Source organism: Ruegeria meonggei (genome assembly GCF_900172215.1).
GTDB classification, from domain to species: domain Bacteria; phylum Pseudomonadota; class Alphaproteobacteria; order Rhodobacterales; family Rhodobacteraceae; genus Ruegeria; species Ruegeria meonggei.
In genome coordinates, this window is the sequence record NZ_FWFP01000019.1 from 1 (window position 1) to 46,404 (window position 46,404).

Annotated in this window: 43 protein-coding genes; 30 read left to right on the forward strand and 13 right to left on the reverse strand. The window is 55.1% G+C overall.

Annotated elements, in window-relative coordinates; genetic code table 11:
• Positions 1-377: 377 nt before the first annotated feature.
• Positions 378-1,427: a LacI family DNA-binding transcriptional regulator gene (locus RUM8411_RS21795; protein WP_085824841.1), complete on the reverse strand. Its 1,050-nt coding sequence runs from the start codon at positions 1,425-1,427 to the stop codon at positions 378-380.
• 127 nt (positions 1,428-1,554) lie between these two features.
• Here RUM8411_RS21795 and RUM8411_RS21800 point away from each other — a divergent pair, with 127 nt between their 5' ends.
• The 13 genes from RUM8411_RS21800 (at position 1,555) to RUM8411_RS21860 (ending at position 16,704) form a co-directional block, all read left to right on the forward strand.
• On the forward strand, positions 1,555-3,060 hold the full coding sequence (locus RUM8411_RS21800; RefSeq protein WP_085824842.1) for a sugar ABC transporter ATP-binding protein: 1,506 nt from the start codon (positions 1,555-1,557) through the stop codon (positions 3,058-3,060).
• Between the two features lie 11 nt (positions 3,061-3,071).
• The gene (locus RUM8411_RS21805) at positions 3,072-4,091 is read left to right on the forward strand and encodes an ABC transporter permease (RefSeq protein ID WP_085824843.1); all 1,020 of its coding nucleotides are present in this window, start codon (positions 3,072-3,074) and stop codon (positions 4,089-4,091) included.
• Positions 4,092-4,110: 19 nt separating this feature from the next.
• Positions 4,111-5,157, forward strand: a complete 1,047-nt coding sequence (locus RUM8411_RS21810; protein WP_085824844.1) for a substrate-binding domain-containing protein — start codon at positions 4,111-4,113, stop codon at positions 5,155-5,157.
• Positions 5,158-5,277: 120 nt separating this feature from the next.
• Complete coding sequence (locus RUM8411_RS21815; protein WP_085824845.1) at positions 5,278-6,039, forward strand: ATP-binding cassette domain-containing protein; 762 nt, start codon at positions 5,278-5,280, stop codon at positions 6,037-6,039.
• Positions 6,040-6,050: 11 nt separating this feature from the next.
• Positions 6,051-7,178: an ABC transporter permease gene (locus tag RUM8411_RS21820; protein ID WP_085824846.1), complete on the forward strand. Its 1,128-nt coding sequence runs from the start codon at positions 6,051-6,053 to the stop codon at positions 7,176-7,178.
• Between the two features lie 85 nt (positions 7,179-7,263).
• Positions 7,264-8,409 (forward strand): substrate-binding domain-containing protein, encoded by a 1,146-nt coding sequence (locus RUM8411_RS21825; protein ID WP_143534980.1) that lies wholly within the window; start codon positions 7,264-7,266, stop codon positions 8,407-8,409.
• 74 nt (positions 8,410-8,483) lie between these two features.
• Positions 8,484-9,446: a YncE family protein gene (locus RUM8411_RS21830; RefSeq protein ID WP_085824847.1), complete on the forward strand. Its 963-nt coding sequence runs from the start codon at positions 8,484-8,486 to the stop codon at positions 9,444-9,446.
• Complete coding sequence (locus tag RUM8411_RS21835; RefSeq protein WP_085824848.1) at positions 9,443-10,447, forward strand: 4-hydroxythreonine-4-phosphate dehydrogenase PdxA; 1,005 nt, start codon at positions 9,443-9,445, stop codon at positions 10,445-10,447. Before RUM8411_RS21830 ends, RUM8411_RS21835 begins: the two co-directional genes overlap by 4 nt.
• 10 nt (positions 10,448-10,457) lie before the next feature.
• Positions 10,458-11,633: an L-rhamnonate dehydratase gene (locus RUM8411_RS21840; protein ID WP_085824849.1), complete on the forward strand. Its 1,176-nt coding sequence runs from the start codon at positions 10,458-10,460 to the stop codon at positions 11,631-11,633.
• A 3-nt stretch (positions 11,634-11,636) separates the two neighbouring features.
• On the forward strand, positions 11,637-12,545 hold the full coding sequence (locus tag RUM8411_RS21845; RefSeq protein WP_085824850.1) for a dihydrodipicolinate synthase family protein: 909 nt from the start codon (positions 11,637-11,639) through the stop codon (positions 12,543-12,545).
• A 1-nt stretch (position 12,546) separates the two neighbouring features.
• Positions 12,547-14,049, forward strand: a complete 1,503-nt coding sequence (locus tag RUM8411_RS21850; RefSeq protein ID WP_085824851.1) for an aldehyde dehydrogenase (NADP(+)) — start codon at positions 12,547-12,549, stop codon at positions 14,047-14,049.
• Positions 14,050-14,151: 102 nt separating this feature from the next.
• Complete coding sequence (locus tag RUM8411_RS21855) at positions 14,152-15,072, forward strand: SMP-30/gluconolactonase/LRE family protein (protein ID WP_085824852.1); 921 nt, start codon at positions 14,152-14,154, stop codon at positions 15,070-15,072.
• A 459-nt stretch (positions 15,073-15,531) separates the two neighbouring features.
• Positions 15,532-16,704, forward strand: a complete 1,173-nt coding sequence (locus RUM8411_RS21860) for an adenylate/guanylate cyclase domain-containing protein (RefSeq protein ID WP_085824853.1) — start codon at positions 15,532-15,534, stop codon at positions 16,702-16,704.
• Between the two features lie 227 nt (positions 16,705-16,931).
• On the opposite strand, the gene RUM8411_RS21865 is transcribed toward RUM8411_RS21860, so the two are convergent.
• Entirely contained in the window at positions 16,932-18,026 is a 1,095-nt protein-coding gene (locus tag RUM8411_RS21865) for a helix-turn-helix transcriptional regulator (protein WP_085824854.1), read from the reverse strand.
• A gap of 127 nt (positions 18,027-18,153) precedes the next feature.
• On the opposite strand from RUM8411_RS21865, the gene RUM8411_RS21870 reads away from it, so the two are divergent.
• Positions 18,154-19,185: an alpha/beta hydrolase family protein gene (locus tag RUM8411_RS21870; protein ID WP_085824855.1), complete on the forward strand. Its 1,032-nt coding sequence runs from the start codon at positions 18,154-18,156 to the stop codon at positions 19,183-19,185.
• A gap of 79 nt (positions 19,186-19,264) precedes the next feature.
• On the opposite strand, the gene RUM8411_RS21875 is transcribed toward RUM8411_RS21870, so the two are convergent.
• Positions 19,265-20,806 carry an ankyrin repeat domain-containing protein gene (locus tag RUM8411_RS21875; protein ID WP_085824856.1) on the reverse strand — a complete coding sequence of 514 codons (1,542 nt, stop codon included), beginning with the start codon at positions 20,804-20,806 and terminating at the stop codon, positions 19,265-19,267.
• A gap of 310 nt (positions 20,807-21,116) precedes the next feature.
• Between RUM8411_RS21875 and RUM8411_RS21880 the strand changes: the two genes are divergently transcribed.
• On the forward strand, positions 21,117-21,839 hold the full coding sequence (locus RUM8411_RS21880; protein WP_143534981.1) for a hypothetical protein: 723 nt from the start codon (positions 21,117-21,119) through the stop codon (positions 21,837-21,839).
• A gap of 42 nt (positions 21,840-21,881) precedes the next feature.
• Here RUM8411_RS21880 and RUM8411_RS21885 read toward each other — a convergent pair whose 3' ends face one another.
• A complete protein-coding gene (locus RUM8411_RS21885; RefSeq protein WP_234995326.1) occupies positions 21,882-23,357 on the reverse strand; it encodes a serine hydrolase domain-containing protein in 1,476 nt (491 codons plus the stop codon).
• 367 nt (positions 23,358-23,724) lie between these two features.
• On the opposite strand from RUM8411_RS21885, the gene RUM8411_RS21890 reads away from it, so the two are divergent.
• From RUM8411_RS21890 to RUM8411_RS21900, 3 genes are read left to right on the forward strand one after another with little or no spacing between them, the layout of a single operon-like run.
• Positions 23,725-24,042, forward strand: a complete 318-nt coding sequence (locus tag RUM8411_RS21890) for an ArsR/SmtB family transcription factor (protein ID WP_085824859.1) — start codon at positions 23,725-23,727, stop codon at positions 24,040-24,042.
• Complete coding sequence (locus RUM8411_RS21895) at positions 24,043-24,489, forward strand: SRPBCC domain-containing protein (RefSeq protein WP_085824860.1); 447 nt, start codon at positions 24,043-24,045, stop codon at positions 24,487-24,489. It abuts the gene before it with no gap.
• Between the two features lies 1 nt (position 24,490).
• Positions 24,491-24,904, forward strand: coding sequence for a DUF1761 family protein (locus RUM8411_RS21900; protein ID WP_085824861.1), 414 nt, complete (start codon positions 24,491-24,493; stop codon positions 24,902-24,904).
• Positions 24,905-25,302: 398 nt separating this feature from the next.
• Here RUM8411_RS21900 and RUM8411_RS21905 read toward each other — a convergent pair whose 3' ends face one another.
• The gene (locus RUM8411_RS21905) at positions 25,303-26,088 is read right to left on the reverse strand and encodes a FadR/GntR family transcriptional regulator (RefSeq protein WP_200818626.1); all 786 of its coding nucleotides are present in this window, start codon (positions 26,086-26,088) and stop codon (positions 25,303-25,305) included.
• A 337-nt stretch (positions 26,089-26,425) separates the two neighbouring features.
• Between RUM8411_RS21905 and RUM8411_RS21910 the strand changes: the two genes are divergently transcribed.
• From RUM8411_RS21910 to RUM8411_RS21945, 8 genes are all read left to right on the forward strand, one after another.
• Positions 26,426-27,475: a TRAP transporter substrate-binding protein gene (locus RUM8411_RS21910; protein WP_085824863.1), complete on the forward strand. Its 1,050-nt coding sequence runs from the start codon at positions 26,426-26,428 to the stop codon at positions 27,473-27,475.
• 118 nt (positions 27,476-27,593) lie between these two features.
• Positions 27,594-29,657, forward strand: a complete 2,064-nt coding sequence (locus tag RUM8411_RS21915; RefSeq protein WP_085824880.1) for a TRAP transporter large permease subunit — start codon at positions 27,594-27,596, stop codon at positions 29,655-29,657.
• 13 nt (positions 29,658-29,670) lie between these two features.
• Positions 29,671-30,855, forward strand: coding sequence for an alpha-hydroxy acid oxidase (locus RUM8411_RS21920; protein ID WP_085824864.1), 1,185 nt, complete (start codon positions 29,671-29,673; stop codon positions 30,853-30,855).
• Positions 30,852-32,555, forward strand: coding sequence for a D-lactate dehydrogenase (gene dld, locus RUM8411_RS21925; protein WP_085824865.1), 1,704 nt, complete (start codon positions 30,852-30,854; stop codon positions 32,553-32,555). The genes RUM8411_RS21920 and dld overlap by 4 nt, the downstream gene beginning before the upstream one ends.
• 409 nt (positions 32,556-32,964) lie before the next feature.
• Positions 32,965-33,165 carry a 30S ribosomal protein S21 gene (rpsU, locus tag RUM8411_RS21930; RefSeq protein WP_085824866.1) on the forward strand — a complete coding sequence of 67 codons (201 nt, stop codon included), beginning with the start codon at positions 32,965-32,967 and terminating at the stop codon, positions 33,163-33,165.
• A gap of 71 nt (positions 33,166-33,236) precedes the next feature.
• Positions 33,237-33,719 (forward strand): DUF6653 family protein, encoded by a 483-nt coding sequence (locus RUM8411_RS21935; RefSeq protein ID WP_085824881.1) that lies wholly within the window; start codon positions 33,237-33,239, stop codon positions 33,717-33,719.
• Between the two features lie 38 nt (positions 33,720-33,757).
• Positions 33,758-34,504, forward strand: coding sequence for an alpha/beta fold hydrolase (locus RUM8411_RS21940; RefSeq protein WP_143534982.1), 747 nt, complete (start codon positions 33,758-33,760; stop codon positions 34,502-34,504).
• Between the two features lie 460 nt (positions 34,505-34,964).
• Positions 34,965-35,300: an NIPSNAP family protein gene (locus tag RUM8411_RS21945; RefSeq protein ID WP_085824868.1), complete on the forward strand. Its 336-nt coding sequence runs from the start codon at positions 34,965-34,967 to the stop codon at positions 35,298-35,300.
• A 366-nt stretch (positions 35,301-35,666) separates the two neighbouring features.
• Here RUM8411_RS21945 and RUM8411_RS21950 read toward each other — a convergent pair whose 3' ends face one another.
• From RUM8411_RS21950 to RUM8411_RS21975, 6 genes are all read right to left on the reverse strand, one after another.
• The gene (locus tag RUM8411_RS21950; protein WP_085824869.1) at positions 35,667-36,140 is read right to left on the reverse strand and encodes a GNAT family N-acetyltransferase; all 474 of its coding nucleotides are present in this window, start codon (positions 36,138-36,140) and stop codon (positions 35,667-35,669) included.
• A gap of 76 nt (positions 36,141-36,216) precedes the next feature.
• The gene (locus RUM8411_RS21955) at positions 36,217-36,588 is read right to left on the reverse strand and encodes a VOC family protein (protein ID WP_085824870.1); all 372 of its coding nucleotides are present in this window, start codon (positions 36,586-36,588) and stop codon (positions 36,217-36,219) included.
• A gap of 48 nt (positions 36,589-36,636) precedes the next feature.
• Positions 36,637-37,293 (reverse strand): methyltransferase domain-containing protein, encoded by a 657-nt coding sequence (locus tag RUM8411_RS21960; protein ID WP_085824871.1) that lies wholly within the window; start codon positions 37,291-37,293, stop codon positions 36,637-36,639.
• Positions 37,294-37,343: 50 nt separating this feature from the next.
• Entirely contained in the window at positions 37,344-37,763 is a 420-nt protein-coding gene (locus tag RUM8411_RS21965) for a DUF6326 family protein (protein WP_085824872.1), read from the reverse strand.
• 62 nt (positions 37,764-37,825) lie between these two features.
• A complete protein-coding gene (locus tag RUM8411_RS21970) occupies positions 37,826-38,482 on the reverse strand; it encodes a DUF2306 domain-containing protein (protein WP_085824873.1) in 657 nt (218 codons plus the stop codon).
• A 34-nt stretch (positions 38,483-38,516) separates the two neighbouring features.
• Positions 38,517-39,137: a class I SAM-dependent DNA methyltransferase gene (locus tag RUM8411_RS21975; RefSeq protein ID WP_085824874.1), complete on the reverse strand. Its 621-nt coding sequence runs from the start codon at positions 39,135-39,137 to the stop codon at positions 38,517-38,519.
• Positions 39,138-39,326: 189 nt separating this feature from the next.
• Between RUM8411_RS21975 and RUM8411_RS21980 the strand changes: the two genes are divergently transcribed.
• Positions 39,327-40,241: a LysR family transcriptional regulator gene (locus RUM8411_RS21980; RefSeq protein ID WP_085824875.1), complete on the forward strand. Its 915-nt coding sequence runs from the start codon at positions 39,327-39,329 to the stop codon at positions 40,239-40,241.
• Between the two features lie 234 nt (positions 40,242-40,475).
• Here RUM8411_RS21980 and RUM8411_RS23115 read toward each other — a convergent pair whose 3' ends face one another.
• Positions 40,476-42,470, reverse strand: a complete 1,995-nt coding sequence (locus RUM8411_RS23115) for an adenylate/guanylate cyclase domain-containing protein (protein ID WP_085824876.1) — start codon at positions 42,468-42,470, stop codon at positions 40,476-40,478.
• A 121-nt stretch (positions 42,471-42,591) separates the two neighbouring features.
• On the opposite strand from RUM8411_RS23115, the gene RUM8411_RS21990 reads away from it, so the two are divergent.
• Positions 42,592-43,365, forward strand: coding sequence for a substrate-binding periplasmic protein (locus tag RUM8411_RS21990; RefSeq protein WP_159453955.1), 774 nt, complete (start codon positions 42,592-42,594; stop codon positions 43,363-43,365).
• A gap of 45 nt (positions 43,366-43,410) precedes the next feature.
• Complete coding sequence (locus RUM8411_RS23120; protein WP_143534983.1) at positions 43,411-43,623, forward strand: hypothetical protein; 213 nt, start codon at positions 43,411-43,413, stop codon at positions 43,621-43,623.
• A gap of 396 nt (positions 43,624-44,019) precedes the next feature.
• On the opposite strand, the gene RUM8411_RS21995 is transcribed toward RUM8411_RS23120, so the two are convergent.
• On the reverse strand, positions 44,020-45,561 hold the full coding sequence (locus RUM8411_RS21995; protein ID WP_085824877.1) for a metallophosphoesterase family protein: 1,542 nt from the start codon (positions 45,559-45,561) through the stop codon (positions 44,020-44,022).
• A gap of 74 nt (positions 45,562-45,635) precedes the next feature.
• Between RUM8411_RS21995 and RUM8411_RS22000 the strand changes: the two genes are divergently transcribed.
• Entirely contained in the window at positions 45,636-45,920 is a 285-nt protein-coding gene (locus RUM8411_RS22000) for a hypothetical protein (protein ID WP_143534984.1), read from the forward strand.
• Positions 45,921-46,404: the final 484 nt, after the last annotated feature.

Here is a 46,404-nt window from a genome sequence, read left to right on the forward strand (position 1 = left end):
ACAGAGCAGAAAGAGAAGCGCAATCCGACGATTGCGCTGGCGCCGACGCCTACATGGTCAGTGAGGATCCGAACAGTGGCGAAGTCGGGTCGCCAAGTTTCCTCATTCGGCTTGGCAATGTCCCGGAATTTGACGAGTTTTAGATATTTTGGACGTGGGTTTTGCAAAGAAACTGGGCCATGAATACCAGAAAAAACGGACATTGGTGCAAGCGCAGCGAAAGCTAATTTTGTCCGCGATGTGTGGGTTAGAAGGTACCTAAATCATGCACCTGCAGCGAAAGTCCGGTCTGGTGTATGCTGCAGCGCGGCCCTTGACTACCTCGCCAAGGTCCGGAATGAGCCGCACGTACCTCAAACTAACGACTGAAAAATGCGCTACGCGTTGGTTCTAGGTTTTTTGACTGTGCTGCCAGGAATGAGCCTGAACCCTACGTCTTTAGCGGATTTCACTGGCTCTCCATTTATCTGCGCCAAAACCATTTCTGCTGCGATTTGACCGATTTTCAGATGTGGCACTGCAATGGAAGTCAAGCGATATGGCTGAATGGCTGAAATAGGCAGGTCTCCCCATCCTGCGATACCGATATCTTCTGGTACGCGCAGGCCGATCTTTTGCGCGTATTGCAGGCCGCCAATGGCCATGTTGTCGTTTTGATAGAAAATGGTTTCAATATCTCGGTGGGCAGCCAAAAGCTGCTCGGTTCCATAAAATCCGGTGTAGAAACCGGGTGTATCTCTTAGCAAGAGCTGCTTTTCGAGTCGGCCATTTGCGTCTTCGATGGCCTTGGAAAAGCCGTTTAGCCGAGCCGTTGCCGCATTGGCAACGTCATGCGACGTGCCAACATACCCAAACTTCCGGTATTCCATTCCTGCAAGATAGCGGCCCATGCTATAACCGCTGTCAAAGTGGTTCAGGCCAACGCACATATCGAGCGGGCTGGAATTGAAGTCCCAGATCTCAACCAAAGGGATGCCTGCGCTACGCAGCATTTGAATGGCTTTCGGGCTGTGTGAACGACCCGTGACAATCAATCCGGCCGGCTGCCAGGACAAAACCGTTTCAATCCATTTTTCTTCGTGGTCGATTTCGTGCTCGGTCAGACCCAATACCGTCTGGTGGCCAAAGGCACCTAACTTGCGATCAATGCCTTCAAGCACCTGAGCAAAGATTTCATTGCCCAATTCCGGGATACTGACGCCGACAAATGTAGACTTTTTGTCGCCCGCAAACACAGTCGCCAAACGATTCGGCAGATACCCTAGGCGATCCACCTCGGCCATGACCTTGGCACGTGTCTTTTCCGAAAAACCGCCTCCATCCCGTAAGACTCGGCTGGCGGTCATCTTGGAAACGCCCGCAGCCTTGGCTACTTCGGCCAAGCTTATTTTGTTGTTTTTATTAGGTTTATCCGGATCGCTGCTCATTTACGTTACGGGTAACTCTTTTTTATTGACATCCGTGTGGCCTGCGAGAATGCTAGCGTAACGTTACGGGTAACTCAATACGTTGTTGAGGAGCAGCAGGGTTACCGCGATCTGGGAGGAGGCTACAGTGCCCGGCACTGCACAAAACAATCTGTTCTTTGACGGGATAAAAAAGCATTTCGGAGGCACCTATGCCCTGCGCGATGTCTCCCTGAATATTGAACGCGGTGAAATCGTTGCTTTGTTGGGTGAAAACGGCGCCGGTAAATCCACCCTCATCAAGATACTCGGTGGCATCCATAAAGCGGACGATGGTCGGGTCCTGATCGACGGCCACCCGTACGAACACCGCCCAGGTGGTTTTGGAGAGCGCCAGTCAGTTGCCTTTATCCACCAAGATCTGGGTATGATTGAATGGATGACTGTGGCCGAAAACATTGCTTTAGCCTTGGGGTATTCGCGCAAGAAAGGGCTGATCAACTGGACGACAGTAGATGAGTTCGCGCAACAGGCGTTGGACAAGGTCGGATGCGAGTTCGACCCGACGACCCGCGTTCAGGATCTTTCGCGTACCGAAAAATCGCTTGTCGCCATTGCGCGGGCGTTGGCTGTGGATTGCGATTATCTGGTTTTGGATGAACCCACCGCGTCGTTGCCTGCCGATGAGGTTGAACGTTTGTTCGAAGCCCTGCGCCCACTGAAGGAACAGGGCGTGGGCATGATTTATGTCTCGCACCGGTTGGATGAGATCTTTCAGATTGCGGACCGCGTAGCTGTTTTGCGTGATGGGGAACTGGTCGGTCTGCGCAGCATTGATCACACAACACCGGAAGAGCTTGTGTACATGATCGTCGGGCGGAAAACCCGGCAGGTGATTAAACCGGACACCCCGCTGGGAGAGATCGTTCTACAAGTTACTGATTTGAACATGGACGCGGCGCATAACGTCAGTTTCCAGCTGCAATCCAACGAGATTGTAGGTCTGGTGGGTTTGCGCGGCGCCGGGCACGAAAATGTCTCGCGCGCATTGTTCGGCGCTGAAGTGTTTGACGGGCAAATCGTCCTGCGCGGCGAGATACCGGATTTGACGTCACCGCAAGCGGCGATGGCGTCCGGTATCGGGCTGGTTGCCAGGGATAGAACTGAGGAGTCGGTGGCAATGTCGCTGACGATCCGGGAAAACACGTTCCTGAATCCTGCGGCCATCGGGCGGACATTGTTGTCTTTCATGAGCCACCGTTCAGAAGCTGAAAGCGCCGCCCGCATCGGCGCGGATGTAGCGTTGTCGCCGAATGATCAAAGTATGACGATTGAAAGTCTTTCCGGAGGAAATCAGCAGAAGGTCGTGATCGGGCGCTGGTTGGAGACAAAGCGCAAATTGTTGATCTGCGAGGATCCAACCGCGGGCGTTGATGTTGGTGCCAAGGCGGAAATCTATGCTTTGCTGAACCGGGCGATGGAAGACGGTGTGGGCATCATCGTAGTTTCAACCGACTTCGAAGAAGTCGCCGCCATTTGTCACCGCGCCATTGTCTTTAGTCAGGGCCAAATCGTGCAGGAACTGACAGGTACCGAATTGACGACTGAGAACCTCATACAGGCAGCCTCGGCATCGAACGCAGTTGCGAGTTAGGGAATACAAAAATGCAATCGCTTGAATCCAACGCACTGGAACCCACAAAAGCCGAGCTGAAAGATGCGTCGCTCAAAACCCGGGTTCTGCGCTTTCTGCCGGTTTATGGGCTTGTACTGTTGACCGTATTTCTGATCGTCCTGTTTTCGATACTGTTGCCGAATACTTTTCCGACGCTTTTAAACATGCGGGCGATCATTTCGGACAAGGCAATAATTGCACTGCTGTCGCTTGGGGCGATGATCCCGATGGCGGCGGGCCGGATCGACCTGACAGTTGGGTACGGGATCGTGCTGTGGCATATTCTGGCGATCTCATTGCAAACCATGTTTGGTATCCCCTGGCCGATTGCCGTCGCGATTGTGTTGTCCCTGGGTCTGTTGACCGGCTTCCTGAATGGGTTGTTGGTTGAAGTCGCTAAAATCGACAGCTTCATTGCCACATTGGGTACGGGCACCGTGCTCTACGCGCTTGCGCTATGGCACACAGGTGGTCGCCAGATGGTCGGGGCCTTGCCGGACAGTTTTTATGCGATCAACGGCACCTTTGTGTTCGGCCTACCGATCACCGGGTTCTATGTGCTGGGGATCACTGTCGCGATGTGGCTGATCCTGGAATACACGCCAATTGGTCGGTACCTCTATGCGATTGGGGCCAATCAGCGTGCCGCCCAGTTGAACGGAATTCCGACAAGGAAATTCGTGATTGGCGCCTTTATGTCTTCGGGCCTGATCACTGCCTTTGCCGGGGTGCTTCTGGCGTCGAAATTGCGGATCGGGCAAGCCTCGGTCGGTCTTGAATTCCTGCTACCTGCTTTGGTCGGGGCCTTCTTGGGGTCCACCACCATCAAGCCGGGACGCGTGAATGTTTGGGGGACAGTCGTGGGTGTCGCGATCCTGGCTGTTGGAATCTCGGGCATTCAGCAATTCGGTGGATCCTTCTGGGTCGAGCCGATGTTCAACGGTGTCACGTTGCTGATCGCAATCGGTATTGCCGGTTATGCTCAGCGTCGCAAAGGCGCCAACAAGTAAAAGCATAAGGGAGGAGATTATGCTGAAACGGACTTTTATGGCGGTATCCGCCGCGGCCTTGCTAACGGGCCTGGGTGTGCCGGTCATGGCTGAGACGGCCTTTGACGGACCAGCAAGCGGACCCACAGCCGCCGAAGGCAAGTCGATTGTCGTCGTTGCAGGTGATCTAAAAAACGGCGGTATTCTTGGCGTCACCAATGGTGTCGAAGAGGCCGTCGAAACTATCGGCTGGGAGGTTCGCGTGCTGGACGGCGCAGGTTCAATTCAGGGCCGTACAGGCGCAATAGGTCAGGCAATGGCCCTGCAGCCGGATGGGATCATCATCAACGGTTTTGACGCCATCGAACAGCAAGCAGCGCTGGAAGGTGTTGTGAACGCGGGAATTCCGATGGTCGCGTGGCATTCGGGCCCCAAGATCGGCTGTGACGCACCCGGTGGGATCTTTGCCAATGTCTCTACTGATGCGATGACCGTGTCCGAGGTGGCTGCGGAATGGGCGATGGAAGATGGCGGTGACAACGTCGGTGCAATTATCTTCACGGATTCGACCTATCAGATCGCCATCGACAAGGCCGACCGCATCAAGGAAACGATCGAGGCTGCAGGCGGCACTGTTTTGGAATACGTGGATACTCCGATTGCCGATACTTCGGCGCGGATGGGTCCCCTGACCACAAGCCTGTTGCAGAAATATGGCGATCAGTGGACGCACGCTTTGGCGATCAATGATCTCTATTTCGACTTCATGGGTCCCGCGCTGGCGGCTGCTGGCATCTCGTCCGATGATGGCCCCCAGGCCGGATCTGCCGGGGATGGCTCCGAGGCCGCGTTCCAACGTATCCGCGGCGGCAGTTATCAGACCATCACCGTGGCCGAACCGTTAAACTTGCAAGGCTGGCAGCTGGTGGATGAGCTGAACCGCGCCATTCAGGGCGAAGCCTGCTCGGGCTTTATCACGTCACCAGCACTGGTGACCGAGGACGGTTTGGCCAAGCTGGGCGACAGCAACCAGTTCGACCCCGACAGCCCGTATCGCGACGCCTACGCAAAGATCTGGGGTAAATAGAAACACCGGCGGTTCCCATCCACTGCGGTAGGAGCCGCCGTCGACAAGGATAGCACATTGCAATGCCAATTTTGCGGTCCATCGATCGCCATGGCGGAGCTTTGCGCAGAGGAGGATGCCATGAGCGACCAGCCATTGGTTCAAATGCGAGGAATTACTAAGCGCTTCGGCGGTGTAACAGCGCTGCAGGATGTTGATCTGACCGCATATCCGGGTGAGGTTCTGGCCATCGTTGGTGACAACGGCGCGGGAAAATCCACACTGATCAAAATTCTGACTGGGGTGCATCAGCCGACCGAAGGACGGATATTGATGGACGGCCAGCCGCTGGAAATGTCCAGCCACTCAGACGCGATCGCGCACGGGATCGACGCGGTATATCAAACGCTTGCTTTGGCGGACCATCTGTCACCTGCGGCTAACATGTTTTTGGGTAATGAATTGACCAAGAACTTTTTCGGTATGGCTTTTTTGGACAACAAGCGCATGAAATCCGAGGCCGCGCGCGTTTTGGAAGAACGATTGGGCGTTCGTCTTCGGTCAATGGACGTAATGACCGAAAGCCTATCTGGCGGGCAGCGGCAGGCCGTCGCGATTTCGCGCGCGGTTTACCACGAAGACCTGCGTCTGCTGGTGATGGATGAACCCACTGCGGCGTTGGGTCCGCAGGAAACGGCCCGCACTCTGAAGCTGATCAAATCCCTGCGCGAGCAGGGGTTGGCGGTGATCTTGATCTCGCACTCGCTGGACGATGTGTTCGAGGTATCGGACCGCATTCATGTACAACGCCGCGGCCGTGCCGTTGGTGTTGTCAAAACTTCGGAAAGCTCCGTTCAAGACGTTTTGGGCCTGATTGTCGGTGCCCAAGATGCGGCCGCGTGAAGGAGAACGAAATGTCCGCGACCACGACAAACCCTGAACAAAAAACCCTCATGGACCGGTTAGAGCCTTATCTGGCCTTTATCGGTCCCATGGTCATGATCCTTGCGATCCTCATCTTCATGGGCATCGTCGAACCTGCTCGGTATTTCCGCCTGAGCAACCTGAACCTTATCCTGCTGGATGCGGCGCTATACATGCCAATGGCGATGGCGATGACCTTTGTCATAACGCAGCGCGGAATTGACCTGTCGATTGGCTCAATCGCGGCATTTTCCGCCATCATGATGGCCTTTCTGATCAAGCAATACGGCTTTCCCGCATGGGTCGCAGTGCCGCTAGCCATCGTGATGGGGGCCATCATGGGCCTGATCAATGGTTTGGTCATAACCCGGTTTAAAGTGCCGGACCTGATCGGTACGCTGGCGATGGACTTGGTCTATCGCGGTCTTGCCCTGGTGATTGCCAAAGGCCTGGTATTGGCGCGCTTTCCCGACCTGATTACAGATATTGGGCGCGGACAGATTCAGGGCTTTATCCCGATCCCTGTTGTCTTGGGATTGCTCAGCATGGCCATTGGTTATGTTGTACTGACCCGCACCTATTTCGGGCGTTACACCATTGCAATCGGATCCAACCCCGAAGCCAGTGAGATGACCGGCGTCGCAGTCGATCGTCATAAAATCTATGCCTATGTGCTGATGGGTGCTGCAGCGGCAATGGCAGGTGTCATGCTGACCGGCAAGCTGAACGCTATTCAGGCGACTTCGGCCCCGTATTTCAATCTGCACGTCATTGCGGCGGTTGTTGTTGGTGGAACATCCCTGTTTGGGGGACGGGCGTCGATGCTGGGTTCGCTGGCAGGCGTGTTGCTTCTGTCGATGATGATCAACGCTTTGGTGACCTTGCGGATCGAGTTTTTCTGGCAATCCGTCGCCTCGGGCGCGGTTATTGTCAGCTCCGTGGCGCTGTACACCTGGATGCAAAAGAAAGACCGGGACGGTGCGCATGGCCTGATGGCCGCGCTGCGCAGCAAGGAGGCGCAGAAGCTGCTGCGGTTCTCGGCTGCGCTGATAGGCGCACTGATCCTGTTGCTGGCCCTTGGGGCGGGTCTGGCAACCGAGCCTACGCCAAGCGGCTAAGGCAGATAAAAAGTGGTGCGCCGGGAGGTAGGAGTCCCGACGCACCTGCAAGACCCCACAATGTTCGCGAAAGGGAGGACTTACCGTGAAACAATTGAACAAAGCCTTACTGACGACAAGCGCATTTTACCTGTGTGCTGCTGCTGCCTTGGCGGAAGGCAACCTGCCATTGAAAGAGCTGCCGGGTATCGCAGACCGCGACTACTGGGTACCGGGTGAAGTGAATGCCGACGGCAAGCTGGAAGCGTTGCAAGCCATGACCGGTGCCGAGGCGATAAAATACTCGGGTGCGCAGGACGGGCCGGTGCAAATTGCGCTGATCTATCCGTCGGCGGATACGTCGGACTTCTGGGCACGTAACTATCTGGCGATGACCAAACGCCTGGACGAGTTGGGGATTGTATACGAGACAACTGAATTTGCCAGCCGGCAGATCGAACACAGCCTGCAGTCGACCTATGCCAATCAGGTGGTTCAGGACGCGGATCTATATGATTTCGTCATATTTGGCCCATCGGAATTGGCCATTCAGGCAGACAACATCGACAAGATGTCGGGCAGCGATGGGTTTTCTACTTTCGTCTGGGCCTTTCACACGCCGCCAAAGGCTCTGGAAAACCAGCCGGATGCATGGTTCGACTTCAGCTCGGCCGCGGGTGCACTGACCATGTGCGACTACATGCTGGAACGCTTGGGCAATGATGTGACCATGGCGATGAATCGCGGCATTCCGGGCATCACTGATGATCAGCGCTCGGGCGATTTCAAAGCCTGTGTAGAAGAGAAAGGCAACTGGAACACCGTTTATGAACATTACGGTGAATACCAGCGCGAAGGTGGGTTTGAGGGCACCAGCCTGATCCTGCAGGCGTATCCAGAGGCCACGATCATCCACAACGCCAACACAGCTATGGCGATGGGTTCGGTCGAAGCGCAGGTTTCGGTCGGCAAAGAGAAAGACGTCTTCTCGACCGGCTGGGGCGGTACAGGCCTTGAGCTGGATGCCATCCGCCGCGGCGAGCTGGACGCCACGCCAATGCGCATGGGCGACGATGTAGGTGCCGCCACTGCCGAGGCGATCAAGGCGCATATGGAAGACCGTCAGGACGAGCTGCCGTTTGTCTTCCTTGGCCGGATCACTGTGGCGCATGACCAGATGAGCACCGAAGAGCTTGACGCACTGGAACAGGAAGCCTTCCGCTTCTCAGGCGTTGGTGCGTTGGAACGTTAAGGAAACCGTTTGTGGCCGGTTGCGAATAGCTGGCCACAAGCACCCCTAAAAGACCAAAGAAGGAGGGAAATCGAATGGCGCAATCCATGATGTTGATCGAAAAATGCAGCCATTGCGTAAGCTGGTATGACATTGACACGGGTGCCTTGCAGGGGCGTTTGGATTTACCACATTTCCCACATGAATTCGTGATCGATGGTGATTTTCACTATGCCTATGTCGGTCACTACGGTGTGCAGAACTCGGGCATTGACGGCACCGATGGCCGGTCGGTCATCGTGGTCGATATCCGCAAGCAAGAGATTGTGCACACCTATGATCTGGGCGAACACGCCCGCCCACATGGGATCGGGCTAGACGGGCAGGGACGGCTGTACGTTCTATCTGAATGGACCGGGCATCTGCTGGTCAAAGAAAACCCGCGCGCCTTCGATCAGGGCTGGGATCACATCACCCCGACTGGCGGCACCAAGTGCCATCTATTCGCGCTGACCAAGGACGGACGCACCGCCTATTCGATGAACCTGAGTTCGGGCGATGCAACGGTGTTCAACCCGTATGACGCATCTGTTGTGCCGATCTCTATCAAGACCGGGCAAAAACCCGAAGGGCGGTGCCTGCGCGAAGATATTCATACGCTTTACACCTCGCAACGGATCTCCAACACGGTTGCGGTGATCAACACCGACACGCTTGAGATCGAGCGGACCTTTCCAACCCCGGATGACCCTTGCCGCATCTACTATGACGAAAAGCGTAATCGTCTGGTGACGATGAACCATCTCGGCGGGTCGTTTTCTGTTTTTGACGAAACGACAGGTGAGATGCTGCACGACCAGAAAACGCCAGCGAACCCCTTGGCGCTGTGCATCGATGACGAAGCAGCATTCGCCTACATCGCGATCGATTGCGAGCAAGTACAGCGGTTCAACCTTGATACATTCGAGGTGGTTCAAACCTTTGATACCGGCAAGGAGCCGGATGTGATGGTCATACTGCCCGATGGATTCTCAAAACACTGGAAGGGTGCGGCATGACTAAACCTCGTATCGCCATTGTTCCCGGCGACCCGTCTGGGATCGGGCCGGAACTGATCGCCAAACTGCTGCAACAGGATGGCGTACAGGAAGCAGCCGATATCGTATTGGTTGGTGACGGCCACCTGTGGCAACGCGGCGGGGCACAGGCCGGTCTGGACGTGCCACTGAACACGGTGACCGACGTGTCTGGTCAGGGCGGTTTAACCCATCTTGAGCTAGATACGATTGCGCCCGAGGATGTGAAGATCGCCGAAGTGACCGTCGAAGGCGGAACCACATCCCTGCGTTGTCTAGACAAGGCAATGGATTTGGCGATGGCGGGGCAAGTGGACGGCATCCTGTTTGGCCCTTTCAACAAGGCCGCGATGACGGTTGCCGGGCTGAATGCCGAGGATGAGCACCGCTATATGGCGCGGTACATGGGGCATGACGGCTATCACTCGGAACTTAATGTTCTGGATGAGCTGATGACCACACGCGTGACCTCTCATATCGGGCTCAAAGATGTTGCCGTCAACATCACTGAAGAGGGGATATTGAAGGCGGTTAATCTGGCCAACGATACCTTGTTGAAGGCAGGTAAGGCGCGGCCCAACATCGCCGTTGCAGCGTTGAATCCTCATGCCGGTGACAATGGCAAGTTCGGTCGGGAAGAAATCGACATCCTGGAACCAGCCATCCGCAAGGCACAGCAAAAACAGATGAACGTGACCGGGCCTTGGCCTTCGGACACAGTGTTTTTGAAGGCACAGCGGGGCGAGGTGGACGCAGTCGTCACCATGTATCACGATCAAGGCCAAATCGCGATTAAGCTGATGGGGTTTGAGCGCGGTGTGACCGTAGCCGGTGGGTTGCCCATCCCAGTGGCGACCCCGGCCCATGGTACCGCTTTTGACATTGCCGGACAGAACAAGGCTAACCCAAGCGCCACACGGCAGGCGTTTGATCTGCTGGTGCGGATGGCCAGAACACATCGCGCCAATCGTGGCGTGGTCTGAGGAGATTGAGATGACCAAGATTAAATCCGTGCGCACCCGCGTCTGGAACTGGACTGGGCCCACCGTGCCACCCACGGGCAACTTCTGCACCAACGCGTCAGACGCGCTATATGACAAGGGCGACGCCATGTCGTCCTTTCGGTTCCACCAGTGGCTGACCTGCGAGATCGAAACCGACGACGGCACAATCGGTATAGGTAACGCGGCTTTAGCACCATCTGTGGTGAAAGCAGCAATTGACGAATGGTTCGCCCCTCTGGTGATCGGTGAAGATCCCTTTGATTACGCGTACCTGTGGGAAAAGATGTACCGCCGCAGCCATGCCTGGGGGCGCAAGGGCATCGGGATGATCGCAATTTCAGCCGTAGATCTGGCGATCTGGGACCTGATGGGCAAGCTGGCAGGTAAGCCCGTTTTCAAACTGCTGGGCGGGCGCACCAAAGAGAAAATCCCTGTCTATTATTCCAAGCTCTATTCCGGCCCCATCGACGTGATGCAGGCTGAAGCCGCTGAAGCGCAAAAGAACGGCTACAGCGCCTATAAGATGCGATTTGGCTGGGGGCCCAAGGACGGCATGGTTGGCATGCGCGAGAACCTCAACCGGGTCGAGGCAGTGCGTGAGGTCATCGGCTATGACGTCGATCTGATGGTCGAATGCTATATGGGTTGGAATCTGGACTATGCAAAACGGATGCTGCCCAAGCTGGTTAAATATGAACCGCGCTGGCTGGAAGAACCGGTTATCGCCGACGATGTGGAAGGTTACCGCGAGCTGAATGCGATGAACATCATACCGATCTCGGGGGGTGAGCATGAGTTTTCGATCATCGGGTGCAAGGACCTGATCGAGAAAAAGGCTGTCTCCGTCCTGCAATACGACACCAACCGGGTCGGTGGTATCACGGCTGCGCAAAAGATCAACGCCATCGCCGAGGCCCATCAGGTACCGGTGATCCCGCACGCGGGTCAGATGCACAACTACCATCTGACCATGGCCAACGCGAATTGCATGATTAGCGAGTATTTCCCGGTCTTCGATGTCGAGGTCGGCAATGAGCTGTTTTATTACATCTTCGAAGGTGACCCTGATGCAGTCGACGGTTTTATCGATCTGGATGACGACAAGCCGGGTCTGGGAATCGAAATCTCCGATAAGCACCTGAAGCATTTCGAGGTAACGGAGTAACTCATGACATATACCGGTATCTGGCCCGTTGCACCGACACCGTTTCTTGAAGATGGCTCGCTTGATCTCGACGGGATGAAACGTGTTTTGGATTGCCTGATCGATCAGGGCGCGGATGGTGTTTGCGTTCTGGCGAATTTCTCTGAACAGTTCCTGATCTCGGACGAAGAGCGCGCAATCCTGACCCGGCTGAGTCTTGAACATGTCGCCGGGCGTGTGCCGATGATCGTGACAATCAGCCATTTCGCCACTCAAATCGCAGTTGAGCGTGCTCAGTTCGCCAAAGATCTTGGTGCCGACATCGTGATGATGATGCCGCCTTATCACGGGGCGCTTTTGAAAGGGAACGCGCTGCAGACCTTTGATCAATTTGCCGCCGTGGGCGAAGTAGGCATCCCGATCATGGTGCAGGACGCGCCATTGTCGGGTGTCGATCTGCCCGTGCCGTTGCTGGTGCAAATGGCGCAACAAATCGACATGGTGAAACTGTTCAAGATCGAATGTCCCCGTGCAGCCAACAAACTGCGGGCGCTGATCGCGGCAGGTGGTGACGCAATTGAAGGGCCGTTTGACGGCGAAGAGGGCATCACCCTGTTGGCTGATCTGGACGCGGGTGCGAGCGGCTCGATGACATCGGGCATGATCGTCGATCAGATCAAGCCGGTGATTACCCATCACCACGCTGGCCGCATCGGTGAGGCGACAGCAGCCTATGGGCGTGTGGCGATGGTGATCAATCATGAAAACCGTCAATGCGGTTGGCAGTCCTGCAAGGCGGCGATGGTCGAGGGTGGGGTGATCAAATCTGAATTCTGCCGTCATCCGATTGACCCGCTGCAGCCGGCCATTCGCGACCGTTTGATAGACCTTTTGAAACCGTTGGACCCGCTGGTCCTGAAATGGGGAAAATAAGATGATCCTTGGAAAAAACCTGATCGACGGCAACTGGGTTGGGTCCGACAACCTGCGTACTTCGGACGATCTGGCTGGGCAGGGCTTTGCGCAGGCTACAGCTGCGCAAGTTGATGAGGCCTGCCGCGTGGCCCGTCGTGATTTCCGCGCATACTCGGGAAAATCACGCGCTGAACGCGCCACGTTCTTACGCAACATCGCAGATCAGATGGATGTCCTGGGCGACGAAATCACCCAAACTGGAATGGCCGAAACCGGCTTGCCTGAGGCGCGGCTGATGGGCGAACGTGGCCGCACAACCGGTCAGCTGCGCATGTTCGCAGATTTGATTGAAGAGACAGGATATCTTGATATCCGTAAAGACGGCGCGCTACCTGATCGGACGCCACTCCCCCGTCCTGATCTGCGCCTGACGCACAAAGCAATCGGCCCCGTGGCTGTCTTTGGTGCGTCGAATTTCCCGCTCGCCTTTTCGACAGCGGGGGGCGACACGGCGTCGGCCCTGGCCGCGGGGTGCCCGGTGATCGTCAAGGGCCACAGTGCCCACGCGGGTACCGCCGAGTTGGTTGCGCACGCTATCGCCAAGGCAATTGAAATTTGCGAAATGCCCTCGGGCACTTTCCAGATTGTGCAAGGTTCAGGGCGAGAAGTTGGCTCGGCCCTTGTTAAGCACCCCGAGATTACCGCCGTGGGTTTTACCGGTTCGCTGGCGGGAGGACGTGCGCTGTACAATCTGTGTCATGCGCGCCCGCAGCCAATCCCGTTTTATGGCGAACTAGGCTCGGTCAACCCGATGTTTTGCCTACCCGAAGCGATGGCTGCGCGCGCTGCGGAGATCGGCACAGGTTGGGCGGCGTCGCTGACGATGGGTGCTGGACAGTTCTGTACCAATCCAGGTGTGGCGGTTATGCTGAAAGGACCATTTGCCGACGTGCTGGAAACCGCCTGCGTCACATCGCTGAATGAAACGGCAGAGCAAAAGATGCTGACCGATGGCATCCATGATGCCTATGAGCAGGGTATCCGGGATTTCCGGGAGTTGATGATTGAGGTCACCTCCTGTGGGGCTGCGTCTGGCAAACGCGCAGCCCTGCCGGCGCTGTTCAGGGTCAGCGCGGTTGAATGGATTGCTAACCCCAAGCTGCAGCACGAGGTTTTTGGCGCGGCGGGCATCATCGTTCAATGCGATGACTTGGATCAGATGCGGGCGCTGGCAGAGTGTCTGGAAGGTCAATTGACTATCACCCTCCATATGAATGACGAAGACGCTTTAATCGGAAGGACGTTGATGCCGATCCTTGAAGAAAAGGCGGGTCGTTTGCTGGCCAATGGCTTCCCCACGGGTGTCGAAGTTTGTTCTGCCATGATGCATGGCGGGCCTTATCCGGCTAGTACTGATGTGCGGGCTACTTCGGTCGGGACATTGGGTATCGCCCGCTGGCTGCGTCCCGTCAGCTATCAAAACATGCCGGATGCACTGCTGCCTGATGAACTAAAGGTTTGAGGCGAGCTGCGGAGTCCAGACCGGGGTCATCCTGGAAATCGATTGGCGAGGGCCGGTGGCCACGGTCAAACCGGGCGGCGTGACAAGAAAAGGAACTGATTGATGTTTGGCGTTCTAGAAGGCACGGGATTTGAAGTGATCGACAAGGAGTTCGAAGCCTGTTTCATTGGCCACGCTCGGGTCGAAAGGTTGTGGACCGGTGCACGCTGGTCTGAAGGGCCGGCTTGGTTCGCAGCCGGGCGCTATCTTGTATGGTCAGATATTCCCAACAATCGCCTGTTGCGCTGGGACGATACAGACGGGTCTGTTTCTGTGTTTCGTCAGCCATCAAACAACACCAACGGCAATACGATAGACCGTCAGGGGCGCTTAGTATCCTGTGAACACCTGACCCGACGGGTTACGCGCACGAACCACGATGGATCGATCACTGTTTTGGCGGATTCCTGGCTGGGCAAACGTCTAAACTCGCCAAATGATGTCGTTGTCAAATCGGATGGATCGATCTGGTTCACTGATCCATCCTATGGAATCATGATGGACTACGAAGGCGAACGTGCCGAAAGTGAAATCGACGGTTGCCATGTGTATCGCATAGATCCAGACACGCGGGAGGTTTCAGCGGTCGCGACCGATTTTGTCAAACCCAATGGATTGGCTTTTTCTCCGGACGAGACCAAACTTTTCGTCTCGGATACCGGCGCTACACACGACCCGGATGGTCCTGCCCATTTACGTAGTTTTTCAGTTTCGACCGATGGAAAAAGCATGACAGGTGGCGACGTTTTTGCTTCATGCACCAATGGTGTGTTCGATGGCTTCAGGCCGGATCGTGAGGGTCGTATTTGGAGCTCTGCTGCAGATGGAGTTCACTGCCTCAACTCAAATGGAGAGTTGATCGGAAAGGTTCACACTCCCGAGATTGTTGGAAATGTGTGCTTCGGTGGCACTAAGTTAAACCGGCTCTTTGCTGCGGGTACCAGTTCGCTATACGCTGTCTATTTGAACGTAAACGGCCTGTAGCAGGGTTCTTTTCTAGAACTGGAATACAAGGACATAGCCAAAACTGATATCTGCATTCCGGCGAAAGCAGTGTTGCGAATTCCGACCGTGGTACCTTGTCGCCTTGAGGGCCACATAGGTGGAGCTAATGAGCTGACTATCTTGCCAGTTGGATGAACTGCTGAAACGGACGGAGTTCGGGCTCTTACCGCTATTCGATGCGATCCGCAGAGAACGACCGGTCAGAGCCGAAACCCGCCATCGCCGCACGAAACTGGTGTTGCGTTTGCATTTGGTCGAACCCAGCTCGCCAAGGGCATTCTTAACAGCGTGTTATTGGCGAGTAGCAGGAACACGCCCCTTCAAAACCGCAGACTGAATATAGTGACCCAGGCACGTTGAGAAACACATTGGAATTATACAGCTCAACATAGAGCCAAGTTCCTTTTATCACATTGTTAAAGCGCCTAGTTTAGGACGATGGGCTCTGTAGCACAACTGACCGACTGGATGATTACCGAAGGACGCCGCTCAGGTGACCCCGTAATAGTAGTTTCTCATTTCTGCTCGTCTTTAATTGAGGCGGGTGTGCCGCTCTGGCGGGTCAATATCGGCCAGCGCTTCGCGAATCCGCTACTAATTGCCTGGGGGGTAGTTTGGACACCTGATGGGACCGAAAGCTACGACGTAACACATGAGACGATGTTGACAGACGGGTATGTTGGCAGCTCATTTGAATACATTCTGGAGCACAGAAAGCCACTTCACAAAAGTCTACGGCAACTGGATCCAGAGAATGAGCATTCATCGTATCTTGAGTTCGCTGAACTGGGTGGCACAGATTACTATGCGACTCTGCTGTATTATGGTGATGGATCGCTGCACGGCTGCACATTTGTCACTCAAGAACCAGAAGGCTTTTCACCACGACATCTGGAATTGATTGAGGCAGCACTGCCTGGTCTGTCTTCCGCTTTGGAACCTGTCACGATGCGCAAATCGTCTAAGGGGCTACTACGAACATATCTTGGCGATGGGCCCTCCGATGCCGTGTGGAACGGGCGGATCAAGCGAGGAGAACGAACAACTGTTGATGCAGTAGTTATGTTTTCTGATTTACGAGGCTTCACGGCGCTTTCAGATAGTGCACCCGAAGAGGATGTATTTGACGCGTTGAGCGGTTATTTTGATCTGGTTGTTCAGTCTGTGGAAGAGAACGGTGGCGATGTTCTCAAATTTATGGGTGACGGAATTCTCTCGATCTTCACCATTACAACTCAGGTTGAACGCGCCGACCGATGCCGAAAGGCCGCGCAAGCCGCACAAAGTGTATTGACCGGTTTGACTGCCCTCAACCGTCGCCGGGTCGAGGCTCAAAAGCTGTCTTTAGACCTTGGGATCGGGATCAATGTTGGGCAAGTCAGCTATGGCAACATCGGCAGTCCTGGTAGACTTGATTTTACGGTTCTCGGGGGCGCGGTGAACGTTGCCAGTCGAATTGAGGGTTTAACCAAATCTATTGGCCGTAGAGTGCTGGCGACATCAGCGATTGCTGGAGCTTCACCTGATCTGTTTTCCCCTTGTGGGTTTCACGAAGTTCGTGGCCTTGCTCGTCCAATCGAATTGTTTTCTCTCGTCGAAGGAGAACTTTGAGTCAGTGTCGCACAAATTGTTTGGCTGCATCGCAACAAGTAGGAAACGGGTATTGGGCACCAAGTGTAAAAGGCAGATTTGTCCCGCGGGCTGTGAGTTTGAACAGCACCAAGTTTCGCTCATGCAGCGAATGACTGGAATGCGGGCTGCGCCCGCAGCATCCAAGATACGGGCTAAGTGTCCGGAATGGGCCGCAGATTACCATCAATTGATTTATGACCAGTTATTTACGCAGAGTTTGAATGTTCGGAATTTTGCGGATTATGGTCATCGAATGGTGGATTCTCTTTTGAATTGCCAAGTGTCCGGTACTCAATAGGCGATTGTCCGTAGACCCGTTGGAATGCACGATAGAAGTTGGAACGTGCCAAGAACCCTGATTGAGAAGCGATGTTGGCAACGCTTTCATCAGTCTCTGTAAGCAACCGGGCCGCATGAGCCAAACGAAACTCGTTCACGTACTGCGACATGTTGGTTCCCTGAGTTCTGTTGACAGCAGACGACACAGAGCGGGCCGGAAGGCTCAGGCGCTTGGCAAGTCGTTGGACGGTTATGTTGGGGTCCAGAAAAAGCTGTTGTTCATCCATCAATGTTTGCAGTCGCTCTACGACTTCCGCATCTTCAGTATTGGCTACAGGCGCTGCGTTTGTCACCGCGTTGGCTTTGGAGAACATCAATGGGAGCGTGATTGACGTCGCAAGAAGAAGAAAGATCAACGGAACAGTTCCGTAAGAAATCAACATTGAGGCATTGGCGCCCTTGTTGACTGCAAAGTCGATTGCGATCGCGCTATCCAAAACCAGTACAAAGACGAGAAATCCAATGCCGCGTAAAAGCCAGTTGGAAAGGGTCTGTGTGACATCGACCCGCGCTTGACTCAGTGCGTCGGGCCCCTTCCGCCAAAGTAAGAAAAGAGAGACGCAATAATACGAATAGCTGGCACTGATTACCCAATCCAGACTTCTCAAGTCACTGGCAAGGAGCAGATACAACCCGATCAAAATGAAAGGCGCACTTAGGTGCATCATGACGATCTTGGCGACGTCGTGTCTTTCGACAGCCAACGATGCAAAGCTCAGATACAGGAGCGGCCCGAGGAACAAGGGCAACGTGCGTTGCAGCGGGATCAACTCTTCGACTCCGTAGCCAAATCGCAGACCGACCAACAGGGATGAGAAGGCGCCCAACCCAAAGAAGGCCGAGAACAACATGTTGGCCAGACGAAAGCCCAGATCCAACCGCCAGGCCAGCATGGTCAGCACACCGCAAAGCAATGCTGTAGCCAGCGGCAAGGGGAAACTGATCAACCCGGGGCTGTCCATTTGTCCTCTTTCTATCGAGACCTGTCCTCAATCAGGATCAAGGACAGGTATAGGCAGTGCAAAGCATTGTTTCAAATAAACCTACGGCTCAGCTTTGACTTATCTTGAATGATGATCGGAGCTTTCGATGAGACAATCTTCTTACCTTCTTGCAGGATTCTTAGCTATGTTCGCTGCCACGGCATTTGCTCAGCCCTATCGGGCTGCAATGACAGAACTGAAAGTCGCCGACGTTGAGGGAGAACGCGATCTGTCTGGATTTATTTGGTATCCAACAGACGCAACTGGACCAGAGACTTACGACTTCGAAAGTGAAGTGTGGGTGGGGACAAAAGTCGTGAAAGATGCTGCGCCAGTGACCAGCCGGTTCCCACTTGTTGTCTTATCTCATGGTATGTTTGGCAACGCTTACAATCAGGCGTGGCTTGCCGGTGCGTTGGCACGACACGGTTACATTGTGGCCGCCATCAGCCATCCTGGTACATCAACCTGGTCTCGCGACCCCGAGCTGACTCGGCAATTATGGGAGCGGCCAAAGGACATTTCCCGTGTCATAGACCACGCGACTGGTGCAACAGATTTTTCGCAATATGTCGATTCAGACAGGATCTATATGGCGGGACACTCTCTGGGTGGGTTCACGGCCGTTGCCTTGGCCGGCGCGCGCTACGACGCGGCTGGGTTAAATCAGTTTTGTGAAACTCAGCCAGACGAGCTGGCCTGTGGCATCCTTTCGGATTGGAAAATCGCGCAAACACCTGAGGATCGCGTTCAGATGGAGGCGGATCTGTCTGATCCTCGGATCAAGGCATTTGCAGTTTTTGACCTTGGCGGAACACAAAGCTTTTCCGAAGCGAGTCTTCGTCAAATCGACCGACCCATGTTGGTCTTTGGGGCGCCGATCATGAATTCAGGTCTGACGCTCGACATTGAATCCCGCGCGCTGATAGCCGCCCTGCCAGAGAGTAATTCGCGCTACGTCGAGCCCGGGACGCTATCGCATTTCGATTTTCTCGGCCAATGCAAGCCCGGCGGCTACGAGCTTCTGGCGAAAGAAGAACCCGGAGACGAGATCATCTGCTCAGATGGTGGCACAGCGCGTGTTATCAAGCATGAGATGATCATCGACGCTGTTACGGATTTCTTTTCGAATTCATAACCTTGCGAACGCGGAATGGTATGGCGAATCCGGCCTTCCGCCTTCGCCATCACCTGCTGTCATGATCGAATAAACCAGTTTATGCGACACCACCGTCGACAACTTGCTCGGGATATCGTTCCGCCCAATCTGACAAAAATTCGGATACGGCATCCTGGCTTGCCAGTTCTAAGGCACGGCGCGGAAGAGCGACGCCTTCCCGCAATGCCAGACTCAGGCACCGAGTATAGTTGCGGTCAGATCGTTGCGGGCAGTTCTCCGACCCATGAATAATTGTCGATAGAAGTGTTCCTCCATAGCCGTTCACATGTGTCAGGTCTGGCTTTAGCGACAGAAGGTATTCCATGACGTCTGGCAAGCCCTCCCATCCGGCAACCTGCACCGGTGTCAATCCTTCGGTATCTGGACGGTCATATTCAACTCCTGCGGCGACCAGGCGTCGAACGTGATCTAGTTTTCCCGGGATGTGCAAGATCATTCGGATGATATTGCGGTAGGCATCAGGTATCTTGTCTGGGTCAAGGGTGCCCGGCGGCTGAACGCCATCGGCAACGACACTCAATGCCGTTTCGATTTCACTCAAGGCTGTATCTGCGCCGCGCTCTTTGAGCATCCTCGCCAAACTGACATTTCCAAACACCCGCGCATAAGCATAGGGCGTTGTGTTTTCAAAGGGCCGATTCAGATCGGCGCCGTTTTTAAGAAGAAGCTCCACCATTTCTGACGAGGACATCCTGCGCGCCGCCTGGTGTAGCGCTGGAACGACCCATGGTGCTTCGCCGCCAACATGCGTCCCGTCAAATTCATCCACTTTAGCTCCATGGTCGAGAAGCATCTGAACAGCTGTTGTGTCATGGAAGTCCATCGCGCGCAGCAATGCGTTTGTCCCCTTCGGGTCGGCACCATGATCCAGTAGCAGTTGCAATCCCTTATGATGGCCGAGCTCGGTTGAATGATAAAGGCTCTCGCCGTCGTTCGGATTTGCACCGTTCTCCAGCAGCCATTGCCCAAGAACCATATTGTCCGAATGGCCTATGGCGAAGTAGAGCGGTGATAGCTTGTAGTCATTGCCATAATAAACCGGTGCACCGAGATCAATGTAAGCACCGGCTTCCAAAAGTGCGTTTGCGATATCAAGCATGTCTTGGGACAGCTCAGGTGCATGATGAATCCACTTGGATCGGGCAAGGATCGTCAATGGAGGCGCCATATCGCCAATGAGTTGCGTCGCCAGTTTTGGCGTTTGATCGAGAAATTCCAGCACATCCGCCCTGCGATAAAGAGCCAGACAAAGCCCGAAATCTCCGTCTGCCAGATCTGAGGCGTCAGCCAGCAGTTGACTTACTGCGGTGAAGTGACCCTGAGCGAGGGCCAGTTTCAGGCGCTGCCGCTTGGCGGCTTTGTCCATGCCAAGCAAATCCACCGCGAACTTTAGGGCAGGCCAGGACGGAAAACTGTTTTCGCGCGCAATTACGTGCAAATAGTCCGAGTGCCTGAGAGCTGTTGCCTCCGGTCGAGGTGGATAGTTTGCGATGCGTTGACGGGCGCGCAATTCGCGTGCTTCATAAGCTTTGCGAAGTGCTTTGGCATCGCGGCGCAATTGGTCCAGGGATTTTGTCATCGGTGTCCTCACTTTTGGCTCGATGGTCCGCTTGATCCGAGCATGAGACATACCGAAATAAGGCTGTCGAATTGTTGACAGAGATGCCGGTGACGGCTTTCCGCGAACCTGGAGGCTTTCCCTAGAAGCAGTCTCAACATAACCATTTGCAGCAACACCCGCAAGATCGGCTTGAGTGGATGACACTGGAGCGAATGACCGCAAAACGAAAGCGGCGGAGTACCGAATGACGAGACCGGCGATACCTGCTCTGGGCCGTTCCCAAATTGCCAAGCGTTAGGTTGCTTGGCGCGGGGTTGCACCGCCTCTGATGGCCGCGAAGACCCCAGTTTTTCCGATGCCTCACCTAGAACGAATGACACCGAAGTGCAAAAAACCGAACTTGATCGACATCAGTTCGGCAATCATTATCTGTTGCACAGGTTCAAAGGCACTCAATCGCCAACGCATCAATTCTCTTGATGCGCGAAAATGGTGGGTTGTTCGCGATACAGTTGGGAAAGGATACAAGGTGTCGATGGCGACTGTCGATGATTTGCGCAACGAACTCACCGACTATGACGGGCGAGACCCATCAGTCCTTTCAGAGATCGCCGCTCGACACGAGGACCAGCCATGGTTTCTTTCGAGTTTGGCTGATCTTGCGCCGGATGAAGAAGCAGTCGTGTCTGAAGGGGCGACTTGGATCATCAAGGCCATGGTGGAGAAAGGTCACGACTTCATGCCACAGGACGTCGAACGACTGGTTGTTGGGCTTGACGAGGTGACGGCGTGGCAAGCGCAGCTGCACATTTGTCAATCCTTGGTCCATATGTCAGTACCGCAAGAGGTCGAGCCTATTTTGAAGCAATGGTTGAATCCCTTGTTAGACGCGCCGCGCCCCTTCGTCCGCGCTTGGGCCACCGATGCCCTGTGTCGACTGTGCGACAAGCACTCGGACAGGTGGAATGTGCTTGAACAGATGTCGGAGGATAAAGCTGCGTCAGTCCGGTCGCGTGTTCGGAACCTGATGACAGAGTTCGGCGAACGGTAACCCTGCGCTGCCTTTTTCTGATCCGATGAAGATTTTCGCTGTTTACGTGTCTGGAGAGTCTGGAGCCCGTGGCGAGTCCGCCCGCGCGCGAAACACTCGGATAACGGTAGCGCAGACCGCCATTGTAGACATTGCCGCCAACCATAGGGTGAGATCCGGCGTCTGGACCACGATGCTTCGAAGCGATAGACCGATAGCCCAAGGCAAAGCAAAAACGATTGCGAACACCATCGCAATGTCGGCGGCAGCACTTCGAAGTGGATGGCGCGCTGGGTCCCGTCCAATCGCAATGCGCACAAAGGTGGCTGTCTGGTGGATTAACACAAGGCCCAGCCCGCTCCAGAACAATATCAGCCAGGTCCGATAGCCAGACTTCGGTAATCCAAGAGGCCCGCCGGCCAAGTGAAGGGCAATATCGTTGGCAAGCCTATGGCTGGTTGGTTGGATCGGCAATGGTAACGCCGAGGACGCATTTGTAAGCACCACCACAGCCGCGTCATGCTCGGGAAGAAGGATCATCTTTCCCCGAAAGCCGGGTAGGACGCCACCATGCTGGACCGACCGGATGCCTGCCAAATCTACATTTCGCCATCCCAACCCGTAGGTAAAACCATCGCCCTGGGCGGTCCCGTTATGCATCTCCGCAAGACCTGCTGCGCTGAGGATTGTCTCCTGTTCCCACACTCCTTCGCCCAGCTGAAACTGAAGAAACCTCGCCATTTCCGCGACGCTTACTGTTATACCCGCCGTGGCCAAACGCCCGGGTTCGGAAGGACGGTCATCAGGCCTGGGCCAGACGAACCAGTATTGGTGGCCCGCGGATCGGCATTCGTCGTTTCGCGCTCGACTTTGTTCGATGCCGAGCGGGGCGAATACCTGATCCGCCAGAAGTATGTCGAATGGTGTGCCAGCCACCGTCTCCAACATGCGTGCTGCGAGAAGGTAATTGGCGCTCGAGTACGCATGGCGCTCTGTGGATGGGCCATTCAGTTCCACATCCGCAAGACTCTCGACGTACCGTGCGAGCGATGCATCCGGCTGCAAGACGGGCGTTCGGGTCGGCACACCACTCGTGTGTGTCAGTAACTGGCGCAAAGTGATGTCGTGCCAGACGCCACCACTTATGTCTGACAGTTCTGACAGTGTTGCGCCGACAGAACTATCGAGCGATAAGCGTCTCGTCTCGATCAGACGCATCGCAACCAACGCAGCGAATGCCTTGCTCATCGAACCGATCACAAAGCACGTGTCTTCGTAAACGGGCCGACCACGGCCATCTGCACCAAAACCCTGCAGGAACAGAACTTGCGACCGCCGGACAATGGCGATGGCAGCGCCCGGTACGCGATCACGTTCAAGCGTTCGAAGGACATGTTCTTCGATGGCATCTAGGTCGGGATCAAGAGCCTGAGCAAATGCGGACACGCTAGAGAGCACGAAAAGCAGAATCGTTGTCAGCCGTGCGATGTTTGCTTTGAGAAATACACCCGTAAACACACTGAAGAAACGCGAGAACAATCGAACACCCTGCCTGGAAGTATAAGGACAAGTTAGCAACAAAGGCGGTTCATCGGCCAGTGGCAAACATTCCGCCGAGCAGACATCAGGACATTTTCGATCAATGCGCACATTGTCCGCACAGGTGAGTTCGACCGACTGTAAGTTTTGCACGCGCGGCGAATGCCGGCTGCGTCCGCAGCATCTGAGACATGGGTCGAATGACCGGTCTGGGCCGTTGCTACGTCAAAGTGCACCAGTTTTGGTCAGTCGCGCTACGACGCGGTCGGTCATGGACCCTGGTACAAAGAGCATTTGCTGCTAATCGAACAAGGCTTGACTGCGCTATACGTGAAACTTAATAGTTACGGTAACTTTGAGGTTACCAATGAATATCACGTCCAAACAAGCGTTGGTGTTAGATGCGCTTGGCAACGCCGTACGCCGTGACATGCTGGGAAAGCTTGCGGCAAGGCCGCACAGCGTCTCCGAACTTGGAGCGTACTATCGCATGTCGCGACCAGCGGTTTCCAAACATCTCAAGATCCTGAGCATTGCCAATCTTGTTAAGGCGAAATCCGTGCAGAACCGCAACGAGTATAGCCTCGTGCCAGAGGGTTTTGAGGAAGCGCGTTCCTGGTTGGACGCGTTCTGGGACGTTGCGCTGAACCGATTGGCCATGGTCGCCGAAAACAGCGAGGACTGAATGGCCAACGTAATCAGGAAGAGTGCTACGCTGCGGTGCAGTCCGAACGATGCCTTTCGAGCATTTGTGGAAAAGGTCGATCTTTGGTGGCCGCAAGGACATCGGAAGTTCGAAGGTTCAACACTACGTTTTGAAGCGCGCGTCGGCGGTAGGTTCTTCGAAGACCACCCCACGGACGGGCAGTTTGTCCTCGGGGAGGTACTTGAGCTAACGCCGCCGAAGGCCTTGCGCTTCACGTGGCATCCTGGAAAACTCTCGGCCCCTACAGAGGTTTCTGTCCGCTTCGTCGCAGATGGGGATACAACTCAAGTTCTTATTGATCACTCTGAGGGATCCGCCGCTATGGGGGAACGTTGGCCCGAACGCGCAGCGCTTTTTGTCGCCGGCTGGACAAGAGTTCTCGCTGCTTTGGACGTCTACATACTTTCATCAACGCAAGGTCAATAAAATGGAAATCTCACTTTCTAACGTAAATTGGATCGCAGTCATTGGCTCTGTCGTTGCTGGCCAAGCCCTGCTGACCTTGTGGTTCACGTTACTCTTCGGGGAGTCTTGGGCGAAAGCCTATGGAGCAGAAGATCGAGCAGACCATACCCTGGCAGTGCCAAGCAGCACTTATAGCATCGGCCTAGCATGTATGGTCGTTCTTGTGATCGGGACTGCGCTCTTGCACCAAGCGGCTGGAATCAACAGCATTGGCGGCGGCTTGGTTTTCGGAGTCATTGCCGCTATGGCATATGGGCTTGCAACAGTGCTGCCAGGATACGGGTTTTTGCTTAATCTCGAAGCAGGTCGAATTGCGGCCGGAAGCCAGGCAGCGTTGATACTTGTGGTTTCGGTTGTTTTGAGCGCCTTTGGCTAGGCCAAGAGGATATTGGTCAAAGGCAAATACGCATCTAGACCGTGTCGTGCAACTGGGTGGGGATTTCCAATACGACGCGTCGAAGCTGCCATTAGTTTTTGCGCAGCGAACTGGCTCTTTGTCGCTTGAATGGTGAGATCGATAAACTTAGGATTTTGCGTCTGCAGCGAACGTCAGGAATGCAGACTGCGGCTGCAACATCTTTACCGGTTGTTCAACGGAAGGAATGGGCCGTCAGTCTTTTTCGGGAATTTGCGAAGCTGGCGTTTAGCTCGCTGGTACAAAGTTTTCCCTTAGACCCACCAATACTTCGCAACAAATCCGGACAAGGCATCAGAATACGTGTTTTCTTCGATCTGGCCCAATAGCGTGTGATGCATCCCGATAGCCATAGAGAGCTACGACATTTTGTAATCCGACAGCAGACGGCGTTTTTCAGCTATCGCTTCTCTGCGGTTCCGTTCGATCCCCAGCCTAAAGGACTCTTCGACGAAGTCAATGTGATCAGTCGCGGCTTTTTCGGCGCGTTGCTCATCGCCGTCAATTACTGCCTGGCCGAGCTCCATATGCTGGTCCAGTAGCTGCTTTCCAGTGCCGTCAATTGTTTTCAGAAAGTCGCGGTTGTAGAACACACCCTTACGTGTAAGCTCGTAGATCGAAGCCATGATATGGATCAGGGTTGCGTTCTGGCTGGCGTCGACGATTGCAGAGTGCAGCGCAAAATCCGCTTCTTGAGAAGCTTTGGTATCGTTTTCACGCCAAGCGCGCTCATTCTCGACCAAAATCTCCGCAATCCTCTCTTGGTCGGCCTTTGTAGCGCGTCGCGCGGCAAGGCGGGCGGCAAAACCTTCCTGTTCACGCCGGTATTCCAAATAATCGAAAAAGGCGGGCTCATGTCGCTCATAGAGCGCGAGCAGTGCAGGCATCATGGCCTGTCCGGTTAGTGCGGCGACAAAGGTCCCTTCACCATGTTGCGTCGTGACCAGGCCGCGTTCTTCCAGAACAGACAGGGCTTCGCGCAGTTTCGGGCGCGACACGCGCAACATCTCGGCGAGGTCTCGCTCCGAGGGCAGTTTGCGGCCCTGTTTCAGGACGCCCGAGGCGATCAGGTCCTCGATCTGAGCCACGACAGCTTGAGCCAGCGATTCGTGGCCGACAGGTTCAAATATCGCTGTGGGGCTCATGATTTTGATCTCCGCTCAATGCCAAAACTAAAGTGTACTGGTAAATAAATATATCCATAGCTGGTCAAAACTCAAGCTACAACGCTCATCAAGAACTTCGAACTTAGCAGCATGATATGAATAGATTTAAGTCGATTCTTCTTTTTGGGTCGTCTTCGGGTCATATCCTGAACCTTACTGAATTCTACTTGATTTAGCGCATCATGAATAGCCAATGGTAAAAAAACTTGTTGACTGGATTTGTTTGGTAAAGTTAATTTACCACCGGAGCTGTGCTGGAAGAAGCCGCGCCACTGATTGGGGTAAAAGTGCCCCGACCTACCCTGGAGGAGATTTCATGAAGAAGACCCTGACGAGCCTTGCCGTGGCCGCCAGCCTGCTGGCCGCACCTGCGGTTGCCGCTGACAAGCTACTGCTGAAAACCCCGATTGCCTTTTCGACCGAGCTTCCGGGCCTTGGTTCACCGATCCCGCGCGTTGCTGAGCAGCTTGAGCTGATGTCGGGCGGCACTTTGAAAATGAAAGTGTACGAGCCGGGCAAATTGGTTCCACCGTTTGAAATTCTGGACGCTGTGTCCACCGGCAAGATAAATTCTGGCTACACCACCGCCGGATACTGGGCCGGCAAAATCCCGGCCGCACCGCTGTTCTCGGCCGTTCCGTTCGGTCCAGAGGCTGGCGAATACATGGCGTGGCTTTATTACGGCAACGGCCTGACCCTCTATCAGGAAATGTATGATCAAGCAGGCTACAACGTACACGTTCTGCCCTGCGCTGTTATTGCGCCTGAAACCTCTGGCTGGTTCGCGACCGAGATCAACTCTCCAGAAGACCTGAATGGCCTAAAGATGCGCTTCTTTGGTCTGGGTGGCAAAGTGATGCAGAAGCTGGGCGTAGCAACTTCGCTGCTGCCGGGTGGTGAGATCTTCCCCGCGCTGGAAAAAGGCGCCATCGACGCAACCGAGTTTTCGATGCCTGCTATCGACGCGCGCCTGGGTTTCCACAAGCTGGTTAAATTCAACTACTTCCCCGGTTGGCACCAGCAGGCCACCGTATTCGAACTGTTGATAAATAAGGACGTCTGGAACGAATCCAGCGACCAGCACAAGGCGATCATCGAAAGTGCTTGTAAGGCCTCGATGACGGACAGCTTTGCCGAAGGCGAAGCGATCCAGCACGCCGCGCTGCTCGACAATATTGAAAACAACGGTGTCACCATCAAGCAGTGGTCGCCCGAGATGCTCGACACCTTCCGTGCGACCTGGGAAGAGGTTGCCGCTGAAGAGGCTGCCAATGACGCCTTCTTCGCACAAGTTCTGGACGACATGAACGAATTCCGTGACGGCTATGGTCTCTGGAAGACGAACGCGTTCCTCCCGCGTCAGTAAACTCCCTTGCTGACGTAACCGGGGCGGCGTCATCCGCCGCTCCGGTTCTTATTTCCTGATCTTCGGAATTTCTAACTTTTCACTGCTCGTGTGCCGGGCAGCTGAGCGAGGAATGACCATGACCACGCAAAATAAACTTACCGATCCGGTCGAAGCCTATGAAGGCATCCTGGAACACCCCGAAACCGACCGTCAGGGAATTGCCGTTGCCATCGACGCAAGCGTTAAGGCTGTTGGTCATGTGGTTATGTGGGCAAATGTCCTGCTGATGGGAGCGATCTTTACCCAGGTCGCACTGCGGTACTTGCTGAGCCAGAACTATCCCAAACTGGATGAGATCCAATGGCATTTCTACGGCATTGTCACGATGATCGGCATCTCTTATGCGCTGATCACCGACAGCCACGTGCGGGTGGATGTGCTGCATATGCAGTTGTCTCGCCGGGCTCAGAGGGTCATTGAAGTGATAGGCATCCTGACCCTGCTGACCCCGTTCATCTATCTGATGATCGATCAGGGGTATGACTATTTCTATGAAAGCTTGCGCGTTAACGAGCGTTCGGACAGTCCCACTGGTCTGCCGGCTCGTTGGGCGCTCAAAGCGGTTATTCCGATCAGCTTTGTCTTGCTCGCGCTGGCCGCCTTGGCCCGATTGATCCATGACGGGCATGCGTTGCTTTACGGGCCGGCGTCCGAGCGTGAAGGCGCGCCATTGCGACGTATTCTGTTGGTGCTGGCTGTGTTCGCCGCAGTTTGTGTTGGACTGGCTTTCCTCGTCGAAACAACCGAGGAAAAGCTGGTTATCGCAATGTTCCTGACTTTCATCGCATTGCTGTTCACCGGCTACCCGGTGGCCTGGGTTCTGGCAGGTGTCGGCGTGGGATACTGTGGGTTGGCCTATCTGTTCGACAACGACCTGATGTTGTGGACCGGGTTGGAGAGCACCTTTACCGGGCTGGACTATTTGACCCTGGGAGCGGTGGTGAACCGTGTCTATGCGACCATGTCCAACGCGGTTTTAGTGGCTTTGCCGATGTTCATCTTCATGGGTCTGATGCTGGATGAAAGCGGCGTGGCCGAGCGTCTGATGACTTCGATGCAGCGTCTGTTCGGCACTGTACGCGGCGGTCTGGCAATTACCGTGACGCTGATTGGGATTATTCTGGCGGCCTCAACCGGTATCATTGGTGCGTCCGTGGTGTTGTTGGGGGTTCTGTCGCTGCCGTCGATGATGCAGCAGAAGTACCAGCCGACACTGGCAGCTGGCGTGGTTTCGGCCTCTGGCACGCTCGGCATCCTGATACCGCCGTCGATCATGCTGGTGATCATGGCCGATCAGATGGCATTGTCGGTCGGAGACCTTTTCATGGCAGCTGTCTTCCCCGGTGTAATCATCGGCGGGTTGTATCTGACCTACATTTTCATCTTTTCACTGGTAAATCGCGACGCGGCCCCTGTGCCCGAAGGTGCCAAAGCCCCCGACTGGGCCGCCGTTAAAGATGTGCTGATCGCCGTCATTCCGACGCTTATCCTGATCCTTGCCGTACTGGGCTCGATCTTCGCAGGCTTGACCACACCGACCGAGGCCTCTGGCATCGGTGCCTTGGGCGCGACGCTGCTCGCATTGGGATATCGCAAACTGACCTTCCACAAGCTGTGGAACGTGCTGGTGTCGACCTTCAACACCACCGCCTATATCTTTGCGATCTTCCTTGGCGCGACTGTCTTTTCTTACGTCCTGCGTGAACTTGGTGGCGATGAGTTGATCGAGCATGTTGTTCAATCCACTGGGTTTGGCGCAAATGGCACCATCCTCTTCATCCTGTTCATCGTCTTCCTTCTTGGATTTGTGCTGGATTGGATCGAGATCACGCTGATCGTTCTGCCGCTGATGCGTCCTATCGTGAATGGGCTGGGTATCGATATCCCTGGCTTTGGCGTTCTGGATGAACCTGCGCTGGTGTGGTTCGTGATCTTGGTTGCAGTGACGCTGCAAACCAGCTTCCTGACACCGCCCGTTGGCTTTGCGCTGTTCTATCTGAAAGGCGTCTGCCCGCCCGAAATCAAGCTAATGCACATCTATAAAGGCATTATCCCCTTCGTTCTGCTGCAGCTGACCGGTCTGGCGCTGGTCTTCCTGTGGCCAACTCTTGCCACTTGGTTGCCCTCGGTCGCCTATTAAAGGAGCTTTCTCGATGCGTCTGAGCCAATGTCATAACTTCCACGACTTCCGGCTGCTGGCCAGGAAACGGCTACCGGGTCCCATTTTTAACTACATCGATGGTGGCGCTGATGACGAAGTGACATACCGCGAAAATACCAACGCGTTTGATCGCTGCGATCTGCTGCCTTCGGTTCTTCGCGGTGTGTCAGAAGTGGATATGTCTGTCACGGTGATGGGGCAAAAGCTGGACATGCCCGTCTATTGCTCGCCCACCGCCTTGCAGCGCTTGTTCCACCATCAGGGAGAGCGAGCTGTTGCCGCTGCGGCCGAAAAATACGGCACCATGTTCGGCGTGTCCTCGTTGGGTACCGTGTCGTTGGAAGAGCTGCGACAAAAGCATGAGAACCCGCAGGTATATCAATTCTATTTCCACAAAGATCGCGGCTTGAACACCGCCATGATGCAACGCGCCAAAGAGGCGGGGGTCGAAGTGATGATGCTGACGGTGGACTCAATCACCGGAGGCAACCGCGAACGCGACCTGCGGACCGGGTTTTCGATCCCCTTCCGTCTGACGCTGGGGGGTATGATCCAGTTCGCGATCAAGCCGAAGTGGGGGATCAACTACGTTACACATGAGAGGTTCCGTCTGCCTCAGTTGGAAGAACACGTGGATATGGGTGGAGGCGCCAGTTCTATCGGCGGGTATTTCACCGATATGCTTGACCCGTCGATGACCTGGGGTGACGTGGCCCAGATGGTGCGCGATTGGGATGGTCAATTCTGCCTGAAGGGGATCATGACCGTCGAAGACGCCCGCCGCGCGACCGAGATCGGATGTACCGGGATTATCCTGTCAAACCATGGTGGTCGTCAGCTGGACGGCTCACGCACGCCTTTCGACCAACTGGCTGAGATTGTCGATGCGGTCGGTGACAAGCTGGATGTAATGATGGACAGCGGTATCCAGCGCGGAACCCATGTGTTGAAGGCGCTATCGCTCGGGGCCAAGGCCGTTGGGGTAGGGCGCCACTATCTGTATCCGCTTGCCGCTGCAGGGCAGGCAGGGGTTGAACGTGCGCTGGGATTGATGCGTGCTGAGATCGAACGCGATATGAAGCTGATGGGTGTGACCCGTATCGATCAGCTGAACCGCAGCAATATCCGGTTTCGGGACACCGCACCCAATATCAGACAACAAAGGGATGCGGCATGACGAATGAGGATCTGATCCGAACCTTCCGTTCCATCGTCGGTGCTAGGCACGTTCTGACCGGCGAACGCGCAACAGAGCGTTTTTGCCGGGGTTTTCGCTCGGGCCAGGGCGAGGCTTTGTGCGTTATTCAGCCCGGTACGCTGCTGGAACAATGGAAAGTACTGCAGGCTTGCGTTGCGGCAGACAAGATCGTCATCATGCAAGCGGCCAACACCAGCCTGACCGAAGGCTCGACGCCATCGGGCCGATATGACCGAGATGTGGTGCTGATTAATACCCGCCGGATGGATACCTTAGTTCCGTTGAATGACGGCGCGCAGATTGTCAGCTTTCCGGGGGCCACATTGTTTGCTTTGGAAAAACTGCTGGCTCCGCTGGGGCGCGAGCCGCATTCGGTTATAGGCTCGTCGTGCATCGGGGCGTCCATTGTTGGTGGTGTGTGCAACAACTCGGGCGGCTCTCTTGTTGAGCGTGGACCGGTTTACACCGAGCTATCGGTCTATGCCCGGATTACCGAAAAAGGCGATTTGGAATTGGTCAATCATCTGGGCATTGACCTGGGCGAGACGCCCGAGGAAATTCTGGCCAATCTAGACTCCGGCACATTCGACCGGACACCGGAACACACCAACAAACGCGCCTCGGCCAGCGACTATGCGCAAATCGTGCGCGATGTGGACGCTGAAACGCCGGCGCGGTTCAACGCGGACAAAGCAAAGCTATATGAATCCGCCGGGTCCGCGGGAAAGCTGGCGGTGTTTGCTGTGCGCCTTGATACCTTTCCCAAGAACGACGCTGAGAAGGTGTTTTATATCGGCACCAACGATCCGGGTGATCTGGCCGCCCTACGCCACTACATTCTGTCCGAGTTTAAGGATTTGCCGGTTTCTGCGGAATACATGCACCGCGACGTGTTCGATATTACCGCGCGCTATGGCAAGGACACGGTCGTGATGATCGATAAGCTGGGCACGGACCGCCTGCCGATGTTCTTTGCCATTAAAGGGGCAGTGGATGCATGGCTGCGCCGCGTTCCGTTCCTGAGCAGTATTACTGACCGCTTCATGCAAATGGCCGTCGCGCTATGGCCGCGTGTTCTGCCGAAACGGATGCTGGAATTCCGTGACCGTTTTGAACATCACCTGATCCTCAAAATGAAGGGCGGCGGGATCAATGAAGCTGCTAAATGGTTGCCCGGCTTTTTGAAGGATCGCGATGCCGATTTCTTTGAATGCACAGCGCGTGAGGCCAAGATAGCCGGCCTTCATCGGTTCGCCGCTGCGGGGGCTGCCGTGCGCTACATGGCCATCCACGCAGATGAGGTTGAGGACATCATCGCATTGGACGTCGCCCTGCGTCGAAATGATCAGGATTGGCTGGAAAATCTACCGCCCGAGATCGGTGATCAACTCGTCCATAAGCTTTACTATGGGCATTTCCTGTGCCACGTGATGCATCAGGATTATGTTGTCCGAAAAGATGCAGATCCAAAGGCACTGAAGGTAGCGATGCTCAAACTGTTTGATGAGCGGGGTGCGGAATACCCCGCTGAGCACAATGTGGGCCACCTATATGCGGCGAAACCCGATTTGGCGGAACATTACCGATGTTGCGATCCGACCAATTCCTTCAACCCAGGAATTGGAAAGATGTCAAAGGCCCGAAACTATGCCGGGGCCACGCCCAAACAGCCGACCTAAATTGGAGCTCACTCAATGTGGTTTTGAAGGTGTACACGCCCCCGCTGGCCTCGATGTGCCATTGTGGGTTTGCAAACAGCCTGAATGGAGCCGTCTATGGAAGAGATTAGCATGATTGGCCTGGATTTTCCCTGCAGGCCGTTTGTTCGCTCAGTTCCTGAGCTTGCGCGTGCAGCGAATGTCGGGAAAGTGGGCTGCGACTGCAGCAACTTGACGGTCGGTTCAATGTCCGGATTGGGCCGTGTGCGAATTCAATGTCATCTAGCCTAAATGGCCGATGCTGTGAGCATGACGATTACCTCCGACCCCACCTGCAACCGGTATGCTGTACAATCTAGGACAAGATCGCTATTCAGCCTGTTCCTGCAAATCATTGCAAACTTCAGACTAGAAAGGTGGTGTAAACCACATGCAGGTTAGTGTTCGCGAAAACAATGTTGATCAGGCCCTTCGGGTTCTTAAGAAAAAGCTCCAGAAGGAAGGCGTTTTCCGTGAAATGAAGCTCAAGCAACATTTCGAGAAACCGTCCGAGAAAAACGCGCGCCAGAAAGCTGAAGCGATCCGCCGCGCCAGAAAGCTGGCACGCAAGAAGTTGGAACGCGAAGGATGATGTAATCATTCCTCGATGCTGAAAAACAACCCCCGTTGTCCGATGGCAGCGGGGGTTTTTCCGAACGCCTCATGGGCATGAAGGACGAGGTTTGGCTGCGGCATGCGAACTCTTGGTCCGTTTGGACCCGTGTGTTGACACCCCTGCCGCTTCTGGCGTTGGCAATCTGGAGCAGAGCTTGGATTGGTTATTGGGCATGGCTTGCGGTCGGCGTCGTTCTTGTCTGGATATGGATCAACCCACGCGCTTTTTCGCGGCCGGAGTCTTTCGACAGTTGGTCCGCACAGGGTGTTCTTGGCGAGCGTGTCTGGCTGCGGCACCGCGAAAAAGTTGCGGAACATCATAAGCGCGTCGCAAATACGGTCGCCGTTGCCAGCGGCGTTGGTCTCTTGCCGTTTGCCTATGGTCTGTGGGCATTCGACTTAGGGTTCACTTGCCTCGGCATAGTTGTGATCTCGGGCGGCAAGATGTGGTTTGTAGACCGCATGGCCTGGGTTTGGGGCGACTTCCTGCGCGACGGCGGAACTATTGAAGATCTGACGGTTGGCAGTTGATCTGTGGCGCCACATTTAAACCACTCGGGAATACGATCATGAAGAAAGTAGTGTTTTGCCACGGTATGCCTGGCAGCCCATCAGATGCGGAGCTACTAAGTAAGGCCAATCCTGGTATTGAAGCCATTGCTCTGAATTTGCTGAACTTTGATCCGAAGGCCATCGACGCAGATCTTTGTGATGCCATAGATGCAGCGTTGGGGGAAACCGACGGCGAGTGTGTGCATGTGGTTGGCTTTTCCATCGGCGCCATGGCGGCAATAAAAGTTGCGGCGTCCAGGCCAAACCTGGTTGGCCGACTAACATTGATATCGCCCGCTGCCCCACTTTTCATAGGTGATTTTCTACCCAAGATGGCGGGAAAACCTGTTTTTGAATTGGCCATGAAGCGTCCAAGGATACTTCGGTTTCTGACGCGTCTTCAAAGTTTGCTGACCCGGTTTTTTCCAGAAACTATGGTCAAAGTATTGTTCGCAAAGTGCGGCCCTTCGGAAAGAGTTCTTTTAGAAGACGAGACCTTCGTCAGCGTTATGAAAAAGGCGCTATCGGAGAGCTTCGTACAGAGGCCAGCGGCCTATCTTGCATTTATCAGCGCCTATGTCGCAGATTGGAGCGAAACTATGTCAGCGGTGCAATGCGACGTCGTCCTTTGGCACGGGACTAATGACACTTGGTCGCCGGTTGAAATGTCTCACTCGCTAAAGGGTGTGTTTGGTGAAAAAGCCACAATAAACTTGGTTCAAGGCGCTGAACACTATTCAACCCTAGTACAAGCTGAACTGTAGTTCACACTCAAGATTGACGCTTTTGGAGTTGTACAGATTCTGGATAATATACTGATTTCGTTTAGAATAGGCACTCGAAGGAAGAGGCGTCTTTGGCTCGGTCACCTCGGCTGGAGGCAGTCGGATATTCGACCGGATTCATCAAGAAAATGCATGCGGCATCGCCCCGAAATTCGACGTATGAAATTCATATGCGGCAAGATCCGTTATTTCGGTCAATCGATGGCTAGTGGGTCTGGACAGACTTTGTTCGAACTTGGCGGACTTCTACAGAGATTTGGTATCAACCACATCCATAATGCGGAGGGAGATATCATGGGTTATCAAGATTGACGTGGGTGCGGAAACCCAGGAAGTTTTGAGTTCCTAGTGTCACAAATGAGTACGTTAAGTGGTACGGTAAGGATCATTCTCAACAGACTTCCCCCAAGAGAACTTTCTGAGCGAACAGGTTACACACATGATTATCGAAGTTCGTCGCTACACACTAAAACCCGGACGTCGCGAGGAGTTTATCGAGTTCTTTGAGCAGGAGAACCGTGTTGCACTGCGCGACGCCGGGATGCTGGTCTTTGGCCCTCTGCGGGATCTGGACAATCCTGACAAAGTCCACTGGATGCGGGCATTCTCGTCGCTCGAGGAGCGAGACAGGATCAAAGATAGTTTCTACAAAGGACCGGTATGGAATGAGCACATCGAGCCCTTGGTAATGCCCTTAATCCTCCATTTCGAGGCGGATGTGACCGAAACAACAAACGGGTTTGAGAGTTTCGGGGGGGGGGGCGTATCTCTCTGAATTCCGGGGCCCACAATCCGAAGGGCTCACAGAAGAGAACGAGACACGCTCCGCAACACCGATTGTTGCCACTGGCGTGTACGCGGTGAGTGGCGATAACCCGAAACAGACCGTGATCGCATGGCAAAATTACGTCGCCAATACACACCCAACTAACCGGAAGCGAAGACGGCATTAGATTTCGAATGCAAGTCGCCGTTGTCCCGCAGTTCGTGAGTTCGACAGGCCTCCTTTCTCGCTAGTGCAGCGAATGGCAGCAAAGCGGGCGCTACCGCAGCATTTCGGTTGGCTGCTGGATGTCGGCTCTGGGCCGCGAGTTACAACACACTCTGGAGCTGGCGATGTACCAGAAATCGGACAATGCTGTCACTCTGTCGCAAGTTGAAATTTGAGGAAGGTCGCCCCGTCATAGTCGACTTCGCCAACCCGCCAAGCACCAAGTCTGTCGAGTGCCCGCAGGTTCGTGCGTGACGGTGGTAAAAGGAAGGTCACATACGGGATGCGTTCATCGGAAATTGCAAAGTCGATCGCCTTTCGCGAGATGCGCGGCCCGAGGCCAAACGTGTCGGGCCGCAAGACCAGTCCGAAATCCCACTCGGCTCCTTCTTTTTGAAATCCACCCCAGCCGACATATCGGTCATCGGACAAGAATGCCCAATGTCCAAGTCCGTCACGGTGCCAACACTCTTCCTTTTTGGCGACAAACCGCGCCACTGTCTCGGCATTCCAAGTAAATCTCAGAAGCGGCATATGCTCGGCGACACGAGGGTCGGACATGTGCGCTAAGATTTCGGCTGGGTCGATTTCCGACAATCGGACGAATTTTATTTCAGATCTCATTGCGGCGTCTTTCGATGTGCTCGTCGCTCATTGTCCTCTGAACGCGATATTTCACCAGCCAACTCTATGCCTGCTGTCACGCTGCGACATAGGCATTCAGTTTGTTGCCATCCAGATCCCGGAAATACCCTCCGTAGAAACCATGATCTCCGCGCGGGCCGGGGGGGCCCTCATCTGTTCCGCCAAGTTCGAGGCACTTGGCGTGAAGCGTATCGACGGCTTTTCTGTTGGTCATTTTCAAAGCGACCATCACCCCGTTTCCAACACTTGCCGGTTCCCCATTGAACGGACAAGCAAGGCATAACGCAGGCTCGGCCCGCGAGCGCCCCCATGCGGCCATATCGCCGTGTTTCCAAAGGCGGTTTGCGCCCACGCTTGAAAACAAGGCGTCGTAGAATTTCAGCGCGACCTCGAAGTTGTTGGTTCCGAGGGTAACATATCCGATCATGCATGCTCTCCGTGATTCTGTGGGCGTTATTTTCTACTCTAAGCCCGGCTACAAAGGCGCCTGGGTTGCTTCGCCAGACCGCCTTGCAAGCAGGGTCGAGGCCGGACCATGGCTCGGAATTGCCCGCACTTCAAAATTTTCGAAACGCTCGATTGCCTGCATCAATCGGGAGCGGGACATAAACCGGCCAGTCCCGCGAAACAAAAGCGCTTGGCGCATTAGGCTGTCGGCAAAGCCACGGGCAGGCTCATCTGCGCAGAACGCGAGACAAAGCGCGCCGCCGGCTCGAACAACCCTGCAAAGCTCACTCAAAGCCAGATGGGGATCGGGGACGGTTTCCAAAGCCCAAGCACACGTCACAAGATCGAAGGTGCCATCCTCAAACGGCAAGGACTCCAACCGTCCTTGTATCTTTGGCACAGGAATGTCGGCGCAGCGCGCAAGCATGGCCACAGACGGGTCGAGAAGGGTCATCAAATTCGGCGGCATGCCCTCGGCAATCAATCTACGCGCCAGGTTGCCGGTGCCGCAGCCAGCGTCCAAAAATTTCGAATTCGGCAACGCAAGTGCACGCACCAGGCCTTCCAGGGCGGCCTGCGCCTCGCCGCCTGCATGACGCAGCCAGCGATGATGAAGTTTGTCATAGCGAGGTGCGAGTTTGTCATAAAGATCGACCGCATCGTCTAAAGGCGTTTCTGCCAACATCTCTTTAGTCCTATTACTCATTCATAGTGTCCGCGGTGCGCACACGTTTTTTACGAAGAACTTGCGTCGGATTGCGGCGCGGTGTGTTCGTGCTCGGGCCACGTCCATGCAGTCCAGAGAATTGCCATTAGAGCCACGATCTCGATAGCGAGGTGGAAGGTGTCATCCATGTCGGTGGGGGCCGAGGAAAGGAGCGTACCCGTCGTGACGATCACTGCAAGGAAGGTGACAGGGCGACCGATCCTGCGGGTTAGCAGGAGCGAAAAGAGCACCATCGCAATCGGCACCTGGACGAGGAAACCGCCGAGAAGCATCAGCCCTTCGGTGATCTCGATGCCGTTATAATGGCCTGTCAGCAGCATCTCGATATGGGACGCGAGAACAAACTGGTGAATGTCGCGAAAGATGATGTTGAGCAGTATGAACAGCCACAGGGCCGAAAGAAGAATATGGGGATCGAGCCGTCTCATTTTGGTGTCTTCTTTCTGTGTTTCTGGAGTTTGCCGGTATCAGGCCGGGAGTACGATTGGGTTCAGATCACGGCACCGGATGTGCGCGTTGCAAAGGCGCGGGGGATCAGGAGTTCCGCAATCGCAAGGTTGATGGCCCACGCCCCAACCATCAGGAGGTCTCGCGAAAACCCCGACGGCTCAGTGTCAAAGAGGCCCATCGTGACCAGAAAGAGCGCGGTCTGCGTTGAGGCCCCTTGGCCGATGGCATAAGCGCGCAGCATCGCAGCGCGGTGCGCAGCGACGTTTCGCGACCGGATCGCGACGACGGCCCATGCGATGAGGGCGATCATCGCGAGGCTAAGCGTGACCCTCGCCCCATAAAGCAATGGTCCCTGCAGGGCGTTGGGAAATACGTAAGCTACGGTCATCCATAGCCCGGTAAGCGCGCTGACGCATCCCGCGGCCGCCACGATCCGCCCGAGGTTCCTGTGCAAGGCGGGGCGGTAGCGCCTCAGTCTCGGCAGAAACTGCACAGCCCCCACAAGGCAGAAAACTGAACTGCCGAGGATATGCAATGTGATCGGGAGGGGATCGATCACCGCACGTGGGTTCGGCGGTATGATCGCCGGAGCGCCGAAAAGTTCCGGAATTCGGACCAGCCCGACGACTGCCGGAATGAAAGAGTAGAGGAACACGAGGGCAAGGAACGCCCATTCGCGACGGCTGATAAAGTACATGCTTCAGTCTCTCAGAATAAGGTGTCGGTCTGCCTCAGGCGGGCTTGCGGGCGACGATAAAGGGGCTCAGTCGGTTCTTTCCGAAGTACCGCGTCTGCTCGATTTCGAACCCGGCCCGGATCAGGTGCCGGGTCAATTCAGCGCGACTCAAGATGATCACATTAGGCGCGATCCGCGCGGCCATGAGCACGCGAACCATGGCTCGCATCCAGCGCGGCGCGTCCTTCAGACAAACCGTCTTTGATATGAAGTGACCGCCGGGTTTCATTTGGTGGAATACTGAATCCAGCACGGTCGGTATGTCATCCACCAGGTGAAGCAGGCTGAACGCGCAAGCGACCTCGAACGGTTGGCCAGGAATGTGTTGCGCCGCCTCCGCCTGAAGAAATTCTGGTGTTCCCGCGGTATCGTCACCTGATCGTGACCGGGCGATCCGGATCATCTCGGCAGAGAGGTCGGTTGCGGTCACATGAGCGACGACAGGCGCGATCTTCCTGGCTGTGCCGCCTGTGCCGCAGCCGATTTCAAGAACGCGATCGGTCGATCGAAGAAGCGCAGTGACGCATTCCAGCTTTTCTTCGTAGGCGGTGACATCGGCAATAGGTGTCTTGGCGTACTTGGGCGCATGCCGGTCCCAGAAGGCTTGAGCAGTCATGTCGGTTTCCTTTGCGCGTTGCACTTCAGGTTTGAAGCGGCGCGGATGCGCCAGTCGTAAGAAACTGCGGAATGCATTGTGTCGCTTTCGATTGCAGAGACCGGGCCGATCTCGTTTCGCATCCGGTATCATCCATGCGCTCATAAAAGGTCGATTGCTTAAATTCGTCCACCTGCTATACGCTCATGAATGAACTGGCAGGCCGTTTCCTTCGATTGGAACCAGGTACGAGCCTTCCTCGCGACAGCGGAGGAAGGCTCGTTCAGCGGCGCGGCGCGCGTGCTGAAGACAACTCAGCCGACGATAGGGCGGCAGATCGGTGCGTTGGAGGAGGCACTTGGCGTCACGTTGGTAGAACGCAGCGTCCGTGGTCTTACCTTGACGGAAGCAGGGCGCGACCTGATTGATCACATGCGCACGATGGGCGAGGCTGCGACGCTCATCTCGATGGTGGCCGACGGTAAATCTCAGGATGTCACCGGAGAGGTCACGGTCACGGGAACGGACCTCTTGTCAGCAGCGATCCTGCCGGGCGTGCTCAAGCCGTTGAGACAGATGGCGCCGGGCATCCGCGTCCGCATTCTCGCGTCGAGTGAGATGCAGAATTTGACGCAGCGCGAGGCGGACATCGCGATACGCCACGTCCGCCCAGATCAGCCGGACCTGATCGCACGGCACTTGGGCGACTTTCGCGCCACTCTCTATGCCGCGACCGACTATCTCGATTGTGCAAGCCGCCCACGGACACCGCGCGATGTGGCTGCACTCGATTTCGTCGGCAATGCCGACCCCGAGCGGCTAATGGCCCCACTGCGCAACATGGGCGTGCCCGTTCGCGCAGAGAGCTTCGTGATGTCGAGCGAGAGCGGTGTCGTCGCATGGGAATTGGTGAAAGCGGGCTACGGCGTCTCTATGCAGCCCGAAACGTTGGGCGAGGCTGAATCTGGCATAGAGAAGGTCTTGCCGGATTTCCCTTCGCTTGAGTTTCCAATCTGGCTGGTCACCCATCGGGAGTTGCAGACCAGCCGTCGTATCCGGATCGTATTCGACCTGCTGGCCCGGGGTCTGTCAGACGTTGCGAAGCGCCGAAGTGGTGGCGATTAACAGGTGCAAAAGCGCCGAACCCGGAGCAAGTAAGGTCGCGTGGCAATAGTTGAAGCTGCGCTTGCACGAGTTCGTTTTGTCCGATGAGTGTACGTTCATGTTGGAAATGCTGCGCAATCGATCAACTTCCGCTTTGGGGAAGCTGCAATGCGGCAACTTATCTCGCGATGAACGGCTGGTTTGGGCCGCACCTGTCGCGGACCAATGCGCTCATAATTAGTATTCCAATCCAAGTTACTCTGTTGCGTCCTCGGCGTTTGATTGGGCGGCAAGGCGATCTAGCGCTTTCGATAAGCGGTTAATCGCGTCTTCCCGTTGGTCTGCAGAGAGGGCAGATGGATCCGCTTCTAAAATCGAAACGATGCTTAGCACCTGCTGTCCTGTCTCGACAGAATCCTCCTGCTTGACACCTTTGACGCGGTAGGCGGTAATCGGGTATGCCATCCCCTTCACCTTGACCTCACCCCGCTCCTCGCAGTCGATGTCGTCTGCGACATGTGCATAGGTTTCGTAGGAGATGAGGATTTCTCCGGGATTCGAGTTTTGTTCCAGGCGGGACGCGATATTCACGCCGCGGCCGATGATCGTATAATCAAGCCGGTCCTCGCTGCCGAAGTTACCGACCGTGCAGAAATCGGTGTGGATGCCTACCCGGCACCGAAACGGATGGGCGATGCCGGCGGCAAGCCATTCGTCGGACAGTTCAAGTAGACGATCCCGCATTGCGATGGCCATTCGGACACAGGCACGGGTGTCCTCTCTGACGCCCCGGGTTTCCGGATCCCCGAAGAAGACCATGATCGCATCGCCGATGAACTTGTCGATCGTTGCACCATGGTCGAGCGCAATCTTTGACATTTCTGTCAGGTACTGGTTGAGCACCTGCGTAAGCTCTTCTGACTCCATACGGTCGGCTGTTTCGGTAAAACCGGCAATATCGGAAAAGAACACCGTCAATTTCTTGCGCGATGCCGTAATTTTCACTTCCTGTCGTCCCTGGAAAATCGACTCGTAGACTTGCGGCGAGAGGTATTTGGCAAGCTGGCAGGAAAGCTGCTCGAGCTGCGCGGATTTGGTCGCCAGTTCCTCTTCGCGTTGCTTGAGTTCGGTGATGTCGGAATAAACCGCCACCGTGCCGCCATCCTCGGTGCGCCGCTCGCTGACCCGCAAATAACGGCCATTTGCGTAGCGCTGCAAATACTCGGGGCCCGGGTTCCGGTGGCGCGCCATTCGCTCCTCTACCCACCGCTCCGGGCCACCCTGTGCATCGGCAAGGAGCCCACGATCAACTGCTGCGGAGAGGATGCTCTGAAAAGGTTGCCCCGGCTGCATCATGTCGTCGTCGATGTTCAATAGCTCTTTGTAACGCGAATTGGCCGCAACGAGACGGTCGTCATTGTCATAGAGCGAAAAACCTTCCGAGATGGCTTCGATCGCGTCGTTGAGCCGTGTCCTGGCGCGAGCGGACTCGTCCCGTGCTGTGGCGAGTTCGGCGGTGCGTTCGACGACACGATCCTCGAGCGTATCGCGTGCGTCACTCAGTTCGGCCTCGTAGGCGGCCTGTTTTTCCTGCATTTCATTATAGGCGCCGATCACCTGACCCAGTTCATCCGAGCTTTCCCAGATCACCGGTTGCCGGCTGCCTCCGGTCCGGCGCTGCTCGATCGACGCAAGTAGCGCCGCCAGCGGGCGTCCGATGATCGTTCTCAGGGCATATAGCGCCGCCGCAACCTCCATAGCCACAGCGACGAGGGCAATAACAGCTGCAATCAGCAGGCGGTTGAGGGTTTGCTGCCATAAATGCTCACGCGTGGCGACAAACTCGAGCGTACCGATCACCTTTGGCCCTGCACCGGCATCAAAGACAATTTCGCGGCTGAGCTGCACCAGATCTCCGGACGAAGCGGTTTCGGCTACTTCGCCCGCCGCGCTCACCAACTCCCGTTCTTCCCCATAAACCTGTGCCGACAGAATCTCGCGGCTTGTCACAAGCGCCGCAAGCGCAAGCCCGATCTGTTCGTCATCGAGATTCCATAGCGGATTGGCAAGCGCCGCCGCCTGAGTCTGGATCTGCCCTTCCAAGCTTCGCTCCAGCCTTTCCACAGCGCTGCGATGGGTGAGGTATTCAATGACACTGAAAACCCCGATCACCGATAAAAAGATCAGTGGAATCGTCACGCGCAGGAATTTAGCTCTGAGCGTTTCGGTACGGGTGCGCTTGGACGCCATTTCAGAACTCGTATGGTCGTTGTTGCGTGATTGGGACAGCCTCGGCTCGTGGATTGCGCAGATGTGCAAGGATACGCCATATTCGGACTATGCCAAACTGATTGTGGTTTCAGGGACGCCAATGACAAAGCTTGCCTTTTTCTTTTCTGTGTTGATTGCCGTCTGCGCTGCGACCGCCCGTGCTGACGACCGGCTACGCTTTGTTACGCTTGAGTTTGCGCCGTTCATCTATGGAGAAAACCAGCAGGTCGCGGGCCCTGGCCGTGACGTGATAGCCGAGGCATGCCTACGGGCCGGGATCGCTTGCAGTTTTGACATCTACCCCTGGCGGCGGGCGCAGGAACTCATGAAAGCCGGCGATGCTGACGGCATGATGGTTATCGGACGCAACCCGGCCCGCGAAGAATGGTTGGATTTCTCGCCACCCCTATTCCGCACCGAATATGGTTTCTTTGTCGCGGCCAACAATCCTCTGATCTACGACGAACAAAGCCAGGTGGCCGGGTATCGTGTTGGCGTCTTTGCGCCATCCAATACTGAAACACAGCTCAAGGGTTTGCGCGAAGAACAAATTGCCCAACATGTCGAACCCATTGAAATTGATGGCCACCCCGATGATGCGGCAGGAATGCGAAAGCTCGCAGCAAACAGGCTTGATGCCGTTTATTCCAACCGCGATCGCGGTTGGGGGATTATATCTGACGAGGAGCTTGGCGGGCAGGTTCGCTATGCGGGCGGCGACAAGGCAATTCTTTATTACGCTGGGATCCGCAAAGACTTTCCCTATCCGGAAGTCGCAAAGCGGTTTTTTGATGCCTGGCGTGAACTTTATTCAGACGGCGTCGCGCAACGGATCATCGAAGGCTATGGATTGGAGCCCGCGCCGCAAGAATGACCCACCACTCGCAGGCAACTTGGGCATTTGTTCAAGCTTACGAACGTGTCAAATCAGCATCCATTTTTGGGCTTCCAGAAAAAATTTGCACGATCTGAAGGAGACATTGAAATAACAGCACCCTTCGCACTGCTGTCGCACAACAACTCAAAATGCTGTGTAAGGAATGAATGGCAGTTATTGGGGAGCATAGAAAAAGAAGAAGATTTGGAATGGCAGGTTGGAGTTGTGGTTGAAGAGGCGGGACAGAAAATCTAAACACAGATCCCATTTCTACAAGTGGCCGCGCTGAGCCCAACTTGCCTATGCTGCGGAAGTTGCTAACGGAAGTGAAGCGCTACAAAGCGGACAAGGCGGCCAAGTGTAACAAAGGCAGTTAAGACCCGCAGACTGTGAATTACCATTCTAACAGGATTTCGCGCCTGCGGCGAATGGCAGGAATGCGGGCTGCTACCGCAGCATCTTGGCTCGTTGGCCAACGGCAGGAATGGGCCGGATCCTCTACGAGAGCGTTCATCGTTACTGGCTCGCCAGCAGACAGTAGCTAGTGCCGGGAATTGATCTTTTTGATCGGTGGCGGTGACGCCGTGGCAACTCGACATAACGTTCGAGATCTGTGACCTGCGACTACCCCTGACCTGCGGACGATCAGTCTCAGGTGGTGGGCCCGCTTTTCCGGAACCAAGTCCTTTTTCCATCGCTGTCGTAGAAGGCTTCCTCGATATTTGCTCCTGTTAAGGTAAAGGTCATAAAGCCGTTTTTGACATGAAGGCCGTAGTCGGGCTTTGGCGTTTGTGCAAAAAACTCGATGTCCTTGATGAAGTCGGATTTCTTGAAGGGGGGTTTGCTGCCCACTTTAGCCAATGCCCAGGGCGCCCCATACGGCATGGAGGCGTGGCCGGTGCACCGCATGTGACAGGTGCCCGGGATCTTCGGGCCGTGTTTTGAAGCGACAACTTTCTTTGGCGCATAGGCAATCCCGTCATGGATATGCCCGAAATACCAGTAATCCGGCAGGTTGTTGTCCAAAGCCCTGGCGACATCTCGGAGCAGAGATTTTTTGTTCTTGACCTGTTCGAACTTGCCAGTCACATCGAAGGGCGTGTGATGGGTCATGACGATTGTTTTCTTGTCGGTATTTCCTTTGCGCTTCGATTTCACGAAACTGATTTGATCTTCGCTAAGCGCACCATACATTTTGAGAAAATCTGGACTGTAGTAAGCACTGTCGAGGTAGAAAACCTGCCAAAATTCGTTTTCCAGCATCCCATAGGTGAAACCGTTTTGGTGGGCAAAGATTGGGCTGGACAGAGCGTCTTCAAAAAGACCCCGAGCACCTGTGTACATTTCATGGTTGGAATTCATCGTGAAGGACCGGCCGGACTTCTTGTGCGTCCTGGGCCAGAAATCAACAAGATGGGCCATCTCATAGCCGGGTCCAAGGAAGGTCTGACCGGGCGATTGTTGGGGTGTGCCGGTGTAATATACGTCTCCTAAGTGAAACAGGTAGTACGGGTCCAGATGTACAGCCGCATGACGCACCGCTATGGCGTCGTCTCCCCCTGTTCCCCAATCGCCGGCAACCGCAAACGTATTGCCACCCTCGGGGATCGTTGCCACATGCGGGCTTTTGGCCGGGTCATTCAAGGCCGCCATCGGCCATGGGTATTTCTTGTAGTAATAGTTGACAAGAAGCATGTTAATCGGCGCTTCGAGCCAGCGATAATCCAGTTGCCCGAAGTTCCCAATTCCCCAAGACGTACCGTCGGGCGAGATCGCATTGTAGCTAAGGACTGCTGTCTTGAGATGCTCATACTCTTTAGGCGTGAGCGTTGGTTGTGGAATGAGGCCCAAACCATCGACTAATTTAAGGAACTCAAGGAAGACTTGCGGTATATCCTGGTAATCGGGGATTTCCTTTGGGTGTTTTGCCCAAAAAGGTAGAATGCCAAATTCAATCTCGCCGTGCGCAGGAAGCTCGGGCCGATAATGTGGCGGCTTAAGGTAAGGCACACTTGCCTTGAGCATGGCGTCGGACTCTTTCAGAAGTTCGTAAAACTCCTCAAGGTCTTTGATGATTTTCGCCGGATCAAGCACGACGTCGATCTGGTCTGAAGGGGGGCTATCTTCCGGTTTTTGGAGGAGTACTGAAATTTTTTCTAAAACGTCTGCTTCGGTCTGGGTCATGGCCGTCATGGCTTGCTCCCTGAAGTTAGATTGAAAATGGTTTTCTGCAAACTTTGGCCCTGGGAAACACCCGATGCTTCCGTTTGACCGATATCGTTAAACCGACGTTCCAAAAATTGAACGCCACTCTATGGATGTTGCCGCTGTTTTACGTATGGATCAAGCTTCTTGGACAAGCCGCCACCGCGGGTCAATGCTCGCAGTTCCGCACCCATATTGGCAGGCGTTTAGCTGATGGTCACGTTGTCCGCGACCTGCTAGTTCGACGGGCGCTGCATTTTGCGCTTGCGGCGGATGGCTGCAAAGCGGGCTGCGTCCGCAAAAAATCGGGTGGCCAGTGGATGTCTCTTATGGGCCGATGGCTATGATTGCCGCCGCCAAAGTGGGAACTCAATTACATTGCCTCAAGAACACCTTCTAGAACGGTCGCCATGCACTACCTCTCGAAATATTGTGCCACACCTGATCCAAACTTGTGCCATCAAACTCCAAGCGATCGTTGCCCACAGAGTCGACGCTGAAACTATGGAAAGGTATGGGTGGCGATTGTTCTGTTTGAGTTCCGAAGTTTGTTTCAAAACTCATGCAAAGAGTTACGCGTTGAGGTCTCTGAAACATTGGTGTCAGTTGAATTCGCAGCTGCGACTGATCACCGGCTTCGAGAACAAGTGAAGAGCCGTTACTGGGGTTTTCTGTGACGACTCTGGCGATGCGTTGACCGACGCTGACCTGCGCCCCGAGGCTCCCTCATTCATAACGAGAGTCTGCGGGTCTGGTTTTCATATTCTTGGTCGTCGGTTTGGGCAAGCGCTCTCTCGTTGTTTACTTCACAAACAACTGTCTGGCAGTGGT

What these genes read in the sequence shown, in the direction of transcription:
- RUM8411_RS21970 (WP_085824873.1), bottom strand. Translation starts at nt 38,482, where the DNA reads ATGTACTTTATCAGCCGTCGCGAATGGGCGTTCCTTGCCCTCGTGTTC.
- RUM8411_RS21990 (WP_159453955.1), top strand. Translation starts at nt 42,592, where the DNA reads ATGACAAAGCTTGCCTTTTTCTTTTCTGTGTTGATTGCCGTCTGCGCT.
- RUM8411_RS23115 (WP_085824876.1), bottom strand. Translation starts at nt 42,470, where the DNA reads ATGGCGTCCAAGCGCACCCGTACCGAAACGCTCAGAGCTAAATTCCTG.
- RUM8411_RS21795 (WP_085824841.1), bottom strand. Translation starts at nt 1,427, where the DNA reads ATGAGCAGCGATCCGGATAAACCTAATAAAAACAACAAAATAAGCTTG.
- RUM8411_RS21820 (WP_085824846.1), top strand. Translation starts at nt 6,051, where the DNA reads ATGTCCGCGACCACGACAAACCCTGAACAAAAAACCCTCATGGACCGG.
- RUM8411_RS21880 (WP_143534981.1), top strand. Translation starts at nt 21,117, where the DNA reads ATGGCCGCGAAGACCCCAGTTTTTCCGATGCCTCACCTAGAACGAATG.
- RUM8411_RS21895 (WP_085824860.1), top strand. Translation starts at nt 24,043, where the DNA reads ATGGCCAACGTAATCAGGAAGAGTGCTACGCTGCGGTGCAGTCCGAAC.
- RUM8411_RS21850 (WP_085824851.1), top strand. Translation starts at nt 12,547, where the DNA reads ATGATCCTTGGAAAAAACCTGATCGACGGCAACTGGGTTGGGTCCGAC.
- RUM8411_RS21845 (WP_085824850.1), top strand. Translation starts at nt 11,637, where the DNA reads ATGACATATACCGGTATCTGGCCCGTTGCACCGACACCGTTTCTTGAA.
- RUM8411_RS21805 (WP_085824843.1), top strand. Translation starts at nt 3,072, where the DNA reads ATGCAATCGCTTGAATCCAACGCACTGGAACCCACAAAAGCCGAGCTG.
- RUM8411_RS21910 (WP_085824863.1), top strand. Translation starts at nt 26,426, where the DNA reads ATGAAGAAGACCCTGACGAGCCTTGCCGTGGCCGCCAGCCTGCTGGCC.
- RUM8411_RS21965 (WP_085824872.1), bottom strand. Translation starts at nt 37,763, where the DNA reads ATGAGACGGCTCGATCCCCATATTCTTCTTTCGGCCCTGTGGCTGTTC.
- RUM8411_RS21865 (WP_085824854.1), bottom strand. Translation starts at nt 18,026, where the DNA reads ATGGACAGCCCCGGGTTGATCAGTTTCCCCTTGCCGCTGGCTACAGCA.
- RUM8411_RS21920 (WP_085824864.1), top strand. Translation starts at nt 29,671, where the DNA reads ATGCGTCTGAGCCAATGTCATAACTTCCACGACTTCCGGCTGCTGGCC.
- RUM8411_RS21980 (WP_085824875.1), top strand. Translation starts at nt 39,327, where the DNA reads ATGAACTGGCAGGCCGTTTCCTTCGATTGGAACCAGGTACGAGCCTTC.
- RUM8411_RS21915 (WP_085824880.1), top strand. Translation starts at nt 27,594, where the DNA reads ATGACCACGCAAAATAAACTTACCGATCCGGTCGAAGCCTATGAAGGC.
- RUM8411_RS21945 (WP_085824868.1), top strand. Translation starts at nt 34,965, where the DNA reads ATGATTATCGAAGTTCGTCGCTACACACTAAAACCCGGACGTCGCGAG.
- RUM8411_RS21840 (WP_085824849.1), top strand. Translation starts at nt 10,458, where the DNA reads ATGACCAAGATTAAATCCGTGCGCACCCGCGTCTGGAACTGGACTGGG.
- RUM8411_RS21935 (WP_085824881.1), top strand. Translation starts at nt 33,237, where the DNA reads ATGGGCATGAAGGACGAGGTTTGGCTGCGGCATGCGAACTCTTGGTCC.
- RUM8411_RS21900 (WP_085824861.1), top strand. Translation starts at nt 24,491, where the DNA reads ATGGAAATCTCACTTTCTAACGTAAATTGGATCGCAGTCATTGGCTCT.
- RUM8411_RS21855 (WP_085824852.1), top strand. Translation starts at nt 14,152, where the DNA reads ATGTTTGGCGTTCTAGAAGGCACGGGATTTGAAGTGATCGACAAGGAG.
- RUM8411_RS21940 (WP_143534982.1), top strand. Translation starts at nt 33,758, where the DNA reads ATGAAGAAAGTAGTGTTTTGCCACGGTATGCCTGGCAGCCCATCAGAT.
- RUM8411_RS21810 (WP_085824844.1), top strand. Translation starts at nt 4,111, where the DNA reads ATGCTGAAACGGACTTTTATGGCGGTATCCGCCGCGGCCTTGCTAACG.
- RUM8411_RS21835 (WP_085824848.1), top strand. Translation starts at nt 9,443, where the DNA reads ATGACTAAACCTCGTATCGCCATTGTTCCCGGCGACCCGTCTGGGATC.
- RUM8411_RS21860 (WP_085824853.1), top strand. Translation starts at nt 15,532, where the DNA reads ATGGGCTCTGTAGCACAACTGACCGACTGGATGATTACCGAAGGACGC.
- RUM8411_RS21905 (WP_200818626.1), bottom strand. Translation starts at nt 26,088, where the DNA reads ATGAGCCCCACAGCGATATTTGAACCTGTCGGCCACGAATCGCTGGCT.
- RUM8411_RS21960 (WP_085824871.1), bottom strand. Translation starts at nt 37,293, where the DNA reads ATGTTGGCAGAAACGCCTTTAGACGATGCGGTCGATCTTTATGACAAA.
- RUM8411_RS21975 (WP_085824874.1), bottom strand. Translation starts at nt 39,137, where the DNA reads ATGACTGCTCAAGCCTTCTGGGACCGGCATGCGCCCAAGTACGCCAAG.
- RUM8411_RS21815 (WP_085824845.1), top strand. Translation starts at nt 5,278, where the DNA reads ATGAGCGACCAGCCATTGGTTCAAATGCGAGGAATTACTAAGCGCTTC.
- RUM8411_RS21890 (WP_085824859.1), top strand. Translation starts at nt 23,725, where the DNA reads ATGAATATCACGTCCAAACAAGCGTTGGTGTTAGATGCGCTTGGCAAC.
- RUM8411_RS21875 (WP_085824856.1), bottom strand. Translation starts at nt 20,806, where the DNA reads ATGACAAAATCCCTGGACCAATTGCGCCGCGATGCCAAAGCACTTCGC.
- rpsU (WP_085824866.1), top strand. Translation starts at nt 32,965, where the DNA reads ATGCAGGTTAGTGTTCGCGAAAACAATGTTGATCAGGCCCTTCGGGTT.
- RUM8411_RS21870 (WP_085824855.1), top strand. Translation starts at nt 18,154, where the DNA reads ATGAGACAATCTTCTTACCTTCTTGCAGGATTCTTAGCTATGTTCGCT.
- RUM8411_RS21830 (WP_085824847.1), top strand. Translation starts at nt 8,484, where the DNA reads ATGGCGCAATCCATGATGTTGATCGAAAAATGCAGCCATTGCGTAAGC.
- RUM8411_RS21955 (WP_085824870.1), bottom strand. Translation starts at nt 36,588, where the DNA reads ATGATCGGATATGTTACCCTCGGAACCAACAACTTCGAGGTCGCGCTG.
- RUM8411_RS21950 (WP_085824869.1), bottom strand. Translation starts at nt 36,140, where the DNA reads ATGAGATCTGAAATAAAATTCGTCCGATTGTCGGAAATCGACCCAGCC.
- dld (WP_085824865.1), top strand. Translation starts at nt 30,852, where the DNA reads ATGACGAATGAGGATCTGATCCGAACCTTCCGTTCCATCGTCGGTGCT.
- RUM8411_RS21995 (WP_085824877.1), bottom strand. Translation starts at nt 45,561, where the DNA reads ATGACGGCCATGACCCAGACCGAAGCAGACGTTTTAGAAAAAATTTCA.